The sequence below is a fragment of the Caballeronia sp. SBC1 genome, from assembly GCF_011493005.1.
GTDB lineage: Bacteria > Pseudomonadota > Gammaproteobacteria > Burkholderiales > Burkholderiaceae > Caballeronia.
In genome coordinates this window covers 57,672-115,342 of the sequence record NZ_CP049160.1, presented here as the reverse complement: position 1 = coordinate 115,342, position 57,671 = coordinate 57,672, and the positions used below count along the sequence as shown (strand labels likewise).

Sequence of the window (57,671 nt, the reverse complement as noted above, 5' to 3'; positions counted from 1 at the left end):
TCGTACTGCTGCTGGTAACGCAACATCTTCAGCGGTGGTTCACCGAGCACTGTGAGATAGAGCGCTGGGCGCTCGGGCGTCGCAAGAGCGAACATAATTTGGTGCGCGAGCGTGGTCTTACCACAGCCGGGGGGACCGGCAACCAAATTGAAAGAGAATTCCGGAAGACCGCCGCCAAGCACCTCATCCAATCCCGGGACACCGGTCGCCAAGCGGTTAATTTTCACTTTGGCATTCATAACGAGTGGTCCTGCGCGGTCTCGCCGCTCGATGGGTTGACCCAGGCCGACTCGAGTATTCGGTCGGCGAGAGATGGGCCGATTAGGTTGGTCAGCAATCCATAAAACTGCAGCAATAGAGCAGTACTGCCGGCCGTTGCTTCTTCCGCCGTACGACCTGCGATGAGCGATTTGAGCATGTCCAGGTCGATTGACTTGTTAGCGCCTTTTGGCGTGATCGACAGCCACGCATACGTGGATCCGGAAAGAAACAAACTTCGTTTAAGCAGTGCGGCGACGCCTTCTTGTCCAAGGATAGGAGTTAACGCGGCCGCGGCCTCGCTCCATATCTGAGCGACGGCGTCGGCGATTTGTGTTGAATTTGTGCTTCGTCCGACGCGCAGCGCAAGAGTCGCGACGATTCGGGGGCCCTCTCGTTTTTCGATGGACATGGGTCGCTCGTAGTTTGCTGCATAGTAACCCACCGGAAGCGCCATAAAGCGCGGCAGTCGTCGATCGGAGAACTTAATCGGGACGCGCGGGCTAATTTCAAATATTGCAAGTTTCGCAATACGAGCACGCTTATGCCCGCGGCGAAAAATTTGGGTCAACCGCGTACGAACCGAATCTTACGTCGGATGCCCCCGGACTCGGGATATGGAATCGACGATCGCATGGTGCAATCTCACGAAGTCAATTGGCTTCGTGAAATGTACGTCAAAGCCGACTTCATGGGTCTGTCGCCGATCTTCTGGTTGGCCCCAGCCAGTAATAGCAATCAAAATCGGGCGGACGGCCCACGTTTCTGACCTGATGCGCTTGGCGACCTCATAGCCGGTTAGTTTTGGCATCCCGATGTCGAGGAGCACGATATCGGGATGCATGTCACTTGAGAACCGGGCCGCCTGCTCTCCATCATGTGCAACGGTGACATCGAAGCCGCTGAGTCGCAATAGGGTAGCCAGCGCATCGGCCGCGTCTTCGTTGTCATCAGCCACCAAGACCCGAAGCCCTTGTTCTCGACCCGGAGTGAATTCCGTTTGCGGTGGCATCTGGACCGATATTGGCCCGGTTTTATCTTCTGGGAGGTGGATCGTAAATTCGCTGCCAAGCCCGCGTCCAGCGCTATTTGCGACTATGCGCCCGCCGTGAAGCAGGGCGATCTGCCGAGCGAGCGATAATCCAATGCCCAGACCTTCTTTTGAAAGATCACTTGATCGATCGACTTGCGCGAACATGTCAAATATCCGTTCCGCGTCTTCCGGAGAAAACCCAATCCCTTTATCGCAAACGGTAATGAGCACTTCGCCGTGGACGACAGAGACGGCCAATGTAATGGGCGACCCCATATCGGAATACTTCGATGCATTCGTCAGAATATTGGCCACCGCCTGACATAGTCTGGCAGCGTCGCCCTGCACGGATATAGGCTCCGGCGGTAACTTGACAGCGAGCGCATTGCGTCGCTTGTCGAGCACGGCCTGAGCCGTTTCGACGGAGCTAGCGATCAACGCGTGGATATCGACCCGCTCCATTTTCAAATCCAACGCGCCTTTAGATACCCGTGCCACGTCGAGCAAGTCGTCAATCAAGCGTGTCATATGGAGCACCTGGCGGTCCATCAGGGCAAGTAGGCGCTCTAGGTGGCGTGGATCATTGTCCACGCGGTTTAGCACTTCCAGCGCACTTCGAATTGCCGCAATCGGGTTGCGCAGTTCGTGTGACATAACGGCCAAAAACTCGCTTTTCCGCCGGTCGCTTTCGCGAAGCTCGTCCTCGTATTGTTTGCGAAGGCCGACATCGCGGAAAACCAGAACTGAGCCGACCAGATTTCCAGCAATATCAAGGATCGGCGCTGCACTATCGTCGATGTGGACTTCTACTCCGGCTCGCGTTATCAACATCGTGTGATTGGCAAGCGCGACCGACCGACGTTCCGCCAAAGCGGTTCTTGTAGGATTTGCGACAGTCGCCCGGCTGGTTTCGTTGACGAGCACAAGCACGTCCTCGATAGGCAAGCCAGTTGCGTTAGCGCTTTCCCATCCCGCCAATGATCGGGCGACCGCGTTCATAAAAGTGACCCGGCCTGAAACATCGGTGGTCACGACACCATCACCAATGCTGGCGAGCGTCACGCGAAGCAACTGTTTGCGGTCATGCAATTGGCCGATCACCCTGATTCTGACGCGCGTCAGACGTCGCAGCCAATAGGCGAAAGACACGGCCATAAGCACTGTCAGCGCAGCCGAGACGATCGCGACGACGATCGCGAAATCACGGGTATGCCGCGCACGGCCACGCCGCACGGTGAGCTCGTCGTCGGCCGTTTTTTCCATATCGGCCACGACCAGACGCGCACGATCCATCAGCAACTTACCTTTGTCGCTCTGCACCATTGCCTTGGCCGCGTCAAAACCGCCGGTGCGGCGGGCCATAATTACTCGACCGACTTCGGCAAGCTTCTCGTCGACGGTGAACCGTAGATCGCCCAACCGCTGACGTTGGCGGTTGTCGTTTTGGACCAGCAGTTTGATCGCGTCGAGTTGCGCGCTAATTTTCGGTGTAGCGTCGAAGTACGGTTCCAAATAGCTTTCTCGACCAGTGATGACGAAGCCGCGTTGGCCCGTTTCGGCATCCCGGAGCAATGAAAGCAGGCGTTCCAATCCAAGATTGAGATGATGCGAGTCATCGATTGCAGACTCACTACTGAAAAGGCTCTGTGTCCCATAGGCACCAGCGAAAGCCGTGAGCAGCATCAAGCTAGCGACAAGCCATAATCCTCGATGCGTCCACCGGGATGCCTTTGCTTCCAATCTACGAACCGTGCTTGACACGTGTCCCCCGTGATCAAAGCGCGCCTGCATTGGATGAAACCATGCATGCGACGGGCCGCGGGCTGCGCCCCTCGAGCAGCATTCTATCCGGGGCCGCCGATAACCAGACTGTGAAGGTGACAGTTCACACAGAAAGATGAAGGCGGAAATTTGTCCGTGCCCGTAACTTGCGAATTCAAAAGTGCCCGGATGGCGCGACTGCGTAGCAGCTAAGCTGCCCGGTCGGGCAATTTACAGGCTAGCTTGGTGCTTAACAGCCCTACATTTCACCAAGCTTACCGTTCAGTTGCCCATTCACTATCTCGTCCTCGAGGGTTTCACGCGCTTGACACCAAAAGTCGTCCGAGCAGCCCTCCAAGGCGCCATCTGCGAGCCAGAGCGCGTATGCCCATTTTCGTATCCGCTCTTCGATAGACTGACCGTCCACGTTTCAACCAATTCGTACCTAGTTGCTACCTTTACCTTCAGGCTTCTTCCGGGCGTAGATGTTAGTCAGCGACAACACCATGACGGCGGTCACATAAAAAAAGCCGACGCGTCTGAGGCGTCGGCCATAAAGGTTCGGTTCCGGGGAAATGTCGAACCTGAGAGGATTTCATCCTAACATCGAACAGACCTTATTTTTTCTAAGGAAAACTCTGACGGGGGTATCTTTCGACTGTAAGAACGATTTCTTTTACATACGTAGCCAATCAACCGCCAACGTTGGTTGGGTCGCGATAAGGCCGGCGAGGTAAGAAGATTCGGCGATGGCAAAGAGTCCTTATGCCACCAACGAATAGAATTGATGGACAGCGGTTCGGGTAATACCGTTGTTCCTCACCTGACCTTCATATCACGCTTCACTTCAGGAAAATGTCTGCCTGGATTTTACTCGTGCAGCCCTAGCGCGACACCCCCCTTTCCCGATCTATCTCTCCCTGCTGGAGGAGACTTAAAGGTATTCGTGCTTACAGCGGCAGAGCCTCAAACCTGAATGTCTCGCCATACCTCAAAACCGCCCATGCCATCCGGGCGTTCTTGGCTGAGAAGGCAACGGCCGTTCGCCAGTAACTGCGGCGTTCGGCATGGCTTTCTCATCCATCGACTGCAACGATCTGGCTTGTTGCCGAGATTGGCCATGATGGCATGGGCGCCGAGCACCAGAAGGCAGCGCAAACAAGCACGTCTCACCTATGCAATCGTTATTACGGCCAGCGGCACTATTACTGGGGATGAACAAAAACTATGCGAGCGACGCGCAAAGGTTTGCGCGGAATTAAATTCTTCCATGAAAGACAATTTTCGTTAGTTTTACTTATCAAATGATGAAATTATTTATCTGATGGATTTTAAGAATAACTACGCGACTGGGTCGGTCAATCCAACAAAATCTCACACGTTTGACTGGTGAGCGGTCGTGTGAGCCTGAATCGGAAAGTCTGTCGCTGCGATTCGCGTGGCTCAAAGTTGCCCGCAATAGACCTGTCTACGTGGAGGAGTCGGCACGACAATTTCAGTAAGGAATCGCGGGCACGGTCTTAAGGCGATTGCAAAAGCGCGCACATCGGGGCCGAACTTCAATTGCCGAGCCTGCGGTGATATGTGCAAGTTGACGCTTTTGCATCAACGGGCGGCGAGTTACGGCATTGATCACGTGATCGATACGCGCCGTGATGCTGATTCGGATGTCCGAGCCAACGTCCTTGCAGCATTTGCGCTGCCCATCGATATGCAAACGCGTATTACCCAGCATCCGCGCGATGCTCGTCAGGCTGACCTGCAACAATTTCGCCTTGATGATCAGAGCCAGGTCGAGATAGTCGTCCCGTTCCACGGCGTCAACCAGCTTCGAGATCAACAGCTTGCTCCTCTAAAGTTGCGACTTCAATCGCCGATATATCAATATTAAGACAACACTGAACAAGTACCTGATTTTCTCAAACCGTCACGTCGCCTTCGGCTTTACGGGAGAACTGGCTGAATCGGCGGTGTTTTAAAACAGGAGCATACAACCAACCCGCTTTGTGCCTATAACAGGCCCGATAACGCATGCAACGTAGAAAAAGATCATCCTGCCTGGCCTTGGCCGCGTCCGCGTTAATTTCCTGCCCAGCAGTGGCGGACGAACCAACTACCGGCGGTAAGCTCCTGCTCACAGGTGGCGTATCCGAGATCGAAGGCGCCGCAGGCGGCGGCCTCACTCCGTGGGCCGTGATCGGTGGCTATGGAACCGCCTCGCAACTCGGTGGCAATGCTCACGGCACCTATGTCAGAACGCAGGATTTCGCGCAGTCGACGTATGGGGTTGCCGTGGGCGTCGCGAACCGCGTCGAGTTTTCGCTCGCACGCCAGACCTTCGACACGCGCGACGCCGGAGCGAAGCTCGGCCTTGGCTCGAACTTCAAGTTCAATCAGGACATCTTCGGCATGAAGGTTCGACTCATAGGCGACGCCGTGCTCGATCAAGACACGTGGGTGCCCCAAGTCGCGGCCGGCATCCAGTTCAAGCACAACGAGCAGGGCGACATCGTCAACGCGGTGGGCGCTGCCAGCAATTCCGGTACTGATTTCTATTTGTCGGCCACGAAACTGCTGCTGGAGCAAAGCGTGTTGCTCAACGGCACCCTTCGATTCACCAAGGCTAACCAGTTCGGCTTGCTCGGATTTGGCGGCGACAAGTCGAATGCATATCGCGCCGAATTCGAAGCGTCGGCCGCTTACATGCTCTCGAAGTCTCTTGCCATCGGCGGCGAATACCGCACCAAGCCCGATAATCTCAGCTTCGCGCGCGAACAGAATGCCTACGACGCTTTCGTTGCCTGGGCGCCGACCAAACACGTCTCGTTGACGGCTGCTTACGTCGCGTTGGGCGATATCGCAACCTTCAAGAATCAGCGCGGCGCCTACATTTCATTGCAAGTGGGGTTCTAATGCACATGAAGTTGAAAAAAACACTGCTTCGGGGCGCGCGGCTCGCAGCCCTCGTCCTGCTAGTACTGATGAGTGCAGGCGCGTATGCGGACGATTCGCTCTATCGCACGTTCGGTGAGAAGCCCGGCCTCGTCAAGATCACCGCCGATCTGTACACGAACCTGCTTGCCGATCCGCGCACCGCGCCGTATTTCGAGAATGCACCGATCCGGCGCATCAAGGAGAAGCTCGTCGAGCAATTTTGCGTGCTATTGGGTGGCCCCTGCCAATACACCGGCCGCACGATGAAGCGAACCCACGAAGGCCAGAACATCGATCGCGCGGCGTTCGATGCATTGGTCGAAGACCTCCAACAGGCAATGGACAAGAACGGTGTGCCGTTCCACTCGCAAAACAAGTTGCTAGCGAAGCTCGCACCCATGTACCGAGACATTCAGGATCGCGAATAGGCAAAAACATCTACGTACCGCTGTGTATGCATGCGACTAAAGTTTTTCAGCGAAACGCCGATAAACCTGCTGGCGTGCCACGCACTTATGCGAAAACGCTTCAGCGGGAAAACAGTCGAATGCGACTCAGCAAACAGATAGGTTCAGCGCTTCTTTTCTGCGCGTCGAGCTTCCCGTTCATCGGCGCAAACGCCGCCAGTGTGCGCGTGCAAGTCACTGACCAGCTCGGTGCGCCGGTCAAGGACGCCATTGTCTACGCCATGCCGGAGAGCGGGAAGCTGCCGGCGACCAAGCCGCCCGGTGCAGTCATCGACCAGATCAAGCGGCAATTCGTACCGCTTGTCTCAGTTGCACAGACCGGCGCCGCCATTACGTTCCCGAACAAGGACAACATCGAACACGACGTCTATTCGTTCTCGCCTGCCAAGCGCTTCGAACTGAACCTGTACCACGGTATTCCCGCGAAACCGGTGGTGTTCGACAATCCTGGTCTCGTGGTGATGGGCTGCAATATTCACGACACGATGGTCGCCTATCTGCTTCTCGTTGATACGCCTTACTTCGCCAAGACGGATGCGAACGGTCACGCGGACATCGATAACCTGCCGGCTGATAGCTACAAGGTGACGGTGTGGCACTACCGGATGACCGAACCGAACGCGCCGCCGATTTCGCCTTTCGTCAGCCGGTCGCCACACACGACGAAACACCGTGGCCTCCGCGCTCAAGAACCATGGCGACCGCGTCAATGCGGATATCGTGATGCTCTTGGACCTTGACGGCAAATTAGTCGCCGACAGTAATGGCCCCGCGCTCGAAGGTGCGACCTTCCCCTTTCCCACGCTGATCCATGCAGCCCAGCGCAACGGCGATGCATCGTCAATTGGCATGATCGGCGGGCGACCCTATCAGCTCGTCGCGGTCCCGGTCAAAGCTCCCGTTACGATCGCATGGATCACGATGGGTTTTCTCATCGACGACAAGATGGCGAGCGCGATGCTACACAGTGCGACCTCAGGAAAAGCTGAAGCCGCGGGTCGACGCACCGATCGACGGTGCTTCCACACAACGTCGCTTGCAGTAGCGGGACGCCGATTCAAATCGGGCGATAGGTATCTCCCTGGGTAGGTACCACCGAGCTAGTAGACTATTCCGGAAGCAGCACTGGGGAGGCGCGTTCATTGGCGAACAAGGGTCATGGAATCGAAAACCGCATTGTGGCTATAAGGTGATTTGTACCTTTTGGCGGTGGCAAGCCTTCGGACCACGGGAGGACGTCCTGACGAGGTCTTGTCACCGTTGTGACGTGGCCGGCTGATTCTGGATGGAGAAAGTGCTGCATGAATTCGAACGCATTCTTACTCATTCGAATTTGACGCTGAAACACAACATCCTTCGTCGAACGGGGCTTTCGCCGCCTGGGGGTTCGGTTTTACATTTTCGAATTTAGCGGCACGGCACTTGCGTCATTGAATCACGGAGTAGCGAAAACATACTTTCGCAACGCTCTCAAATAATGCCTTCGGAGGCTGCAATGAAAATCACGACGAAGAAGATTCTGGTATCAGCACTGGTTCTTGGTTTATCGGGTGGTGCATACGCGCAGGCAGGCGGCGGCGGCGGTGGTGGTGGTGGTGGGGGCGCAGGCGCAGGCGGTGCTGGTGGCGGATCGCGAGGTTGTGGGCATTGCCGAGAACAAGTGCTGGCTTTCCGGTGAGCACTTCAGCGTCGATGGCACATTGATTCAAGCATGGGCCGGTCATAAAAGCTTTGTGCGCCGCGACGATGATCAGGACAGCGAAGACGGTGGGAGCTTCAAGGGCGAGACGCGCAGCAATGAGACGCATGAATCGAAGAGCGACCCGGATTCGCGGCTGTATCGTAAGGGCAAAACGGCCATGCGAGCTACGCTACATGGGCCACACGTTGAGCGACAACCGCCATGGGCTGATCGCCAGCGCCGTGGTGACGCTGGCCGACGGCTACGCCGAGCGCGAAGCGGCCAAAGTAATGATCGACGATGCCCGCCAGGCGCTTGACGACCCGACGCGCGAGATCACACTCGGGGCAGACAAAGGCTATGACGCCAGAGTTCATAGAGGCCTGCAAAGCAATGAACATCACGCCTCACGTGGCGCAAAACAAGTCGGGCCGCCAGTCGGCGGTGCCCGAGTCAATCGCCCAGAGTGCGGGCTACGCGGTTTCCCAGCAAAAGCGCAAGCTCATCGAACAGGGTTTCGGCTGGGCCAAGAGCATCGGCGGTATGCGCCAGGTGATGGTGCGCGGCTTGAAAAAGGTCGATCAGATGTTCGTGCTGACGATGGCCGCGTACAACCTCGTCGTGCGCATGCGCACCTTGGGACAACTCCGTGCGTTGCAGCCGCAGTGAACCAAAAATGCGCAAGAGAACGTCATAAACAGGTCCGAAAACCGAAATTAACCGGTCCATATTCCAAACTATGAGAAATCTGCGACATCGGTACTGATAAGATATCCATAGGAAAACCTTCGCAGGGCGCTGGTGCTGTTCTAGTATCGTTGAGCTCTTTGACACCGGGGATAATATTGACCTGGACGTAGTCAAACCGCTGCTGTGCCAGGCTAAGCCGCCAAAGACCGAAGCTACCCGCCACAAACAAAGCGAACAGCGCGACACCCAGCGTGAAGATGAGTCGCTTCCTGATAGTCATAAATATTCTCAGGTTTTTGGATTTACCACTAATCGCGTTTTCGAGTGAGTCCTCTGACCATCGATTCTCCGGATATTCAACGTATGCTGATCAACGGTAAGCTTGATAAAGGCGCTATCGCCCAATACTGAATGCAACTTCGAAAAAAAGAGTGCCGGAGCAGGTGGAATTAGCAATAATTTGATCTGCATCAATAAATGGCGACGTACGAGGGTAGCGATCTATTGCTTTTTTTAGTTCTTATCCGATTCAAGTAGCTTCGGATACCAAGATAGCTTGGGTGAAAGATTCGGACACTTCCGTACGATAGCTGCGGTACACAATCAGGATTAATAGGCTCTTATAGTTCGCACCTGATGACCTTGGGGTGCCGTGTCGCGGACGCCCCTATCCTTTCCCAGTAAGGGTCTTCGGGCACATGAAATGCCTTTTAGTCCGAATTCTGAAATCACGCCCGCTCATGCTGATAGGGGCCGGGAATTTAAGCGCCCCATATAGCTCGCTATGCGGACAAAAACAATATATAAAATTTTATGCAGTAACGTTTTATCTGGCCGTTAAACAACTTAGTGCGCAAGCGTAGGGAATCGCGGACGCAAAATCGAGCAGTCAATCAAGAGCCATCAAACGCTGTAACAACCGAAACAAAATACAAATGACTCTCCACAATTTTACGGTTCGCGCGAAACTTGCCTGGGCATTCGGCATCCTGACGCTGCTGGTCATGATCGTCTCCGGACTCTCGTTGAAATCGTTAAGCAGCGCCAACGACCGCTTTTCAAGCTATGTCAATGGCCTCGACGCCAGAGCCAAAATGTCTGAAAGCGTTAGGACAGCCATTGATCGCCGAGCGATAGCGGCCCGCAACCTGGTACTTGTGACCGGTGAAGCAGACTTGGAACTGGAAAAGGCCTCAGTTTTGAACGCCGATGAGGACGTGAAATCGCGCTTGCAAAAATTCGACGAGATGATCGCCAACAGTCCCGACGTCTCTGAAAAATGGCGGAATCTTGCCGCCTCGATCGATCATGTTGAAAGCGCCTATGGGCCGGTGGCGCGAGACATCGTCCGACTTGCCCTTGAGCACAAGCGCGACGAAGCGATCATCAAAATGAACAACGAATGCCGTCCCCTTCTTGCGGCATTGGTTAAAGCCACGGAGGAGTACCAAGAGTACACAAACGCTCGTACCGCACAAAAAATTGAGGAATCGACGGAGGACTACAACAGTCAGAGAAATCTGCTTTTGGGTATCTGCGTCAGTGCCCTGCTGCTCGGCACAACTATCGCCTTTCTTATCACACGGTCTATTGTTTCACCTATTCGACAGGCAGTATTGATTGCGCAGACCATCGCAAAAGGTGATTTGACGACACAAATTACCGTCACCGGTAAAGACGAAACGAGTCAATTGCTCGCCGCGCTTCGTGAAATGAATAATGGCCTTGCAGAGGTTGTGGGCCGGGTGCGTAGCAGTAGCGAAAGCATTGCGACCGGGTCCGCCGAGATTGCAGCAGGCAACACCGATCTCAGCCAGCGTACCGAAGAGCAAGCTGCCTCGCTTGAGGAAACTGCGGCGAGCATGGAAGAGCTGACGACCACTGTTAAGCAAAACGCGGAAAATGCCGCACAGGGAAACCGGCTTGCACTGAGCGCTTCAGATGTCGCCACGCGCGGCGGAGAAGTTGTAGGTCGAGTCGTTCACACGATGCGCGAAATTACGACCAGTTCTGAGAAGGTTGCCGAGATCATCACGGTCATTGAGGGAATAGCCTTCCAGACGAATATTCTTGCGTTGAACGCAGCAGTCGAAGCCGCAAGAGCCGGTGAACAAGGCCGGGGCTTTGCGGTCGTAGCAGGTGAAGTTCGTACGCTCGCACAACGAAGCGCTTCGGCTGCCAAAGAAATCAAAGACCTGATTGGGCAGTCGGTCGAACGCGTCAAAGCCGGGTCAGCTCTTGTCGATGAAGCTGGCACCACAATCAACGAGGTCGTCGTCTCGGTCAAGCGCGTGACGGACCTCATGGGTGAAATTACCGCCGCATCAAGCGAACAACACACGGGTATTGAGCAAGTCAACCAAGCAGTGATGCAAATGGACGAAGTCACTCAGCAAAACGCCGCACTCGTGGAAGAAGCGTCCGCAGCGGCTCAATCCATGGCTGCGCAGTCCTCGACGCTGAACGAGCTGGTTTCAACGTTCAGGCTGCATCAATCACACGCAGAGCTAGTGCCGGAGATGGCGAAAGCAAGTACACAGGTTCGCCGTCCTATGTCATCGAAAAGCGGCCCCACTTCAGGAAAGAAGATCCTGGCACGGCCATTGATCGGCAAAGCCGACGCAAATTGGCAAGCTTTCTAACACTGGATGAATTGATGCATGTGCGAAGTCCTGTGGCTTCGCACCGCAGTTCCCTATTTGATAGGAATCGAGATACGAAACAAAACGCCACACAAGTCGACATCGGCGGCTGTCAACGTACTTGTCGTGTCACTTCAAGCAAACTGCTTTAGTTCTTCCGGCTGCATGCGCTCCGGATTGAGCCAGACTTCATCCTTCAATTCCCAATTACGCGTCGATCGGGACCAACGCCGTGGATTGCGCTCCCTGGCCTCTGCATAAACTGCTTCACGCTGCGCGAGCACTGCGGCGGCTACGCCGTTGTGACGCTGCGCCGGCGTGACGAATTTCAGGCCGCTATGTTTGTGCTCGTGGTTGTACCAACGCACGAACCTCTGGGTCCAGGCCCGGGCCTCATCCACGCTGCCGAACGGCCTGCGCTGATAGTCGGGCCGGTACTTGCAGGTGCGGAACAGCGACTCTGCGTACGGGTTGTCATTACTCAGACGCGGCCGGCTAACCGTCACACACCCAGCGCTGGAATGTACGCAGGCTCATGCCCAGCTCGTCGCAAGCCTTCTCGAGCCGACAGCCTGACTGCGCCGCCTCGCGTATCAACGATATACATAACAGGCGATCCGGGACGTTGATCAATCGTCCTCTTTGTCTCCCCAAATCGCCTGGGGTTTTTTTCTCAGAATCAGCAGCGCAGCCGCTTCCGCCAACGCTTTCTCCTTGCGCTGCAATTCCTTCTCGAGCTGCTGGATGCGCTTCTTGTCGTCCATCGACTGATGGCGCTGCTCGCGTGCCTGCTCCGTGACATTCGCATTGGCCGAACGGCAAGCGGCTCGCCAGGCGGATATCTGTTCTGGATAAAGACCTTTTCGACGGCAATACTCGGCCAACTCCGCTGCATTGAGCGGCGCGGTTTCCAGCACTACTGCAAACTTTCCCTCCGAAGACCATCCCTCGGGATTCTTCCCATCGCGCGGCACAGCCAACCCTTGTCCTTTCGCCTGTCGGCGCCACGTGTACAACGTCTTTTCGGTAATTCTCGTTTCTCTGGACAGCGCCGAAACCAGCGCGTTTTCCGGCGGCATCATGCGCCGCACCAGCGCTTCTTTTCTTTCTGCTGAGTAGGTTTTCATTCACCCTGATTTTACCGCCCCCGGACCATGTCTATAAGAATCAGATAACACGACAAGTAGTCTGACGCCGGGGGACATCGAACAACATATCTGGCTCGGAGAATGCCGAATGTTGCGGCTATTTTTTACTTGGCAATCCGCCTTACTTGGATCACAACTGGTTGCGAGTTTCCACGCTGATTTCGTGGAGAGGGATCGAACAAGCCAGAGGCGCGAATCGGTGTTGGGTATGGCGCGCCGAGAATGCGGAGATATGTTTCGTTATGCGAAGATGAAGGTATCGACAGGTCGAGCATAATCAGCGACCCTAAGTCGAGCGCCAACGATGCTACGCCAAGCCTGGCGTGAGGTCAGTTTTGGCAGTAGTGCCGCAGATTGATCATCGAATAGGCAAGTGTCTTTAGCGCGTAGTGCACGTCACTGATGCGTTCGAAGCGCAGCAGCAGACGACGGAACTTGTCTTCCCAGGCAAAGACGCGTTCGATGGTCCTGAAGCGCTCCTCGAAGATCGCCGGATCAAAGCGCTGCTTGCGCCCGCGCTTCGGTGTTTTGCGCCCACGCGGGTTCTCGGGGATGTTCGGGGTCATGCCACGATTGAAAATCGCCCGGCGGTTGTCCCGGCAATCGTAGACGCCATCCAGGCTGACAGTTGAACCCCGCAGGTCCGCGCCGATGGCACGCGCCATGTCGGTGAGCTTGGGCATCGCATTACGCAACAGCGGCGATTCGTTTCGGTTGCCCGGTGCCGTCACGAACGGCGCGATGATGTTGCAGTCGCGGTCGCAGAAGGCGACCACCTTGCAGCCTTTGAGATGCTTGTGCCCGCTATATCCGAGGTTGTCGCCGCCTTTCTTCGCAGCGGTCGTCGTGCCGTCGCCGTGAATGACTGAAAGGTCGAGAAGTTGGTCCTGGTGCAGAAGGTGCACCGTGCCCGCGAAAATCCGCTCGATGCTGCCATTGGCCTGCCAGCGCCGCATCATCCGGTAGATACGCGTGTGGTGGATTTCGCGGTGACCTTTGTCATTGCTGTCGATCGGCAGCATCATCCACTGACACCCCATATAGAGCGCCTGCAGGATGTAGTTGAAGATCTTGTGCAGCGACAGCTTCGGTGGCGGCCCGCGTCGGCCACGGCTCAGGTGTGGCAAGACAAATTCCTCAAACTGCGCTTCGCTCAAATTCGTCGGAATCGCTTGCCAGCTTGGCTTGCCCGTCATTCGATGCGTCCAAAAAACTGAACTTTAGCCGATTTTTACCTGACGCTCATAAACCCAGTCTGGGCGGGGCTGGCAGACAAATTCGACCAACTCAAAAAACCCGCAACCATGCATGGACGCCCCCGGTTTGCCAAGCTCTCATTGGTGATGGTTTGAAGGCATAGATTGCAGCCATGCATCCGGACTTCAATGTCAGGCGCATGCCTGGCTGTCCCTGATGGAATCCGCTGGTCGAGTCCCAATCAGTTGGGCGCACTGCAATCGTGCGTTGGTTGCGTCGGGTTTGATCGACCACGGTCTGACCTGTCTTGCCATCACTGCTTGATCGCCTGAGCAATCGGTGGTTTGAATCTCCTGTGCTTGATTGCTGTTTTCAGATTTGGGCGGCCGACCCAGCTACGCGCTGGCCTGGGCGCTCGTGTAGCCGGGCCGGAACTCGCGGTCGTGAGCCAGCAGTGCCCACACGATGCGCGCATTCTTGTTGGCCAGCGCAACGGCCGCCACATTGGGATTTCTCCGCGCCAGAAGCGCTCCCAGCCAGCCGTCGACCTTGTCCTTCTTGCGCTGGAAGGCGCAAATCACTGAGCGCGCACCGTGGATCAACAGTGTTCGAAGATAGGTATCTCCGCGTTTGCTTATGCCGAGCAGCACGTTCTTGCCGCCGCTGGAGTTCTGCCGCGGTACAAGGCCTATCCACGCTGCCAATTGACGTGCGTTGTCGAAGTTCTTCGCATCGCTCACCGTCGCCACCAGAGCACTGGCGGTGATCGGTCCAATGCCCGGAACCTCCGCCAGCTTGCGGCTGAGTTCGTTGTCCCGATGCCACGTGACGATCTGAGCCTCGATTTCACCAGCCTGGCGGTCCAACTCCTTCAAGTGCTCCATCAATCGCTGTACGAGCAGGCGAAACGAGCCCGGTAGCTCATTGGCGGCGTCCTCGAGCAGCTCCGGTACTCGCTTGGCGATGTTCGCAATGCCTTGCGGAATGATGAGCCCGAACTCGGCGAGCAACCCCCGGATCTGATTGGCTTGCGCGGTGCGCGCCTTGATGAATCCCTGGCGCACCCGGTGCTGTGCCAGCACGGCTTGCTGCTCTACGTTCTTGACCGGCACGAACCTCATGTTGGGCCGCGCCACCGCCTCACAGATCGCCTCTGCATCAGCCGCGTCGTTCTTGTTGGTCTTCACGTAGGGCTTGACGAACTGCGGCGCAATCAGGCGCACGTCGTGTCCAAAACCCTGCAGCTTGCGCGCCCAATGATGAGCGCTCCCACAGGCCTCCATTCCGATCAGACAGGGCTGCAGATTGGCGAAGAACTTCGCAACCTGATCGCGTTTCAACACTTTCTTCAGTACCTCTCTGCCATGCTCATTTACGCCGTGCACGGCAAAAACGCTTTTCGCCAGATCGATGCCAATTGTCGTAATCTTCATGGTGGACGCTTCCCTCGTTCAGGTGGTTGCTTTGACACTTCCACTAATGGGATGGTCCACCCCGCCCCACCGGATAGGTTAGGCTGGCCGTGTTCATAGCGAACTGGAGACGATCATGGACAACGTAACGCTCGTTGGTATCGATCTGGGCAAACACAGCTTTCACCTTCATGGGCAGGACGCTAAAGGCAAGGCTGTGTTCCGTAGAAAGATGAGCCGCAAACAACTGGTCGAATTCTTCGCGACATTCCATGCCTGTACCGTCGTTATGGAGGCCTGCGCCGGTTCGCATCATATGGCCCGCAAGCTGGCCGAATTCGGGCACACGGTGCGCCTGATCTCGCCGCAGTTCGTCAGGCCATTCGTCAAGTCGAACAAGAATGATTTCGTCGATGCAGAGGCGATCTGCGAAGCTGCGTCGCGCCCGGCGATGAGATTCGTAACCCCGAAGACGGAATCGCAACAGACGCTTTCAGTGCTGCATCGTGTGCGTGAATCGATGGTGCGCGAGCGCACCAAAACCGTCAACCAGATGCATGGCTTTCTCCTCGAGTTTGGCATCAGTCTGCCGGTGGGCAAGACCGCCGTCACACGTCTGCCGGCCGTGCTCGCCATGCAGGAATTGCCGCCCCGGCTGGTTGCGATTCTCGAACGCCTCCACCAGCACTTCAAGTACCTTGAGGAACAAATCGGTGAGATTGACCAGGAGCTCGCACGTCAGCTCGCTGAGGACGAGGTTGGACAGCGCCTGATGAGCATCCCGGGAGTTGGCCCGGTCACCGCAAGCGCGTTGGCCGCGAAAATGGGCGACGCAAAGCAGTACGGATGCAGTCGTGATTTTGCGGCATCGGTTGGGCTCGTTCCCCGGCAATACAGTACGGGCGGCAAGACCAATCTTCTCGGGATCAGTCGGCGCGGCGACAAAAATGTCAGGCGCCTGCTTGTCCTGTGCGCCCGAGCCTACATGCGAGGCCTAGAGAAACGAACCGGTCGCCTGGCAGACTGGGTTCGCGCAATGCTCGCGCAGCGGCATTCAAACGTGGTGGCGTGTGCGCTGGCCAACAAGCTAGCTCGAACCGCCTGGGCCATTGTTGCGCGCCAAACCACATTCGACGCCGGCTTCACAAGCCACCCACTCTGAACGAGCACAGCTTTATCATTATTTACCAATCATCCAACTGGTTTTGCGACGACTGAAAATTGATGACATGAACGGCACACCGGCCCGACGAAAAACCTGAGTGCCAAAGAGGCTTTTCGAAGCCGATCCACTGTTAAGGATCGTCAGGCGCGAATCTCATCGTGGCGCGGGGAGCAATCCCCACAACGACGCCGAATAGATTTAGGCAAGCCAAACTCGCCATCGAAGATCAGGGTTGCAAAAATGGGGTGGACCATAGATTTGGCACATCGATGCAGTTTCGGGTGGGGGCGTCCATTCCATTAGTTGAGTAGCTCCGGTTCTCCAGTTCGAACTCAAGGAGTGCCTGTGCATCATCCAAAGTCGGGGAATGTATCTCTAGCATGAGGCGATTGTCAAAATCTCAAGTAGTTAAAAGTCACGTCGCTTCCATGTCGATTGTCGACGATCTATGCGGAGGTGTCGAATGTCTGAAACTGGCCGAAACGAACCGTCAGCGCACGCGGATCTGATCGAACACCTTCATGGATTGGCCATCATGACGGTCACGGGGCCATCCACATCATGATTCGCTGTCAGCGGTGACACGCGACAGTATCCACGCCGCTGGCAGCAGCGACTTGCAAAATAGCATCAACCACAATATCGGGTCGCTCTACCTGAATGAAATGACCGCTTTTTGCCACCAACAAGTGACCCGATAGCGACTGGGCCGCGGTTCGCTGCTGTACATCGCGCCATAGCGCTTCTCGTTGTGGAGTGTCCTGATGGTCTGTAGCTACAATGACCATTAAGGGCACCGGGGGCAGGGGCGGCCCGGACAGCAGCGCAGCATTGGACGGGGCAACGCCGGCTTCCTCGGCAGCGTCTACCGTGCCCGATTTCGGCGGAACCTTTGAGACAAAAACTCCGGGCGGCTCAAGGGGGCTGGATGCATCAACAAGTACGATCCCAGCAACGCTATCCGGATGATTGCGGGCGAACGCCTGCACGTAGATCCCTGCAAGAGAATGCCCGACAAGTATGTAAGGCCCAAACAATCCTTTGGCGCGAAGTTGTTCTAACAAACGGTTTGCCACTTCGGCTGCAAGAACCGGTTTTCGTGAGGCGTCCCCTGCGGGAGCAGGTCCAGCGCTGGAGCGATCAAAAGTAACCACTGTGAAACATGGTGCAAGGTCTTGCGTGACGGACGACCAGCTACCTTGCGCGTTGCCCCCGCCTGATTGGAGCACGACTACAGGGCCGTGTCCTTCAACCGTGATCGCAGAATAAGGCGAGTTACTTGTAGCGAAGATGGGATTGCCAGGCTTGTTGTAGGAGGAACAGCCGACGGCTGAGAGCGACGCAGCTACCAAACCAACACAAAGACGGATATCCGTGCTCAGATAAATTTTGAAAAGTTGAAGGACAGCTTGTCGAAGGACAGTTAGTTTTTCCATGGCTGTTTCAAATGTCCAGTGCAACGGTTGGGTCGGACAGAATTTCGGACTTGGCGAAGTTGCCGATGAAGCCCTCGCCAAGCCCGTGACGACCGAGTGTCTGCGTGCCTGTGGCCACCCCTTTACACGATACGGCAAATCCGCATGCAATAAAGGACCTACAGGCTGTGTCGCAGGGATGCCCATAACTACACCACCGACTGCAGTACCAGCGCGTACGTTTTTCATGACTTGCATCGGGGAATCAATCTGTGTTGGAGTAATCGATTCGCGCAACCGCGGCTAAAGATCGTATCGATTGTCAACGCATTCGGCTGGTCTCCACATGGCCGACAGCGCCCCCAGCGCGTTCCCTCGGCAGACAAGCTCATCGCTTAGTGGGCTGATAGAAAGCCCACACGCCCGCGGAGACCTCTGCCGCAGCAAAACGACGGAGCCCACTTCCAGCCCCGATCGTAAAGATCCGCATGAGGTGCCGCTGCGATTCATATTGAGGGTGAGGCAGCTCAACAGGTAACTCGGGCGATCGAATCCAGTCGAACGACCAGGGGTTCCAGCCCGAGATTCTTATTTCCTCTCCCTCGGCGACCACGCCAACAGCCTCCCACGATTCCATGATTGCAGCCTCGATCACTTTAAACGGTTCTGTCGCAGTAAGACAAGATGGCCGTGCAAATACGATTGTTACGTATTGCTTATGAAGCGAGGGAGTAGAACTGGTTGGCGGCAGAAAGCGGCGTTTTGTTTGCGCACTTCATCTGCCCTTTCTTGATCATGTGCATGACTTCGATGCCGCTCAGAATGACACGCGCGCAGTCAAAGTCCTTGAACCCGAGCATCGGTCTAGTTCGACGCTTGATGGCCCGGTGGTCCTGCTCGACTATGTTGTTCAAATACTTGACTTGACGAACCTTGATGGGTGTCTCGCGCTCCGCGTTCACCGCATGCAGTGCCGCCAGATTAGAACCGCTTTTGTCGATGGTCACCGTCTCGGGCGAACCGTTCTGACCGATTGCCTTTTCAAAAAAACGCCTGGCAGCAACCTTGTCCCGCTTGGCTCTGAACAGAAAGTCGATAGTGTTACCCGCTTTGTCTACGGCGCGATAAAGATATTTCCACGAGCCTTTGACCTTGATATAGGTTTCATCCATGCGCCAGCTCTTGCCAACAGGGCGTTTGTGCTTGCAAAACGTCTTTTCGAACAGAGGCACCAACTTGATGACCCACCGATGCACCGTTGAATGATCGACGCCGATGGCGCGCTCGGCCATCATTTCTTCAAGATCACGAAGACTAAGCGAATAAGCCACATACCATCGCACGCACAGCAGCATCACATCCAGCGGATAATGAAGCCGCTTCAGAAGCTTGGCAATGCCCGCAGCAAGGGGCTTTCGCGGTGTCGCGGTCTTCTTCATTGTGGCCCGAAGCAAAGTGTTGGTAACCTGAACTTTATCGCAGCATCGTTATTGCGACAGAACCAGCTGACATACCGCGAGCCTTAGTCGCGCGATTGCTGCAGGTCGCTTTGCTGATGTTCGCAAACCCGAGCTCGGCGCATGGAAGATTCCACGCCGGAGCATCTAGAACAACGTGAAAACCGCCGTCGATCAGGTGCGTCCCGGCAAGTTGCGCGAGGTCAACGCGCGTTTCGGTGCGATGGTGAAGCCGATCGCTCTTACGAGTTGACCGAACCCGTAAGGACGCGGCCTCAAGAAACCGATTTTTTTGCCCTTAAAGCTCCTTGGGCACGAAGTATCCGAATGTCGCCACCCCAAGCCGTCACTACCCTGCGAAATGATAGGCGCGGCAATCCATCTATTTAGGTTCCCGAATTAAATTTGTGCCGCAGTTGTCCGACCGATAGCCACAGCGCGGAGACAAGAAAATAGATCGCGCCGACACTCGCGTAGCCGGCCACTTTTACAATCGCGGGAGGCACATTTGCGTGGGCCTGCGCGATGAAAAACGCGCCAGCCAGCGCCGACTGGCCTCCGCTCAAAATCATTGCCCATTGCGCACCAAAGCGCTTCCAGCGGCGAACGGCGGTTGCAAGCTGAAGTAATCCGGACAGAACGGCCCAGACTCCGAATACATCAAGCACCAAGCTTGTGTTGACGCTCAATACCACAATTACCGCGATCGCAATCGCCGCGCTAGCGAAGACGTTGAACGCCTGAGTAAGGTTTCCGCGCATTCCACCGCTACGTGACATGTCGACGTAATTGGCCAGCGCGTCCCATACGGGATAGATGACAAGCAGTGCGGCTCCTATCGCCGTGACATGCTGCCCAATGGTGAACGCGAGCGCGACCCACACGACAGAAAACGCGGCGCGGGTAAAGTAATAGTGTTTTAGCCAGCGCTCGCCCTGGAGGCGAGTGGTATCTGAAAGATGAGTAGCCATTGAAACTCCTCTAAGATTTTGTCGATTGCGTCGCCTTCAGCGATGCGCAGGGCTTTTGCTGCGTTGGGCTGTCGGCAGGACCGAGCTCGCGTCATCGCGACATGAAAGCTGCCCTGATAGAGATGATGGCATTCGGCCTGTCTCGACGGCATCGGTCAAATGACCGATGCGCTCTGAAAGCTTGGCGCATAGCGGTCAATCTGTTCTACCAGCATTGCGCTATCTATTCCGTTGACCGACGAAAACGTCACCTTTTCACGCAGTGCGCGTGTTCGATGCTGTGAAAGCGGCCTAATGGCTAATCGACGAGCTAACGTGAGCCGCAGTGATATAACAACGGTCAGTGCTCCGGAGCTGTGAGGCGCTCATTCTCTTTAAACCGAAGTCTGCCTGTGGCCGACCCTCCGCCCCACCGGCGATAGACCTTGCCCGACCGAGACCGGGTATTCGCCCGCCTCAAAAGCGCCGCTTCATGGGGGACAACCGATGTCCTTTAGGAAGAGGTTCCGGTAAATCCCAAGCAATGGGATTTGATCACTTTGGTTCTGCGTCGCATTGGGAATTGTGGGCTCGCTCTGACTCAATTGGATAACCAAATAAAACCCCAAAGCGCCCAATTCGCTTGGGCCTGTGTGCGTGGAATGCGCCAGAGTCCTTCAAGGTGTATTCGATACAAGGACGGCAGTACTGCCGCGCAGTCTCAGAAGCGCGCCTGGGCACTGGACAAGGCATGTCGTTCACGCTGCGTTTCGGTAGCGGCCAGAAAGCTGCAGGCGCGTTTGCGCTCAGGCAATCTCGCCACCTAACACACTATTAGGATGACTATGCGGTTTGATGGTGGAACGAGTACGAATCCCGACCATGTTGTCGAGCACGGTCCGATCGAGTGACTTGCGGGCGAAGGCAGCGGCTCGTTCAGAAATGTGCTGATACTAAAAATCAAAGCATAAAAGCCACTTGTCATTGAGGTACGAGACAATCTCTAATGACAGGTTTGCGCAATTACAACGTCGATCGAAACGCGCGCTATGGAGGGGTAGTCTGAGCCGTTAATAGCGTTCGGCTTGTGGCTATCGACCGTCTCAGCAACGTCATGGTGCGCTCAAGATGGGTAATAGCGTGGATTTTTCACTTCCTCTGTAAGGAGCGACAATGCTTCCTCAGCTGACATCGGCCTGCCAAATAAGTAGCCTTGCATCTTCCGGCAACCCAGGTCCCTCAGGATACGGACTTGATCTTCTGTCTCCACGCCCTCGACAACGCAATCGAGATTGAGGTTTCGACATAGATCAACGACCGATTTCACCACTTTTTGACTCGTGGTGTTTGTCGCGATCTCTCCGACAAAACTTCTATCAATCTTTATCTTGTCCAATGGGAGCCTATGCACATAGCTCAGACTCGAGAATCCTGTGCCGAAGTCGTCCAGCGAAATATGGACGCCAAGTTGCTTCAGGAGTCGAAGTGAGTCGCTTGCCACATCGAAATCACTCACGAGCGCTGTTTCTGTAATTTCCAGTTCGATTCGTTGCGCAGGCACGCGACTCGCCGAGATGATTTCGATGATCCTCCTGGTCGCTTCGGGAGACTCGATATCGCGCGTTGACAGATTAAACGAAATTCGCACGTGATCCGGCCATTGCTTCGCACTTTCAAGCGCCCTTTCCAGCAAAATCTCGCTAATCAGCAGGATGCGATTCGATCGCTCTGCATGCCTTATAAATTCCGCTGGTGGAACCTTGCCTATCGTACTGTTAGTCCAGCGTGCCAGCGCCTCGAAGCCCGCAATGCGAGTTGCGGGTAACTCAATGATGGGCTGAAAATCCAACGATAATTCGCGCTCAAGATCAGCTTGCGCCAACGCTTGCTCAACCAGACCTGATCTGCGCCGCTCGATCTCATGATCCGCTGAGAATATTACTGGCTTGCCCCTCGAATTTTGCTTGGCGTTGTATAACGCGTAGTCGGCTCGTTCAAACAGCACGTCGACGCGTTCGACTCTACCCCGCGATACGGCGAATCCGATCGAGGCAGACAGCCGGGCAGTCGTATCCGGCAAATGGTAAGGCAGCCGCAGTGCACAGCAAATCTCCGTTCCACGATGGGTAATCTCATCGTTGGAAAGATCCCCGCGGAGCAACACACCGAACTCATCACCTCCGAGGCGCGCCAGGAAAGCGGACGAATCCTCGAATTGCTGCAATCGGCGCCCTACTTCTGCAAGCACCCAATCGCCGCTGGCATGACCGTAAGCGTCGTTCACCAGCTTGAAGCCGTCAAGATCCACCAGACCGATCACCGCAACTCCGCCATCCTGAAACATCGATGGCCCGGCGCCTTCCAGACAAGCTAAGAATGCGCGTCGATTCGGCAGTCCAGTCAACGAGTCGAGATTCGCCAGCCGGAAGTTTTCGTCACTGAGACGCTGAGTCTCAATCTGCCTCAAATGCAACTCCTCTCGGGATTCAATCAATCTGGCAAAGTCCCGGTAATAGGTCAGCAATATAACGACCATCGCGACCGATACGAGAAAGAGGTTGACCGCGATCGAGACGAATACAGGTTTCCCGGTCGACAGAAAGAAAATCACGAACGGTATGATCACAATTACAGTCAGCGATAGCGCCGCCGCTCGCAGATGCATCAGACAAAAAATGCACCCGATGACCGTAATCGCCATGTAAAAAGCGACGTGGATTTGCTGATATGCATCTCCGTACGGATACAGGCTGAGACTCCATGCAGTAAAAAACACGGCAAGTACCGCTGCGAGACGAACCGTCCGGCGCAAGCGTCTTGCCGCCGTAGCCGCATCGACGTCATGGTGGCGAGTGCGCAGCCACCAAGCGAAGCGGACAACGCAAACTAGGCACAGAAATGCTGGCACCCATATGGAAAGAGGGGCTGGAGTCGAGTGGACGTGGGTGATTGCCAGTCCTGCAGTGTTTGTTACCAGAATGAAGTACAACAACGGTATCTGTCGAGAGAGCGCGATGAACTGAGAGCGCGTCAGCGAGGCATTTTCCCCGGACACGCGGAACATCGATATACATGCGCTAAAGGTACCTCGCCAGCGAGGAAACCCCATGCGGAGAATTTGGTCGACCATGACTACGTTGCGTCCTTGTGGGGGATTTCTTGGATTGACTCGCTCCACTCCAAGCGGCAAAGCGACTTCTCCATGTATTGGTCAGCGACTCACGGAGTGGACTTCCGGTAAAACAAGCTCCCTTGAGCGCGACAACGAAAGGCTCCAATGTCCGTCGCGTCGCCCGCACGACAATCCGCGCTGCTTTCCCGTAGACCGAATTAAAAGTGTCACCGCCCGGACCTCGAAGCATCGGGCCGAGGCGCCGCTGAGGTGACACTTTTGCTTGCAGTCGGAACGACGTAAAACTGTCACTTCGCATAGGTCCGTATTAACTTTGTCACTTCGCATCGTGCTTGGTGCCTTTTTCCTTAACTCTATGATTTTGCGGATGATTCTCGATCGCGACCGGCGGTTGCCCGTCACCTGTGCCTGCCGCATGGGCGCGCGCTTGGGAGGCGCCATCAGCAGTTCTTGCTTAACCGTAGAGGGCCGAGGAGTAGCGTTGTGTGACTGCAACTAAGGATATACAGTTAGGAATACCACATAGATTCAATCTGATCCAGAGCGATGCCGTGCATCAGATATGATAGAACCCAAAGCAAGGGGTTCTATCCAGTGACCGAGGTATATTCAACCTGTGAGTTCGGTCGCAGGGAGCGGGTCAACTACTGGAGCTGAACCGCTTACGCAGCAAGGGATACAGGCCGGCACGGAGGTTCTAGCGAGCGCCTCGGTCATGTCCTTCTGGGACACCGATGGCAGTACAATTCACCGCATCCTTTCGTACCGAAGGCGGTCCCACCTGCTATGCCGCCACACCGTTGCGCCGCGGCCATAGATCAGGATTACGTATAATAAAATCATAAAGAAAGAGTACGATCTTCATGCTTTCCCTAGGCTTGCTTTTGCGCTCCGCAACGCAGGAAAGCGACCCAAGCGGATTACACAGTGACACGCTCGCGGACCGGCGGCAGTGACGATTTTCCTTCGCTCGCGCTAAGTCATTGAACCGGCGCGCTTTTTTTGCGAAAGTGACTGACCAACACGCGAAGTGACAGTTTTATTGCCGAAGTTGTGACACTTTTAAAGCGGTCTACGGCAGGCAGCGCCCTTGCCTACAGAGAGGCCGGTCGATGTCATGTGGCTGTCGCGCCCGGTCCAATAGACGGGTTGCTTCGCTCCGTCCCACCTTCAGTCGCGGACGGTTGTGTCAGGGGCTTACACGGGCACCGACTCATCACATTGGAGAGACCAATGCTGCGAATCCGTAGCCTTCGAGTTACCGCGCAGTTGGCAGACATTGAGATGAGCGCCGAGTACTGCGCGCAGGCCGGACGTCTTCGCATTCTTAGAGATGGCGCTCTCGTGCGCGAGTGGTTTGCGCCAAATACGTGAGTGGCCATTGCGTCAGTCGCCGGCGCCCGCATTGCGGTACACGGTCCGATTCGAATGAGCTTCGCGCGTCGTTGGAGAGCCAGATATCGCTGCTGCGCATCGGCTAGTCTTCACTGCTCTCTGGACTGGCAACCAGAGCAATTGGTGTCGTTGCCTACGAAGAAGATAGCCGGCGTCAGGTGGTTTGCAAGTTGGCGCTTGGCCGTCACCCGAGGGCGTGGATGGCAGCTGGCTCGCTGCCGCCAACCATTATTTGCAATCCCATCGCCGCGTCGACGTCGTCCACCACGACGGCGAATGGAAAACGCCCCTCGGATTTTTGTCGCGAGGGGCGCTATCACGTCAGAACAGTTTCACTTACAGCGCGGCGTCCTTCAGCTTCTTCAGCGGGCGCACCTTGAGGCGCACCGAAGCCGGCTTCGCTGCAAACCATTTGTCTTCACCCGTGAACGGATCCTTGCCGAAGCGCTTCTTCTTAGCCGGCACGTCTTGCGCGACCACCTTCAGCAAGCCCGGCAGGGTGAACTCCTGCGCGCCTTTCTTGTGAATCGAAGCGAGCACCGTTTCTTCGAGGGCCGCCAGCAACGCCTTGGCTGCTTTTGGCTCCACGCCCGAGCGCTCGGCCAGGTAAATGGTCAGCGATGCCTTCGTGAACGTATCCTTGATCGGTTTCAAGGGAGATGCCGCAACCGGCTTCTTCACTGCTGGTGCGGCCGCTTTCTTCGCGACTGGCGCAGCTTTCTTGCTGACAGTTGGCGCTTTTTTCGTAGCGGGCGTTCCCGCTTTCTTCGTAGCGGGAGCCGCGGTTTTCTTCGTAGCGGTTGTTGCCATGAATGCCTCTCTTCTCGTCAAAGGTTGCCCAAGGCCTTTGCCTTTGCGCCGTCACCGACTAACGCAAAGGTACAAATTCTCGGGTTGGGCGCCAGCGTAACAACACCGACATGAAGACGCAACGTCCTAGATCTTTATTGAGGGGGTTATTTGAATGAAAGTCACGAAAATGGCGACCTGTACCTCGCTTCTTGGAGGCGCTTCAGTAAAACCCTTCTTCAACAGGGCTTCGGGCCATGCTCAAAGACGGTCAAATCGAACGACAGCCCTACTCTCGGACGGTCGCTGCTTTGCGAGAAACAGCGCCTCCTCTCGTATGGAGCCGGCGTTATCGGGCGTGCACAAACGATGGCACATAACCTCAAATCGCAACGGACCTTCACCGGTACGACCGTCATCGTTGGTTGCATCTGCGTAACGCGAAGACCCTATCAGTGCTTTCACACAACCGACGCTCATGGCATAGTGCGGCCATATCCATTAAGGAGCTCTCAATGCCCACCCTCGAACAGATCCAAGAAAAGATCAAGAAATTGCAGGCACAAGCGGATACGTTGATTGCAAGAAAGGCACAAGCAGCGGTCGACCAAATTCGAAAAATTATGCTGACGCACGGGTTGACCACCGTCGACATCGAAGTTAAAGCAAAGGCGAAGCGCGAAGCTAAAGCGGCGAATGGGAGCACGCCAAACATCAAGGCGAAGGTTGCCCGTAGTCTAAAAGGCGGCACCCCGCCGAAGTATCAACATCCTAAGACAGGCGCCACCTGGACCGGCCACGGTCGCGCGCCGGCGTGGATTGCGGATGCAAAGGACCGCACCAAGTTCCTGATTGTGAGCGGTACTGACGCCGTTCGCGCGGCGAGCGTGAGCCCTGTGAGCAAGACCAAAAAAGCCTCAGTAGCTGCAGGCGCACCTGCTTCCAAGGGACAGCGTAAAGGACCGCAGCCGGCAAAATACCTCGACCCGAAGTCTGGAGCCACATGGAGCGGACGTGGTCCGGCGCCCTCGTGGCTTGCAGCAGCGAAGGACCGAACGAGGTTTCTCGTTGACGGTGCCAACAGCAGTTCAGCGGAATCGGGTAGCGCGAAGCTTGCTGGCAAAAAAACTCCAGCCAGGAAGATAGCTGCGAAGAAAGCGGTAGCTTCGAAGCCAGTTGCGAAGAAGGCCGTGACTGCGAAGACTGTGAGTAAGAAAATTGTGGTGAATGCGACGCAGAAGGCAGCCGCAAAAAAGGCGCCGACGAAAAAAACGCCGCCAAAGAGCACAGCCGTGAGCAGCCCGTCGGCAGTTCTCGAAACTAGTGTCGGCTCAACGACCTGAAGGTGATCGCCCGGTTTGACCAGCGACTGCTTGCCACGCCGGGCGAACGAAGAACACGACGTCTTATTGGCGCTGTAATAAGGAACCGGTGCCAATCCTTTCATCAAAGCAGTGTCTAAATTTTCTTCGGCAGTGGGGACGTGCCCGCTCCACCAACGATGGCCGCTCAGCGCAGCTACGCCGCGCGATCTGCCAAGACCTATCTGTTCGAGTCGGCGTGATCCCGGTTTCCGAAGTTTCAGACGCTTCGCCGTCTAAGCTAGCGGCAACGCACGGAAGTGCTGTCGGCATTGCGCCCGACCACTGCAGACGTCGCATTGATCTGCGCTCTCCCCTATTCCGTCGATGTCCCCAATCTCGTGAGAACCCTGAGGGTCCCCCGCCGAACTTCAAAGCGCATTATGTTTGAGGAGCAGCCACGAAGTGACACTCGATTCCGCCAGTCCGTCTTTACGCTTCAGGCAATCTTGCGCTGAGACTGGATTTCACGCGACGTTGTTCCAGTTTGCCGCATTCACGTATTGTCCGGTCCATCATCGCACCCTGCGTGACACCTCTGGATTCGATCAAAACCAGCCTCCGCAATCCCGTCTCGAGACCTCGTTCGATGGCCGTATCAGGCCGATCATCCCCTGCTCGATTACGCCGATCCTTGACGGCCGGCGTCGCTCCGTCCAATCAATCCCGAACGGTAGATGTCGATGGCATAATTGGCTTTCACTTGAACAGCCGCCGGCTCCCGATATCAAGCATGCAACTCGATATTTTTGCAGACAGCCGCGATGTGATGCTGCGCAACGATGTCCTGAGCGCGCTGCAACGCTACGACGCGCACGAGACACAGCAGACCCTTCGGCGGCTGAGTGACGAGTATCCTGATGACGACAGCATTCCCCAACTGACCGATCTGGCCGGAGCTCTCGATCTGCGGTCAACCATCGCGTTCTCCAAGCATGAGGTCGCGGCTGAAGCACGGTGTGCCCTCGTTGAAAAAACCACGCCGGCGGCCCTGCGCATGTGGAGCGAACATGCGGGCAGCAGATGGCTTCTACCCCTATGGCGGGAACTGGCGCAGCGCGCGACTTCGCTGCCCTTCCGAGCCGATTCGACCGACACGCATGCAGCAGCGCTATGGCTGAAGGCAGGCGGTTGGTCGGATGCGCGCAACGCGGTCCTTACTATCGAATCATGGCGTCGCATTCCAGCGCCTTTAGCATGGATGGCCGAAGCCTCCTACCGGCTCGACGCACTGGAGGACACATGGCCCCTCCTGGCCGAACTCGCATGGCTCGCGCCGGAGCGCTGTGCCGGACTTGTCGAACGAATGGGCGACAAGTCGTTGGATTCGTTGCTCAAGAAGTTTTATACGAGCTTTGAAGGCGCCGGCGATATCACGGATATCGCTTGGTTCCCTGCCTGGATTTTGATCGAGAGACCCGCTCTCGCGCGCCTCCTGATCGCAGCGCAGCCCTCAACGCAGACGAGTCCGGAACGCGCGATGCGACTCCTGCTTGAACTGCTCAACCTTGAGCGACAAGGTCGCCACTACGACATTTTGGATTACCGCAAAAAGCTTCAGGGCTTGCAGGCCTCGCTCTACTTGTCCTACATGAGCACTCGCTGATTGAAAACTCCAACGGTCCGAAGTAGCTCCCACAAGTGGGCATTCGCTTCCCACTTTCGACGTCAGGCTTTCGGTTGGCGCTCAGCGCTGCCGATTCAACGTCTGAAGGAAGCGGTAACAGAAATCAAGCACGCGGCGCGCACCGACCCTATTCTTGCGGCCGACGGCGCAGTTCCGCTTCTCGAAAAGGTCTCGCCCGCGCTGGAGCAAGTCAATAGCTCCTCCGGCGCACTGGGAAGCGCAGTGATTCGCGCCATCGACGTACTCGTCCCGATCATCGCCGCGCCGGACGTTACAGAATCCGTGCGCGACGCCTGGCTTGGGCTAACGCACGGTTAGTTAGACTCGAAAGCACGGAATTGCTTGGACTACCGGGAATCGGCAGCAACGGTCAACAGAAGCGGTGGCCATAGGGTGGTCGTCCTGGGAAGGCGACCGGCGCTTTGCGACCCCCGTTGAATACGCTCGCGGTGGAAAGCTGAAGTCCGCCGCGTGTCGGTAACGCACTGCTGCTGTCGGTAAAAAGAATTCCTCCCACAGAGGGCCGCTGTCAGTAAAAATGCCTTTGCGTTTAAAAGGGGCGCTTCGTTCGTTTGTGGAGCGGCCCGAAGCACGACGAGATTGAACCGCAAGAAACGGAGTTTTTTTAGGTGCGCACAGTGATAGGTTGATGTCTCTGTAGAGGACGCTTCCCGTCAAGCGACAAGCGAGTCGCTACCGGCAAGGTCAACGAAGGTAGATATCATCAACAGGAGTCCAATCATGTTGCCGTTGCTTTCTTTTCATGCGTTGGTTGCGCATCGAGGGGACGGATTACGCCCGGAGCTGCTCGCCCTGCTCCAACGTGATTCCCAGCCTCAGACGCCTCCCGCGGAGGTCAGCCAACAACCCACGTCAATCCAGAAGGGCGTGGGAGCAGGACTCATCCCGGACGATCCAGCCGCCGAATAATGTCGGACCGTCCGAGCGGCAGTTCATCCTGATGATGTGGCGTTCGAACTTGTCTAATCATCCCCATGCGGGTGGAGAGTCGACCGACCGGACAACGCAGACCGTCTCTCGACCGTCTGCGTTGTCCGGTCGCAGGGCACGCCGATCACCTCGCCCAGCATTCAGCGGTTCGAATAGATGCCCTGGCTCGTCAAGGCGTAGTAGCCCACAACCAAGATGAAGATCCCAACCGCGAGAAGCGGGTGAACAAACCAACCTAGCACAGCCGCAACGAAGTAAAGCAGGATGCCAAGCGCCGGTCGAAGCACCTGCGACGCAAAAGCAGCCGCTGGCAGGTGCGGCTTCAAGAGTTCAGGATGGCGATGCAAATGCCGAAAAGCAGGGAGCCACGATGCCGACATCAGTCCGGCTATTAAGGCATAAAGCACCACGGCTGCCTTCTGATCCATAAGGTTACCGTCGCGGAATCCACCCGCCAGCACGCCGGTCGGAAACGGGATCAAGGCTGCGGTGCCAACGATGCCAAGATTGAAGCAGTTGAGCGTCACATCCACCTTACAGAGACGCTCGAACATGTAGTGATGGTTGAGCCAGATGATTCCAACGTAGATGAACGCAATCGCGTAGGCCAAGTAGGAAGACCATTCCGCCAGAAGCTCTTCGCCCAATCTAACCCGGCGCCGCATTCGGGCGGTGGATTTCCAGGACAAGTAGCGTAATGATGATCGCGAAAGCCCCATCACTGAAGCTTTCAATACGGCGTGGCTCCGGAAGGCCAAACTCGCTTCTTATCTCTGCAGCCTGTGCCGTCTCAGCGTTGGGCCGCGGGAGCGGAAACGACGGATCAGCATTCTGGGCGGGTGTGTTACACGCACCCCGGGCCTTGCACCAACAGGTTTTCGACCAGCGTTCGAAGAAAGACTTATATGCTCCCAGTACTGACATGGTGAGTCCCTTTCGTAGAGTCATTTGAAGCGCTCGGAGCATATCCATCGGAACGGCCAGAGCGCATGCTGGGACAGTATCGTGATCGTCAGTTTGAGACGCTCCGTTCCTTGCTTTTTAAATCGATAGCTAGCATTGCTTCAGATCTCCACAACGGCGGACCCGTGTATGGGCGGGTGTGGCTGCATGTGGCCGAACCCGGTCCGATGTTGAACTAGCGGAGTAGGCTGTCGTTGATCGGTCCGCATCGGGCAGGAGTCGACCCGTTGCGGACGGCCGGCTCATTTGGTTGAGCGGCCGCTGCTATTGAGACTTCCATAGTGCGACACGTGTCGCCGTCCGCCGAGCGTGAATCGGCATGCAGTAACGGATGGCAAAGCTCTTTTCTGCCTTGTCACATTCAGCATCGCAATACTGGAGGTTGAAGCTGTGACCTGCTGTGCGACCAGCAGTTGCCTACCCGGACATGCGTGATTGGTAACGATCGGGTATGAAGCTCCGGGGACAATGTACTTTTCGAAAGACGGCTCACCCTGGTGACAGGGAAGGATTCGACACTGCCAGCAGTCGCGCGGTGTGAAGGCTAGGCAAGTTCCGCATGCACAACATAAGTGAATTGCCGTTTTAACCCTCGTAATCTCAGAAGAGCCCAAACTGCTGAATGGCTCTAACCAAAAGGTGTGTGGCTGGTTGCACTTCTTATGGATGAGTGCACGTCGCCAGATATGCCACCGGGGGATAGGCAGGTGCTAAACGGATAGGCCCGACAACAATCGGGTCGGCAGGATTGGGAACGTGGTAACCCCGATTTCCCGCCCTTGCTCCAAGGTATCGGAGTAGCGGCAAGTAACCCGCAAGGGGAGCTGTTGGGGAAGCGGGCATGAGAACGCGGAGAAAGCGAATGACGACCTGTAATAGGTCGTATAGGGGTTCCAGATTTGCCCCGGCCCGAAAGGGTGCAGACTTCCACGTGGTGCAGTTGTCGCAGGCCAGCATTTGAGATTCAACGAAGGGCAGCTTGTGAGTAACCGGTCTGACTACGGTTCAGCGCCCTTCGCCTTAGCGATGAGGCGAATCGACGATGTGACGTTTGCGAAGGGCTTGCGCTGCAATGGCAAGACCGGCGTCAGTATGGCGCTTAACGCTGTGCTCGAGCTGTATGCAGGGAAACTTGCACGTACAGTTCTTCGGGGGCCGCGTTTCTGAGAGGGAACGCGGCTACCCACTATTCATGACATTACCAGAGCGTAGCCTGCATCCAGCACGCTGCAATGATCGAGGGTCGCTTTTGAGCGCTCTTGAGTTTGTTGCGCGCGGTGAACTGCAACTCGCTCAGATCGTTAGGACAGTAGTTGGCCAGCCCATGTCGCTTGAGCCACGCCCACAGATATTCGACCGGATTGAGGTCCGGGGCATAGGGAGGAAGAAAGGCGATTTGGATGTGCCCGTTCAGTGCATCGAGATAGTCGCGCACCAAGCGGCTGCGATGCGCCTTCAAACCATCCCAGATTACCAGCAGAGGTTGCTTGAGATGGGCCTTGAGTGCTTTGAGAAATTCGACGATCTCTTCCTTGCGGATGCTGCCCTCGTGCAATCTGAACAAACAGTTGGTGCGCGTGAGTCCGGCGATCACCGAGACGTGATTCCAGTTGAAGTGAAACTGGATGACCGGCGTCTGACCCTTGAGCGCCCAGGTGCGCACGCGCGTAGGGCGCTCGCTGATTCCGGACTCGTCTACAAAGACAATCAGTCGACCTTCTCGACGGGCTTTTTTTTGAGAGCCGGCCACGTACTGCGTTTCCAACTGCGCACTGCATCTTCGTCGCGCTCGATGGCCCGCTTCTCAGGCTTTTGCACGCTAAAGCCCAAGGCGCCCAGGATTCGCCAGATTTGCGTTTGGCCGAACTTGACGTCGTACAGCCGTTCGATAAGCCCTCCCACACGCTTGAGCGTCCAAAGCTCTGTACCAAAGCCGTGCTCGGTAGGCTTTTGCAGAATGGCTCGGCGCAAACCTTCCAACTGGGACTCGTCCAGTCTGGCAGGACGGCCCCTCGATGGCACCCTACGCAACGCTTCGATCCCGCCTTCATCGAGCAAGGCCTTCCACGTGTACACGGTTTGCCGGGCCACCCCCACTTCGAGTGCGACTTCGGCAGGCTTTTTCCCCTTGAGCAGCAGTCGCGCTGCACGCAATCGTTTCTTTGTCGCCTCGTCCGATAGCCTCTTGACCATGCCTCATACCCCCAAACAGTTCATTGAAGATATAACGCGCCGGGCTCCAATTGGTTGTCATGTTTTACGGAAATATCAATAAGCGCCGTTCAATGCGGTCGAGAGAGCGTCCACACGTTCGCGATAACTCCATCGAAACGATGCGAACAAATGGTTGGCTGAATGGGGATGTGCCGCCCACGCTCTCGCATCCCATCCAGAATCGATGAAGTCCGAGGCGGCGAAGATGAATTCCAACGTGTCTGTGAGAAATGGCACGAACGGCTCAACGCTTGGATAGTTGATGCCGTCTAAGCTCCCATGCACAAAGTAGTTTCGCAGCCTCACGGCGAGTGTTGCTACGCGTGCAAGCTCGAGAGGCGCATATCCGAGATGCATAGCGACTTTGTTTGCATGGTGAAGTACTTTCTTGGTAAGCGACGGCCTATTCATCCGACCCAGTGCCCCTAGCACGGACTGGCGCTCCAAGCCCTCAGGCAGCTTTCTGAATATTTCTCTGCACTTTTTGCGAGCTTCCTCGAGATCTGGCGAAAGCCCGGATGACGATCCACCGTTTTCCGGCGGAAGGATATCGAACATATTCGCGACAGCCACTAGCCGGTCTATGCTGTAGGAACGGCCTTTCCCAATCCCGTCAACAAACCTAATTCGGGCGGTCTTCCAAGTGACCTCTCGCTCAAGCCAGCTGCGAAGGACCTTGGAAAACTCGTCAGGGTGGCGGACTGGAGCTAATGGTACATCACCGGGATGCGGCGCATCTGTCTGCCTCTTCGGGTTTTTCGGAGCGTGTTTCCAATAGAGATCGAGAACCGCTGGCATCACTATGCCGTCGCGAAGCTCTCTACCTTTGTCGGCCAACGTCAACTGGATCGATTTGATGGATTGCCGTCTTCCGGCCGCGACCGAAAGAAAGCGATAGATGGACATCAATCTGCTGATACATGTATCGAAATCTACGGGTGCCTCGAACGCCAGTTCCGCGTACATGCGATTTTTCACGAGGGTTCCCGTGCCGCCCATTCGGAAAGTAGGTTGATGATAGACCCGAAAGCAGCCGAATATGGTATCGACGCGAACGACATCGTGTCTTCCATTGAAGTAAAAGAAGTCAGGTCGTTCCACCAGTTGAGCACCGTGCCTGAATTTCGCGTCTGCTTTGATGGTGTCGATTGTTTGTTCGGATAGGAATGCATGACCGAATGCCTCGTAATCGTGGAAAAGCGTTGCTATGTCTTGCGTTGTGAACCTCACGGTTGCCAAGCACGCACTGTCTGGATCCAGATGATGGTCACCAATCGCAACGAAGTTGGGCAGCACTTCTGCCGAGTAAAACCGCTCCTCGTTTCCCCCGGCAGAACGAGATGAAGCGGAAACGCTGCGTATGCAACTTAAGTGTTCAGGCGAAACGGATTTCAAATTCTGAGCCATAGCCGGCGAGCAGCTTCGCGATCTCAGCATCGATGGTTTCCTTCGTCCAGGTGACGAAACGTCGCCAGTGATACTTGGCGTGCTTCCAGACGATTTCAATCAGGTTCAGCTCGGGACTGTAGGGCGGCAGATAGAAGAGCACCATGCGATGCTCGAGAAACCACCGGTCGATCCTTTCCTGATCGATGTTGTGATGAATCGAGGCATTGTCGAGCACCACGACCGTCATCAAACCGGGCTTGCCTTCCTGCGCGATCTGATCAAGAAACTGGATAATGTCGGGGCGTTTTATGGTTGCCTTGCGGGCTTCATGCCTGAGCAGGTTCGCACCGAAATCAAATGCACCGAGGACCGAGCGTCTGCAATGCGGCTGAGGAACAACACGGTGTGGCTCACCAATGGGCGACCAGCCACGTTGCACCGGCGGCGAAGCGGAGAACCCCGACTGGTCGAAGTAAATCAGGCGGCACGCCCCATCGCGAGCGGCCTGCTGCAACTTTGAGAGCGTGTCTGCTTTCACGGCGAACTCCTGTTCGTCGCGTTTTTTTTGAGCGAGTAGCGGCCACGCTTGTAGGAAAACCCGGCGCGCCTGAGCGCCACCGACAGCGTTTCCAGGCGGCATGGCAAAGGCTGGCCATGTACCTCCTCAATGCGCAGCGCAATCTGCCTGAGTGTCATCGATTCGGCGCGGGCCGATTCGACGGCAGTGGCGACCAGCGCATCAGACAATGCGCGGGGCCGCCCGCCCTTATGTCCGCTCAGCAAACCACACAGGCCCCTGTCGTTCCAGGAATGCGCCCAGTTGTACACCGACTTGTCGCTCACCTCGAGCTCAACGGCGATCTCATGAACCCGCCGTCCGCCGGCAAGCTCCAGCAGACCCAGCCCACGGGTCCGAAAGTCTTGATGAGGATGCTTGCGCGACAGCTGTTGCAAGATCTTCTTCTCCGGTTCAGTCAATTCAACGGCACATTTCACGGGCAGGCAGGCGGTCAGGATCAGATTGCCTCTCAGACTCGCCATTCTGAAATTCGTTTACTCGACACACTTACCCTTCGTAGATCTCCTAAGACACCGGTAATCGTCACGGGCTCGATATCACGTCCGATCTCGTGCTGGGCGTGGAGATGGAGCTTCATTTTGCGACAACCGAGGTCCAAGTCCCCTATCATGGCTTGCCCCTCCCGGATGGTGAAGGTGCCTGACATACGAACGGTTTTGTTTTTCTTTGTGGCCAAAGGAAACCTCGGCGATGTGACAAGTGTTGAACGACTTGGAGTGCCTGAATCTAGCAACGCACGTAGCGAACGCGGACCTCGGCATGTGCTTGCCTAAGGTCTCATCGCAGGATTTTCTCATCGAGTGTTTAAACGTCTACGCGGCCTGAAAATAATAAGCCAACTGAGACACTTTGCGTCGGAGCAATTTTTCGCGTTGACCGCTCCGAAGATTTGTAACCGCGCAGCGATCATCGTATAGCGCGAGATGAACGAAGTAGGCAATCCATGGCCAGGGTTCGTGCGCGCGTGTCGTCCCGGCAAGTTTGAGGCTCGTAGCGACGAAGATATGGCGGCGGATATTCGCGCTTAGTGTTCATCGATGACGGTGCCGGCATCCGATGCCGCGAAGCCACGCTGCACGGCCGGTGTTTCGACCAAAACAGCCGCTCACTGCCAAAAGTCGGCCGACCAAAATTGGCCGCTCACTGCCCTTCCGCGTCGGGTGGCGCGTGCCCTGTTGCGCTAAAATGGGGCTCGCGACAGGGCATCTACCCCAAACGTGGTTAGAGACGTGAGGGCTCCTCATCCACGGGTACCGTGTGCGATTCACGAGAGGCCCTCCAGCACAAGTGATGAAAATGGTAGGCACCGGGGACTTACAGTAATATCCGCCGCCAACTAGAACGCGTGCCGGTTCGACTCCGCCCTCGCGCACCAACGACGACCAGTAGATAGCCCAGATGTCGACAGTAGGCTGACCCAAATTTTCTGAACTTTGCCTCGATATGCGCATGGCAGGAACCAAGCGAAAAGCCACCCGGCCCGGTGCCAACCGAAAACCTCGGACCAAGTCGTTGCTGCTACCGATGTCGGCGCAATCGGCACGCGAGATGTCACTCGCCCAACACCTCGCGCTGGCTGCGTGCCGAGCCGACAGCGCGAACCGGCATCAGATCAACGAACTGGTCCGTTCGGTCTATATGGCCTACTTCCTTCAGCGGATGGGGTATGGTGATTTGCCGTTTGAGTGCTACGAACATGCAGAGGCGGCGTTCGAAAACGCTCTCGCGGTGGCTGCGAAATGTGGCAGGTGCATAATCAGCGGGCAGGACGCGCCCGTGATCGAACGCTTGCTTGCGCTGCACGACCAGCAACTGAGTGAGGCGCCGATGCACCGGGTAGTGGAGGCTGAAAAACAATTGCGTCAATTCCTCACCGGCACCGGCGTGTCGCCACTGGTTCGACCGAAATCGGATTAACGGCCGGTCTCCTTCTCAATGAACGCGTTCACTTTTTAGCCATGCCTCGCAACAAACGTATCAGTTCCCGCGCCCGCCTCCCCCTGAAGACACGTCCCAAGCGCGGTGCGCTGGTGCGGTACAGCGACCGAATTGCGGAGGTCTTGGGTGAGGCACGGGGCGAGCGCGTCATGATCCGTTCGCTGCACGCCGATGGTGTCGAGCGACGCAGCGCGGTGAAGTGGAAAAATCTGAGGTTGCTCGACGATCAATTGTTCTAGTGTGAGCCCTCAGGTATCAAGCCGAGCTCATTGCCACCGCCTGCGACCCGCGCAGGCGGAAAACGCGTTTAACGCTCTACTGGTTCACTGCGTCTTTGAACGCTTTGCCGGCCGTAAACTTGACGGTCGTTGACGCCGCAATTTGAAGCGCCTCGCCAGTCTTCGGGTTGCGACCCGCACGGGCTGCACGCGCGCCCGTGCTGAAAGATCCAAACCCGATCAATTGAACTGGGTCGCCCTTGACCACCGCGTTCGTCACGGTCGCCAAAAATGCGTCGATCGTTTCTGCTGCGGCGGATTTCGCGATGCCCACTTCGCTGGCCACTGCATCGATGAGTTCCTGTTTATTCATGTTCGCGTTCTCCGATTTAAGCGAAAGACAACCTATGTACCTGCCAGGCCCGGAGGATACCGCATCGGTCATACCTCGTTGGTGCGAGGCAGCGTCGGTATGACGGTGGGAGCGCCCTGCTCCTGCATTTGAGTTAACCGACCGCGCTAACCTTCGTCATCCGCATCGTATTATGCGGATGCATCGAGACCAGCTTAAATACGCAGCGGGCATCAACTCGTTGATGATGAAGTTTTACGTCGATTTTTCAACATATCCGCGCGGGAAGTGCGCACTAACTCAGAAGAGCCCAAATCGCTCGAGTGCCTAATAGCGACATGGATCGCGTCGATACACCCGGTTCGGGTGGAATCGATTCTTTGTCCGAATGGGTCAACGCGATATCAGGCGTGACAATATGGGCTGTTGGATTCTTCGCCGAAAACCTGAGGTGATCCTCGCACGGCAGCTCCCTGCACGTAACAGAAGACCTATATGCCCGACGGACAAGAGTTAGTACCCGAATTCGCATAGCCGATCGAAACGCAGTCGTACCTGTACGGCACTGAGAGGACGACGACCTCCCGCCCTCTCGACTCATTTACCTATCCACACAATAAGACCTTCGCGGCAACAGGACAACCCTTAGCAGACTTCCTCAGTCTGACGCACGCGCGGGAGCATCCTGTCGAACTCGCGCTTGACGATGCCATAGCATTCGCACGCCCGGGCTTCCAGACCCGCGCGATCGAGCACCTTGATGCAACCACGGCTGTGATGGATCAGGCCCGCGTCGTGGAGCTTTCCTGCTGCTTCCGTGACCCCTTCGCGACGCACGCCCAGCATGTCGGCAATCATCTGCTGCGTCACCTGGAATTCGTTGGACGGCGTACGGTCGATCTCGATCAGCAACCAGCGGCACAACTGCTTGCTCAGCGAATGGTGACGATTGCACGCAGCGGTCTGCGCAATTTGCGTCAGCAGCGCTTGCATGTACAGCATCATCAGGCGGCGCAGGAAATCCGAGCGATTGAACTGCTCGCGCAAGGCGGCGGCGCTCATGCGATAAGCAAAGCCGGGGCATTGGACCTGAACGCGCGTTGGCATGGTATCGCCGCCGGTCAGGATAGGAACGCCGGTCATGCCTTCACGGCCGATGGCGGCTATTTCCGCCGAACTGCCGTCTTCCATCGAATGAAGCAAAGAGATGATGGCCGTCGTCGGGAAATACACGTGATGGATACGTTGTCCTGAATCGCAAAGCAATTGGCCCGTACGAAGCTGCACGAGCTCCAGGTGGGGCGTAAGAGCTTGCCATTCGTGCGCCGGAAGCGCACCCAACAAATGATTGCCGTGCAGGTCGGATTGAAGGGTCAACATGTTTTTCTTCTCTGATTCGTGCGCTGTGCGCCGTATTTTTATTCTGGTCCACCCCGCGTCCCGTGATGCATCTAACGGCATCCATCGAAGACGTATTGCGACCAGCCCCGTAAGCAGCTCTGCCAAAGTCGTTTGCTTGTTTCGAATTTCGACATTGGCTAGTGCTGCACCACACATATAGCGAGGACCGTGCCAGTAGGCGTAAAACCCAATGCCATCATGGAGCGCCCTAGGATATGCAGTAGCGCACAGTGGAGATGAGAACGTTTTTGATTCAGTCTTGAACAGTGCCTGATCGAACCGGAACTATCCGTCCGATCAATCGCGCAAACGCTTTCGTCTGTTCAATGCCTTACTGGAGGCGCATCCGATTTCTATAACGCCATTTGAAACACCTGTATTTGCGACCTTGAAACCGTGATCGCATAAGCATTTGTCGGTTGTTTTAAAAGTGATACAGAAATGTCCGTCCGTTTTGGCGTGACCCGGGGAAAGTTTGCGTCGGGGACCCGGCGGGGGAGCGCTATCGCGGCATTACGGGCCTTCACACCTCGATGACAGAGCGGAGTTGTCAGCCTTTGATGGGATCAAAAACGGTTGCATGAATTGCGCGAGATTCAGCGACGGCCGTCTTCAGTAAAGTCCGGGCACGCATGGCGGGAACAAAACGAAAAGCTATCCGCCCGGGTGCGAACCGAAAGCCTCTGAGCAAGTCATTGCTGCTGCCGATGTCCGCGCAATCGGCGCGCGGGATGTCACTCGCCCACCCGTAGGCCAAATTAAATGTGTCACCGACGGAGCCTCGAAATATCGGGCCGATGCGCCGTTGCAGTGACATTTTTGCTTCCAGTCCGAACGAAATCAAAGCGTCAATTCGAAAGTCCGTATTAAATTCGTCACCTCGCCTCCTACACTTCGAATCCCGTCCGTAAGGCCCTGACTTATGGAAAATTCTCTGTATATTCCGGAGCCGGTCGCGCTCGCCCGTCCACGCGGCGCCCACCGGTTCGAGGCATTCAGCCCGAAGCTTGCGCGCCGCGTCATGTTTTACCGGCGTCCGCTGCTCGACCAATGGCTGCTCCTTGAGACGAATCCCAAAGTGATCGCGTTCTGCGAACGCCCAGGCTATGTGATGATCAACGGATCCCGTCGTCTCGCTGACTTCTGGGTACATTACGTCGATCTTCGAGAATTAGTTATCCTCATAGAATCTGAAATTGATGGATCGGTTACAGCATTCCCCTGCGACGATGAGGAAAACGAGTTGCTGATCCGGTTTGTCGCGCCGGCTGAACTAGCCGCTGCGCGTGTATGGCTCGACAACTGGCAGCGGATGCTCCCCTACCTTGTCACCAACCGCGGTCTCATTCCGTCAACGCTGTCCGGAACGATCGCCCGTTTCCTGAAGCAATCTCAACGATTGCTCGATATCGAGCGGGAATTCTCGTCCACCGATCCTGTTCTGGTTCGCGCTGCCTTGTTTGGTCTGCTTCATGACGGCCGGGTCAGCTCACACGAGCTTCAAACGCAACCCCTGTCCCTGCTCACGCCATTCGTGGCTACGGAGGCACCTTATGAATCGCCGCAAACCAGATCTGCAGGCGATCGACGTTAGCGCCTGGCCCACTGTCGCCTATACCGAGTTTGACCAGGCGACGCGGAACATGTTCGAGAAGCGCCAACAGGCCATATTGCGCTACGTCGCCGGGGAATCGATCAGGGAAATTGAGCAGTCCGCCGGTATCAATCGCCGTCAACTGTACCGCTGGCTCGAACGCGCGCAGCAACAGCATCCTGACGGGCGCCCTTTCGGCTTTCGGGGACTTATCCGCTACATGCGCATCGCAGACTATGAGCGAGTGCGCGACGTACAGGTGCACGGCGAACGCGGCAGTCGAGGCGCCGCTGGCGCTCTGGCGCAACTCTTTGAACGCTATCCGGCGCTTGCAGGATGGCTGCTTCTTCAGGTCAAACGTCGCAGGGTACTGCTTGAGCAGATACATACGGACGGTCACTTACGAACTCGCCTGCGCGGTCTGCAATCGCTACACGATGACTTCCTGCACCAATGTCGGTCGGTGGGGTTGACGGCAGGTGACTATCCGTTCAACACAGCCGACCGTGCACTTCGTTCGCTGTCACGACGCTTAAAGGATGAGATGTTGCGCACGTTCGGGACGGCGGCCCGCTCGGCCGGAGCGCCGCACCTCAAGGGCTTGCCTCGCCTCGACGCAGCAGGTACGCCCGCGGCGACGCGTCCGTATCAGGTCGTCGAATTCGACGGCCACCGGCTCGACATCCGGCTCAAGGTTGTCGTACGCGATCCACTCGGCTTTGCACACGAATTCGAGATGGAGAGGGTTTGGCTCCTTGCAATCATAGACGTGTGTACGCGCGCCGTGCTCGGTTATCACATCGCGTTAGCCAGAGAATACAGCCGCTACGACGTCATCAAGACAATCGAGAATGCGCTCGAACCTCATCACGCGCGGGCGTTCACGATAGCTGGCCTCGCCCGTGGAACGCAGGACGGCTTTCCGTCGGAGCGCCTGCCTGAACTGGCGTATGCAACCTGGGAATGGATGAAGCTCGACAACGCGAAGGCAAATCTCGCGAATGAGACCTTGACGGCGCTATGCGAGTTCGTTGGCTGCGTGGCTGACGCCGGACCGAAATACAGTCCCGACGAACGGCCTTATATCGAGCGGTTCTTCGGCACGATCGCCAGTCGCCTCTCATCTCGGTTACCCGGCTACACCGGTTCTCATCCACGAGACCTGCGTCGGGCACTCGCTGATCCTAAAGGCGACCTGCGCCTCTACGTCTCCCTTGACGAATTGGGTGAACTGGTTGAGTACGCCATCTCAAGTTACAACGGTACACCCCACACCGGCCTCAACAACGCGACGCCGCTGGAAGCCATGGAGTACTTCGTGCGCAGCAGGCAAACGCTGCTGGCGTGGCTCGCTGAACAGCGTCGCCGAACGCTCTGTCTGATGCAATCGGCAAGGCGGTGCCGCGTTCGGGCCTATATCGGGCAGGGTGTGCGTCCGCACATCAACCTTTACCGCGTCCGTTACACAAACCGTGTGCTTGCTGCCAGTACGCATCTGATCGGCCAGCGTCTGCTGATCTATATGAACGCGGACGATCTTCGCTCCGTACGGGCCTTTCTCGCGGATGGCACGGAGTTGGGCGTACTTGACGCTCAGGGCGCGTGGCAGTTGGTGCCGCACAACCTCAAGCTACGTCAGGAGATCTGCAAACAGTCAGGCAAGCGCCAGCGATTCTCTGACGTCGGCATGAATCCGATCGAAGCCTACGTTCAGGAGAAGTTCAAACAGGCGAAGAAGACGCGCAAGGCGGCGACCGATCTTGCCCGTACAAAGCAGTCGCTGGCGTCGGCATCGACCGTACGCACGCCGCTCGGGCCGAGCCGTCCCGCCGAGAGCGAAACTGCAGTTACAGCGCGCACGCAATCATCGACGCAATCGCAAACCGACGGGCTCGCCTCACTTCCGCCACCCACGCCGGTGCGTCCACGAAAGCTCTCGATTGGTACTGGCCAAGTCTTTTAACGTCGTCATTTTAGGGAGTGTGTCATGTCGCTTAAGATACCGCGTCCGGTCGATCCATCGCTGCATCCACTCGTCACTGGCAATTACCGTCTCGCCACACCCGCAATTGAAGGCTTCTACGAACTCGTCACGCGCTGTCTGCGCTACCGGATCATGGGTGCGCTCATCTATGGCCCGTCGCGGGTTGGCAAGACCCGCGCCATCGAATACGTGCGGCTTCTACTCGCACGCGAATACCCGAAGATCACCACGTACCATGCGCAGTGCGAGCACAAGCCGCGGCACGCCGAGGGCCCGTTCTTCGCAACGCTGCTTGAGGCGGTCGGCGACACTTGTCCGAATGCCGGCACAACGTCGACCAAACGAACGCGACTCTCGTTGCGCATTCGCGAGGCCGCCGCCAGGGCCGGAAGTGGCACCGTGATCCTGTTCTGCGACGAGGCGCAGAGACTCAATGACCACGAGTACGAATGGCTGCGGGACGTGCACGACGCGCTCGATCGTCAGCAAATCAAACTTTTCACGTTCCTCGTTGGACAGGAGGAACTGCTTGCACAGAAGACGGCACTCCAGGTTGCGCACAAGACGCAGATCGTCGCGCGTCTCATGGTCGAAGAACTTGCGTTCTCCGGCATCCGCAACGCCGAGGATGTCGCAACGTGCCTCAATGGTTACGACCAGACCGCCTATCCCGAGCGGACCCCCTGGAGCTTCACGCGCTTCTATGTGCCTCAGTCCTTCGACGCCGGCTATCGGCTGACCAGCGACGCCACCGTTCTGTGGCAGGCGTTCGAGAATGCACACCACAAGGCGAGCTTGCCGGGGATCCTGGACTTGCCCATGGAATCATTCGCACGCGCTGTCGAGATCGTGCTCAAGGACAGCGAGCTCAAGGACGCACCAGGCTACTGCCCCGACGCAGCTTTGTGGACTCACTCGGTGCGTCACTGCGGTTACGTTCAGTCTCGGCATGCCACCGGACGCGTGCTTGCGACGGCGTAACCCGGCGGCGCTAAAGCCGCCTCGCTTCCCGATTCTGGCGTTTGACGAGCGCGAACTCCGTCTGGCGCTCGGGAGCGTCTTCAATCTCAAATGGCTAATGCCGGGAGAATCACTGGTCTCGATTCTGTGGAAGTTCGGCTGTGCAAACGCACTCGCTGCCGATTTCCTCGTTCAACTGATAGACCCCGATATTGACCCGTCTGTTGGCGTGGCTCCTGTGCGCGAGGTCGTCAACCTCATGCGCCTTCGTCGTCTGCTGCGCCTGCCCGAGAACGTGCTGCACGCATCGCTGCTCGACTCGGCGGTCCCTGGCCGCTACCACCCCGCTTTCCGGTATTGCCGACAGTGCGCGGCACATGGCTACCACAGTGTGCTGTATCAACTCAACGATGAAGACCGTTGTCCTGCGCATCGGCAATCGCTCGAAACGCGATGCCTGCACTGTGGGGAAGAGACGCCCTACGTCGTCAACACCAGCCTCGTCGAAGCACCGTTCCGATGCGTCTCGTGCCACTCGCACTTCAGCTACGGGCGCCTTTCGCTACTTTCGACAACCCCGGCAATGCGCAGGCGGGACCGCGCTGCCATCAGTCATCGATTGCGCGTTCGCTCGGACGAAAATATGGACGTCCCTCGTCCTGAGCAACGTCCACGGTCGCCGGTTGACGACTTACGCGCCATGAAGCGGTGACACTTTTAATTCGCGTCCGACAACCTGTTGAATTCTCTTGGTTTTTCTCGCCGCCGGCGCTGGATTTAGGCGAGTTGACAGATTTAGTTGCGAACTTGTGACAGATTTATTTCGGTCTACGCCCGCCGACGCGGGTGCATCGCGATACCGGAGGCGTTTCTCTGAGGCAAATCACACGACCCGCGACAAAATTCGATGGCGCCGACGCCCGAGCTCGCCGGTCCGTTAAACGACCTCACGGGGTGGCGATGATCGCACCTTGCCGTCGGCCACCTGTATACCTGGCCTCATGTCGTGAGCCGCCGGATCCGGCGAGCTCGGCGGTTCTTTCTGACAAAGCACAGCGATGCACGGCCCAGCGGTGGCCCGTAAATGATAGGCGACGTCCTATCCGCTTCGTCTCACGAATGTTCAGCTTTCCGCGCCGCAGGCAACCCGTTCGTCTGTCGCATCAAGTCGCGCTAATGTCCCCGTTCTTGGAGCGATGCCCTGAGCGGCAAGCGCTCAACCCGGCGTACCCGGTTCGACTGCCCACACGATCGCGGGCAGTCGCGCGATGAGCCGCCCTCCCCCGAGCCGTCGCGAATCAGCGCGGGCGTTCTGTTTTTCAATGCTGATAACTCGTATCAGACCTTGCACCAACTTCAGCACCATAGTCGTTGACTGGCTTGTCTGCCACAGCCGACGAGAGAGATTTTTGCGTTACCGGCGGTGGCCAAGAATCGCCCGCTCCTGCACAGCCGCCGAAGGGGGCAAATTTCTTAGGTGGATTTAACCGGCATGCGTGACGCCGCTTTCAATGGAGCGGCCTCAAGGCCTGTTCTTCCCCGACGAATGCGACGAGTTCGCTATGCGTCGGACAGGTCGCCGCGTCGGCCCGTTGTCGCTCTAGAACCCGCGCGTAGAGCATTTCAAAATCACCCCAGACGGTCGGATCGGATCTGCGTACTTCGGCGCGATAGTTCTTCGTCAGGTGGTAGTAGTTGAATATCCACTCGTAGAATGCGTGCCATACAAATTCGGTTTGAATAGCGCCCCGACGTTCAAGCAATGCGACTTGTTCGAAGAAGTCCAGCACTGTGTCGACATGTGAGTTGCTGATCAGGCCGCTGTCTCGCAGCCCTGTGCTTTGGAGGTAATGCGCCGCCCGATAACGCGCTTCGTGCATACGGGGACTATCGAAGGTTTCGGTCAACTTCAACAGCATGTCCGCGCCGAGTGTGATTTTGCTTTGCTGTACCTGTGATCGAAAGCTCCATGCCGCCACGCCCACGCCGATGACAGCGGCGAATGAGCCAAGGCACGCGCCGATAGAAGACCAGATAGACCATTTTTGCGTTGCGTCGGCGGAACTCAAAAAATCGCCCGTATGATAGGCGGTCGCCGCAAAAACGCCAACGGTAAGGCCCCCGAGGAGAAACGAAGCGGATAAGACCAGCCAACCTACTTGTGTCCTTGCATCCCTGTGCATCGGCATGATGACTCGTCGTTCCTTTCGTGCGTTTTATGGTCGCTTCGGCGGGCTGTCCCCGATTCAGAAGTCCGAGGTCTTCAACAGGATTCGCCCGCTACTAGGCGAACCGTCTTTGCGCTGTGCGACTTCGCAAATCAGGTCAGCTTTTAGTTGGAACGCGTCGGTCAACTCTTTGCCGTGAAGCTTTTCGCGTTTGGTCAGGTCTTCAATGGCTTCGCTGCTGACGCAAAAATGTTGCACCACGCCGTTGACCTCAAGATCAAAATCGACGCCTACGTCATCGCCCGCATTCATGGGATTGAACATTCTGTACATGGCCCTCTCCTTTTTGGTGTTACAGCAGGAACAGACTAGCATGCGTTAGCACAAGTTCGATGTGCTCTCATCAACGCTGATCTGAGCGAATGCATGCTTTTCAGGCAACGCATGAACGAGCTGTCCGCCGAGGTCGCTGCATTCCTTAGTCATCCTAAAACGGCTGGAAGCGGGTTTAGACGGTTAATCTCAGCCTCGCGAACCAGACGCCAGTCTCACGAATTCCGTTTCCTTGCATTCGGTCGCCGAGGACTTCGCGTCGATGTCTGGGCGGTATCCAGTTTTACTACTGGGGATGCGACACAATGTTATGTCGCAGCGCCTAAAACAGATCCCTGTAACGCACGAATGGTTGTCCGGTTTCCGCCGCACGTCGTACCTTGGCAGCCAACACCGCTTCGAGCCCGGTCGCTCCTTGCAGAGTTTCATACAGGTCAAGCCCTTCGATACAGATCACGGGCTGGCTCCGGCCAAAGGCAACCAGGGCATCCGGGCTGAATCCCGCGTGACTAATAAAAAGGCCACGAGTCCATGTAGCTCGTGTACGGACCTTTCCTGCGAAAGCATGAAGGTCACCAACGCCTGTAAGCGCGTTCTGCCACTTTGCCTCAAAGAGATAGGTTTCGTGTCCAAGCACCACGCTGCCGTCAATCTGCTCTCCCTGCAGTCTGAAGCTGCCGCGCGGAGCGAGGCCATAAGCGTCAAACAATTCAACCAAGAATTTCTCAAAGGCAAACCCGCGCGGCTGTGGTTCCAGTGCATGAAGTTCAAGGAGCGCGCGCTGCAGCGCAGACCGCCGATCTTCAGATACCACCGTAGCGGTCGTCGATTTCGCAGCGGGCGCCGAGGGAGCGGAATTGCCGCCGCCGGGTAGGCTCTCCAGGAACGCGTTGTCCCACAGGGCCGGAATCTTAAAGTGGAGGCGTTCGAGCAGCCTGTTCAGGTGTTCGATTTCGGCGCGTGATAAAGGGTCGGGCTTGCGGCTGCGCCACTGCATAGATTGGCCGACAATGACCTCAATCAGCGCACAGAACCGGTCGCGCCGGTGCTCCAACGTCCATCTGACCAGATGCGTGATGCCAGGCCGTTTGCTGACACCCGGTTGTGCCGGCCATCCCTGCGCGAGACCAGACTGCGCGGCGGCCAATGGAAATGACGTCGCGTTATTTCCGCTTGCCGGCAGAAACTCGTAGAGCAACGTCGCCAGTTCGGTGACAACGGCCTGTTCTGTGAAGCTCAGGCTCATCTTTTCTCTCCGGTTGTTATTCGCGTTCTCGGCAACCGCTCACGAGCCGGTCGCGTTAGCGAGCGTACCGGAGATTCCTTCAATTGTGCCCGTGGCCCATTCGTTGACTTCATGACGGGTGATAGCGCGGGAGACTGTGTCTGGATTCTTAACGTAGTGGTTGATACGCTTTGAGACGCAATCGATACAAGCGACCGCGGATATCGATGAATTGCCGTCAGAGATCGAAAAATCCCCATTTGAATCGCTTCAAGCGCAAGAAGGTTTCGCTCCAGCGTGAAACATTTCGGCCTTTAATGCCACCAACCCATGCTGGGTATAGCTTTCGGGCCACGCCAATTTGGGGTTGATTGTTTCACGGCCCTGACGTGTCGCGGAAAGCGCTCCTACGCAGTCCGGCCGGGGTGATCGAGCGAAAGTAGACAACACCACCCGCTTCGATACTCGGTCCGGACGTGCTGTTCGGCAAACACCTCAACGTGCCCTACTGGCGAACACAGGCCGTTGCTGGACGGCCGTAGAACCCCGCGCTGCTTAGGCTGGCCGGCAAACTACTGAACATTACCGCGCTAATGTTCAGTAGTTTTGGACTGACCCGTGCCGACAACACACGCAAACCCTTGCTCTGGCCGCCCGGCTGTCCCCGCGCTGTCGGCCTCGGTTGCGCTGTAGGTGCCGCTCTTTGAGCTCGATTGCGGCCCCGATTGTGGCCCCTTCTACGTTCCCGTCAGCTTGACCTTCTTTGCTGACGGACTGCGGTTGGGCAGATGCAGGGTTCAGAACTATGACGCTTTCTGCCCTTTGTTTTTGACGTGATGTCGAGAAATCGGCCCGACAGCCATACTGGACAAGCGATGCGCCTTGCGAAGACGTTGAAAGTTTACTTGCAGTTCCCATGTTTACCGGGTACATTTCGAGCAAATTCGCCGATCAGCGCTCAATAGTTCGACCAGCGGCGAATCCGTTAGATCACCCGATACAGGACGGATCCCATGGGAGCCAATGGTAAGCCCATCGTCTCGATCGCGACCACCGTGAACAACACCCCCACGTCATTCGCGCTCGACGACATTGAAATTATCTCGGATCACGCCAACGAAACCTTGTTGACTGTCCGGGAGCAAATGCTGCTGCCACATCCGAAAAAACATCCGCCGGTGTTCACGACACCACAGCTCGCAGCGCTCTGTCGGATTGATCGGAAGAAAGTGAACTATTACTGGGAGCGCGCCGAACTGGGCTTGCCTCAGGGCACCAGTATGCCGCGATCGCGTGAGTTTACTTTAGTACAGGCTCGCGAGTGGATCAAAAAGGTAGGGCCGTTCACGCCCCGCCCGGAAGGCGTCAAGGGCAAGAAAATAGCCATCGGTAACTTCAAGGGCGGCGTTACTAAGACAACGACTGCAATGACGCTGGCGCAAGGCCTTTCCCTCTTCGGCCGCCGCGTGCTTTTAGTGGACCTGGATCCGCAAGCGTCGCTGAGTGCCTTGAACGGTGTGATCGCCGATAGTGAGGTCACCGAAGACCAGACCATTCTCCCGTTAATTTACGGTGAACAGCCCGACCTGGAATATGCCGTTCAGGCGACATATTGGGATGGCATCGACTTGATCCCAGCGAGTGCTGCCCTATTCTCGGCTGAGTTTTATCTACCGTTCAAACAATCGCAAGACTCGACGTTTAGGTTTTGGGACGTGCTTAATGCCGGCCTGGAACCACTGCTCGACCGGTACGACGCCATCATTATCGACACGCCCCCAGCCCTGTCCTACGTGACCATTAACGCCTTTATGGCGGCGAATGGCTTGATTGTGCCTATTCCGCCCAATGCGCTCGACTATGCATCCTCGACCCAGTTCTGGTCCCTCTTTACTGATCTTGGCAAGAGCATGAAGAACGTCGTGCCTGAGCTCGACAAGCGTTTTGACTTCCTGCACGTTTTGTTGACGAAAGTGGACTCAAATCAGATCGCGACTAACAAGGTACGCGAGTGGATCACGCGCTCGTACGACAGCTTGGTGCTCCCGATCGAGATCCCGGCGACGACCGTGACGACGACAGCATCGATGGAGTTCGGGACGGTTTACGACATCTCCAAGTACGAAGGCAGCAACAAAACGTATCAGCGTGCGCGGGAGGCCTACGACCGATTCGCCGAGATGATAGACCAACAGCTCACCGCACTGTGGACGCTGGAGGCGCAATCGCTGGAGGTGCCGGCATGAACTTGCGGGACAAGCTAGCAGCGAAGAACGCTGCCATCGCGGCGGCTTCCGATGAGAACCGAGCAAGTACACGACCGACCGACGGCGGCCCTAAGACGGCGCCCGGGCGGCTGCTCGAAGCCATGCCGATGCTGGCAGCTAAAGACAAACTGGTTGCCGATCTGGAACTCCAGATCGGCAAGCTGCGCCAGGAACTTCAGGTGGCGTCTGATGCAGGCGCGGAGTTAGGTCTTGATGCACTGGTCGAAATCCCCGGTCGTCGTCGAAAGATGACGGCGGAAAAGTATGCTGAGCTGCGTGAAAACTTGCGGCATAACAAGCTAATCCACCCCGTGGTGGTTCGCAAGACTGCAGACGGGCGTTTCGAGATCGTGTCCGGTCACCATCGTGTTGATGCGTTCCGAGAGATCGGGCGCGAGGTGATCAGGTGCGTGGTCATTGAAGGGAGTGACGACGAGGTCACCGACGGCGCCTTCAATGCCAACCTGATGCAGTCAGGACTGACGGACTACGAGAAGTATCTTGGCTTCAAGATTCGCATTGAACGCACTCCGGGATTGACCCAAGCGGCGATTGCGGACCAGTTCGGCGTGACGCCCGCTATGGTCTCCTACATCTTCGCGTTTGACCAGTTGCCGCTTGACGCCCTTTCGGTGATCGAAGGACAGCCGGACATCATTGGCTCGACTGCAGTGGCCGCACTAGCCGGAATTGCGAAGCAGGGGAAAACTACACAAGTTACGGACGCCGTTAGGAGACTGGCAGCTGGCGAGATCGATCAGAGTCAGGCAGTAAAGCTGGCCGGCCAGGATGCGACAAAGCCGAAGAAGGAAGCGGCCAGCCCAGCGTCGGACAAAATTAAGCAGGGCAAGACGACGTACTGCGAAATGCGGCGAGCCAAGAATGTCGTACGCCTGGAGTTCAAGTCGGAAGCTGAAGCGGAGCGTTTGCATGCAGGCATCCGGGCACTCCTTGAAAACGAGTCTAAGAACCCATCCGAAAGCATTTAAGAAATAATGTTGTTTAAAATCAATGCATTAAGAGTCTTAACATACGCGGAGGACTCATGCAGTAAGGCCCCATAAAAGACAAAAGCCCCCGGCTGGAAACCGCGGGCTTTTGCGTAAGTGGACTTGACTAACGATTCTCGTCACTCACTAGACTCCCCAGCTGGAAACTGGAAAGGGACTGCTCTCAACCCGGAGTGTAGCGCAACGAGATCGACAGTCAAGCATTGAAATCCGTTTATTTGTAAATGGACCGCTCGACATGTCTATCGCGCAACGCTTCGTTGCTGGCGAGGGTGATCTGTACCCTTCAGCACCTCAGACTCAAACCGATGGCTCCGATTCGGCTGCCCTCGCCGCTTTTCATTGCGATTCGGTGAACCTTCCCTGGGTCATTTTTCGCGCTGCGTTCCGAGCAAATCACACTGAGCAACTTCCACAACGTGCGCGGGCAGTTCTAGCTGCACTTGCCCGGACTGTCGACGCCGCTCAACCATACGCTGCTGTCTTTGCAAGACGCGAGCTACTCACTGGCCGTGCCATGCAATCCATGCGCACGTTCTATCGAAGCCTGGACGATCTGGAGAGAGCCGGATTCATCGATCGTCGTGCTCAGTCCCGTTACGTTGAAGCTGGCTTGTTCGGCCGCGCATACATCCACCTCACGGAGCGTGCTGCAGCCCTCCTGGGCCTCGCTAATGAACTCCCGCCCTCTTCCGTTGATCCTGCACCAACTCCACTTCCGCCTGCCTTATCCGCGAATTCTGACCAGGCCAGTACCACTCTCATGACTTCGTTTGTACCTCCGTCTGCCACGGTGGCAGACGGAGGTATATATAAGGATCTTGACCCTAAGATTCAAAAGAGACAATCAGGCACCGTCCCTCGCGACCTCACGCGCTTGCTGAACCTGGGTTTTCATGAATTTCTCATTTTCAAGCTCATGCGCGAGGCCAAGCTGCATTCGAAGATGCTCTCCGACGTGGTGGAGGCTACCTGGGAGCATTTGCGAAAAGCCGAGCGGCCCATCAACTACCTTCGGACCCTGCTGCGCTCGCCAGTGGATTTTGGACACCAGATGCGGGTCAAGCAGGCGAGCGTCGAGCGTGCCCATCGTGAGCAGCTCGACGCGATCGAGCTTGAACAGATGCTCGCCCGGTGCGCCGATCAAACCTTCATCGATCTCGCCGGTGAACGTCAGATCGTGATCGGGCAGGGCGGCGATTCCATGACCGTCCACAGCTCATCCGAGTGCGCACCACGCCGTGCAGCAGGAACCTGGAAACCGGCCTTTGTCGCAGCCCTGAATGCCGGCAGAATCCGCGTCGCTACCGCTGAGGACCAGGAGGCTTTTGCCTCCCGCCGACGCGAACGTCTGACGCAAAACGCAGGATCCAGACGTTCTGAACCGACCGTCATTGCTTCCCGCGTGCTGACCCCTGAGATTGATACGCGCCTGGCTCAGCTCAAGCAGCTGCTGCGCCACGCAGGGACAGGCCGCCCGTTTGGCCGCACTGACATCGCTGACGGTGCAACCGCATGATGGCCGAACAAGACATCAGACACGTCGAATCCATGAACCTCCCGCCGCGCGGCACGATGCCGGCATATGGAGATGTAGAGGCGTCCGGGGCTCTCGGTAGCCAGACATCGCTATCGGAAGAATCTGGCGATCAATGCCGCTAAGTCGTGTTGGGGGTTCCAAGTCGCGATCAGCAAATCGGAGCAGAACTCGCAAAGCGTTAGCACAAAATCGATACCGCTCGCGTAGCTGATACCGAAAAGCTGTATGAACATCGAAATAGGGCAAGCAAAAAACTACATGCGCACCACGATCGGCCGTACAGCACTTGTCCGATAGCACCGTGGCGCACCCATCTCACTGTTACCGCGTCCCACCGGGTCGATATCCTCTCCGAAGCAATGCAGGCCGCGGAACGCCCCAACCCGATTACTCGGTCGCCTTTTCCCAGCACACGGAAGCTCGCACGCCAATGGACGTCCGAGAATTTCTGAGTGAGGGTAGGCCACCGCCGGGCGATGCTCTTGTCATTCATTAGCGTCTGCACTTTCAGCTCGAAGACAGTTGCAGAACCAAAACTCCCCGAATAAAACCTGAAAACGCAATAATTTACCTTTAGGCGATTCCACTATGATCGGCAGGAACGCCTGATACCGCTGAGTTAGCTGCATCAACTAAGACCAGCTCTGGCGCATCCTTTCCCGTTCCTGGAGCACTTGATGGAATCCTTGGGCAACAACCCGTCCTGGACGCGCTCGCTCGCTGCGCTGGCCTGCGTCGCGATCGTCCTTAGCCCGAGCCTCAGTCGCGCAGCCGCAAACACGCCTATCATTCAGCCTAGTCAGGCACCGTCCACGTCCCCACAGATTACAGCCAGTGCTACACACGCGGTAACGGCGACACTCTCTGCGGATGCCATGTTCGCCTTCGGGTCATCGAAGCTATCACCGGCCGGCCGCGAAAGCCTCGCCAATCTGTTTGACTCCCTCGGCGGCACCAATCAAATCAGCCGCCTTAGCGTTGTCGGCCACAGCGACCCGATCGGGGGCGCGAAGTACAACGAACGCCTATCAGACCAACGCGCAAATTCAGTGAAGGCGTTCTTCATTGAACAGGGCGTCCCAGCGGCTTCGATAGACGCGAGCGGGGTAGGCGATACCAATCCGGTAACGAAGAATTGCCCGCGGCTGCAAAACGCTGGGGCCATCGAATGTCATGGGCCCGATCGCAGGGTAGAACTTCGGGCCATTGTCCGGGCCAGTACGCCGACGAAAGCAGCTCCCTCCACTGATGCGGGATTTATCGACCTGCGAGCGCAGCCGAACTCTCCCGTTACGGGAGATACAGCCGGCATCCAGATCGCGGCAAAGGAGGCTCTCGACCTGACGATTGAACCTTCCTCCGCACCAGCAACGCATTTTGTGCGAACGGCCGTTCCGGCGATCGCACTTACCCAGCAGGCACAAGCATTGGCGCCGCCGCGCTCGACCTCGAAGCCAGTTGCTGTGAGTACTCAATCGACAAACATCGCGCCTCTCGCTCAACTGGACGAAGCCAGATCGTCGTCATCCGAATCGGACCCGGTAGTAGCTCCGGTCATTGTCCCGGACAAGCTCCAACGGTTCGCACTTAAGAGTGGCCTCCCGCTTGAGGACCAGATTGTCGCCGACGGAGCGAAGGCAGGCTGGACTGTGCTTTGGAACATTCCCGGCAACTGGACAGCCCCGAACGACGCGTCTTTTAGCGGCGACTTCGAGCACGCTGCGATCCAGTTCTTCGACCAGATGGCGGAAAACGGAGCCGACATTTGGGTGGATGTGTGGGAAGGAAATCACACGATTATCGTCACGCCGACTGGGGCGCAGGGAGCGGAGCAATGAGGAGCATGTCATCAAGAGCCATGTCGCTGAGCGTAATCGCTATGGCGACCCTCCAGCTGAGTGGCTGCGCCATACACGATGTCCATACGCAGCAAGCAGCAATGACTGCAACGACACAGGCAAAACTCGATACGCAGCAAAACAGTCGCCAGGTCGTAGTCATTCACAAAGGAGCGTGGTTGCTCGGCCAGCAGATTCCGGCGAGCAAGCCTGAACCGGCGATTTACAACAAGGACGTTTCGTACAACGCCCCTGGGAGTCTCACACTTGCAGACATTGGCAACTGGATATCGAAACGAGTTGGAATCCGCGTAGTAATTGACGATTCCGTAGGTTCGTCCTCTGCTAGTTCCGGACCAGCACAAGTGGTCGCACCCCGGATGTTGAGCGCGATACCAGCACCGGGCAGGGCGGTACCCGATCTTTCAGCCGCATTGCCGGGGATGGCAGCGGCGCAACCTTTGGCCGATCCATCGACCGCGTTCAAATTCACGGGTCAGTTCGGGGATTTTCTGAACATCGTTGACACTCGCTTCGGCGTCTGGTCGAAATATGCGGACGCGACGCTCACGTTCTTTCGCAGGGAAACCCGCACGTTCACGATCGCGAGTCTGCCCAAAGCCAGCTCTATGAGTGGTTCCATTACCACGGGTGATTCGAGCAATTCCGGAGGTACGCCAAATGTAATGGGCGGTTCGGGAACAAGTACAGCCGCGACGGGGAGCGGCAGTAGTGGTCAGTCGGGCAGCGGGGGGCAAACTTCTTCGGAGTCTTTATCGATTGACCCATGGCTTAGCTTCCAGGCTTCGGCGCAGGCTGTGGCGGGGCCGGGCGCACAGGTTTATGCGGACAAGAATCTGAGTCTTCTAACGATCACGGGAACGCCGCCACAGTGTGATCGCCTCGCGGCCTGGGTCAAGAATGACATCAACGCCACCTTCGGCAAGAACATTGCGATCGAAGTGCGCCTGTATCAGGTCCAGAAAACGCGCGAGGACAACTACGGCTGGAATCTCGCCCTCGCTTACACAAGCAAAGGCGCTCACACGGGTGCAAGCATCTCTGGTGCCCCAGCGCCGTCAGTGTTGAGCAGTACGTCGGCGATGACCTTTGGCGCAAGCATTGTCGGTGGCACTCTGAGTGGGACGCAAGGGGCCGTACAGGCTCTGTCGACGCTCGGAAATGTAACCTCACTCTACGGTACCGGCGGCGTTACCCAGAACGGGCGCTCTATCGACCTGCAGGATGCGGAGCAACAGGACCACGTAACGTCGAATCAGTCGACACTGGTCGCATCTGTTGGTGCTACGAATAGCACTCAGGTAACGACGATGGTTTCGGGCTTCACCGGATCGTTTGTGCCGAAGATTATCGACGGGCGGATTGTGATCAGCTTCGAACTGACACTGACGGACAAACCTACTTTTACGGTGTTCCCACCGCTCGCAGCTTCCAGCAGCTCCACGTCGTCGACGACGACATCTTCAGTTCAACTTGCCGACCGGCACATCGACACCTTGCATCAGGACGTCAATCTGAAGCCTGGTGAGTCATTGGTGTTGACAGGACTTCGACAGCACACGCTGACGTCTACAGACAACGGAGTCGGTTCGCCTTCGCTGCCCATCCTGGGTGGCGGTTCCGATGCGCAAGACAACGACACCATGATTGCAGTGGTAATCACCGCGCGCCTGATGTGAGGTAAAAGACGATGAAATATCGGATGAAGATTTGGTCTATCGCACTCGCGGTTTTCCCGATTGCTGTCTTCGCCAGCACACCAGGCAAAGCTTTGACTGAAAACACGACGGTCGTGAGCGCAGCTCTGCCATCTGCGGTTTCGAGAGGCCAGGGAGCGGAGGGCCCTGAAAATCCCGAAGGCGGTGGGCTTCAGTCCGGAAGTGGACCTTCTGGCCTGACTGCCGCACCAGGGGCGCCGGGCGCGGCAATCGACAGTCAAACTGAATCGTCGGAGTCTGACGAGACCGCTGCGATCGAGAAGCAGAAGAAACTCTGGAAGGACCGTGCTGAAATCGCACGCTACAAAGCCGCAGCTGCTGTGGACGAAGCTCGTGCGCGTCAGGCTGCCGAAAGAGGGTCTCCTGCCACCCCAGCAACGTCGGCGGCAAAACCCGTCGGGCCTCTACCTTCTACCTTCGCTCTCGCGCCTCAAGAAGCGTTCGCAATTCAGTTCGCGGGCGCCTTCAATGGACGCTGGGAAGCTGACATGATCGTAGACGGCCGGTCGTACCCATCCGTGCAGGTTGGCAATGTCGTCGGAAGCGGTTGGAAGGTGATCGCCATCACCGACCGTAGCGTCGAGCTTCGGAAAGGAACTGGCGCAGGTGGGCAAACCAAGGTGGTGAGATTCTGAGATGGCCCAGACGCTGATCATTCCGGGTGTCAGAGGCGAGTTCGTTGCGGGGCTGGCCTGGCGCACTCACGCACAGCCACCGAAGTCAGAGGCGATTCGCGCATGGTCTGTCAGGTCGGGCCGTTGGGGCGTAACGTACAAGACTAGCGAAGGCCACACGCAGGTCGGTCTTTGTGATCCTGTTTCCGGCGTCGACTCGCCTGGCAGACTTAAGTCTCTCGCCGCTTCTGTGGCCGGTCAGCAAGTGGCGCCATGGCGGGCCATCTACGAACTGGGTAGCGGTCGGTTTTGGTACGTCGCTGTACGCGATCGAAAGGCGATTATTCCGGATGGCGACCAGATTGGAACCAGAAATGAGATCGAGCGCGCCTGGGACGATCACACCAGGCTCGGAAACTGGAACGAGCTGACAGAAGGCACCGTCGACGACATCGCAGACATGCTGTCCGCGGCGCCGGTTACTCCCAGCTTGCAAGATATGCAAGCACGTGCATCGGTTCGATTCGTTAAAACGTACGCCCCGAAGATCGCGATACTCTTCGCGATTGTGGTGGCCGCTGCATTCCTCCTTGGGCGCGTCCTTGGGTACGGAGTGAGACATCGTCACGCAGAGCAACCTCGAGCGACCACTCTGCCAGTCAAACTTCCGCCCGTCGTAACTCGACCTTGGGTTGACGAGCCAATGCCGTCGCAAGCCATCGACGCGTGCCATCGCATATGGAGCGGAAAACACCTCGACCTGAAAGGATGGGACCTGGTGTCGTGGACCTGTGCATTAGATAACGACGGTATAGCTATCAATAAATCGTGGTCGCGCACATACGGTCGCGCGAGCGATGCACCGGGAACCCTGAGCCCTACAGGACAGTCGGCGGCGGAAACAGAAAAGGCCTTAGCAAGATTCGAGAAATCGCCCGATTTGGCGAACAGTATCGACGTTGCCGAGGCGTCGGTCCGCGACTTCGCACAAGTACATGGATACACCCTGACAATCGGTGCGGCTGCGGCCAAACCCGAGCTACCCACTTTCACCTTGGCAAAGGACACAAGTCCGTGGACATCTTCCCACGTGACTATTAACGTCCCGTGGGCACCTTGGCTTGGACTCGCCGCATCCTTCGACAGCGTGAGCGGTTTGCGCATCCGCTCCGTAACCTGGAATTCCGAAGCGGACCAGTGGCTCGTTGCCGGCGAACTTTATGGGCTGAACAGGCCTCATCCAGAGGGAAATGCCTCTTCGGGTCAGCAAACGGTCAACAGATCGAAATCGCAGACAAAACGGGTGCGCCATGAGAATCCCTGAAACCTTTCGTCTGCGCGTGCGTAGCGGCATTCCGTTTTTATCGGGTGGGCCGCGCGCTGAAGACAGCGAAGCTAACGAGGTGGCGCGGCATCAAGTCGCTCTGCCACCGCCACCGGACGCTGTCGCAAAGAACATCGTGTATCCGTTGACCGTGGGAGGTCGGTTTGGGGAGATCGCTGTTACCTTGGGCCTAATCACGCAAACGCAGGTTAACGAGTTGCTTCGTGTACAGGGGAAGCAGTTAGCGAAGGGGGAGCGCAAGAGCATCGGCGATCTCGCGATCGAGGCGACCATGCTTCGCAGGGAAGATGTCGACCGGGTGTTGAGTGAGCAGAGAGCAGTGATCTTCGTGGACGCTCGCTCCCGCGGCGCGCCGGAGTTTCTCACATGGATGACGGATGTCCGCGCGCTTGTCCCGTCCGCCAGTGTGATTTCGGTGGCCGCACAGCAGCTCCAGGAGATGAAGCAGGAGCACAGCCAGTTTGTTGGCCGAGACACGACTGATCAGCCGAACCTCAAGATCGCTCACACTCTTTACGAGAATTGCGCGAAGG

The 57,671-nt window shown here is 56.7% G+C and carries 46 protein-coding genes and 4 pseudogenes (2 of these 50 cut by a window edge); 24 read left to right on the top strand and 26 right to left on the bottom strand.

Annotated elements, in window-relative coordinates:
• The 6 genes and pseudogenes from SBC1_RS38805 to SBC1_RS38785 form a co-directional block, all read right to left on the bottom strand.
• Positions 1 to 239: the start of an ATPase domain-containing protein gene (locus SBC1_RS38805; RefSeq protein WP_165989425.1), read on the bottom strand. It extends 1,264 nt beyond the left edge of the window; 239 of the gene's 1,503 nt are visible here — the first part of the coding sequence; it begins with the start codon at positions 237 to 239; the stop codon falls past the left edge of the window.
• Entirely contained in the window at positions 236 to 670 is a 435-nt protein-coding gene (locus SBC1_RS38800) for a hypothetical protein (RefSeq protein WP_165989423.1), read from the bottom strand. Before SBC1_RS38800 ends, SBC1_RS38805 begins: the two co-directional genes overlap by 4 nt.
• Before the next feature lie 177 nt (positions 671 to 847).
• A complete protein-coding gene (locus SBC1_RS38795) occupies positions 848 to 2,974 on the bottom strand; it encodes a CHASE3 domain-containing protein (RefSeq protein ID WP_243830353.1) in 2,127 nt (708 codons plus the stop codon).
• A gap of 337 nt (positions 2,975 to 3,311) precedes the next feature.
• Complete coding sequence (locus tag SBC1_RS38790; RefSeq protein WP_165989418.1) at positions 3,312 to 3,479, bottom strand: DUF2934 domain-containing protein; 168 nt, start codon at positions 3,477 to 3,479, stop codon at positions 3,312 to 3,314.
• A 523-nt stretch (positions 3,480 to 4,002) separates the two neighbouring features.
• A pseudogene (locus SBC1_RS40375) lies at positions 4,003 to 4,216 on the bottom strand (IS110 family transposase); the annotation flags it as partial.
• A gap of 331 nt (positions 4,217 to 4,547) precedes the next feature.
• A complete protein-coding gene (locus tag SBC1_RS38785; RefSeq protein ID WP_165989416.1) occupies positions 4,548 to 4,892 on the bottom strand; it encodes a hypothetical protein in 345 nt (114 codons plus the stop codon).
• 191 nt (positions 4,893 to 5,083) lie between these two features.
• On the opposite strand from SBC1_RS38785, the gene SBC1_RS38780 reads away from it, so the two are divergent.
• From SBC1_RS38780 to SBC1_RS38755, 6 genes and pseudogenes are all read left to right on the top strand, one after another.
• Positions 5,084 to 5,965, top strand: a complete 882-nt coding sequence (locus tag SBC1_RS38780; RefSeq protein WP_165989414.1) for a DUF3034 family protein — start codon at positions 5,084 to 5,086, stop codon at positions 5,963 to 5,965.
• Between the two features lie 5 nt (positions 5,966 to 5,970).
• On the top strand, positions 5,971 to 6,414 hold the full coding sequence (locus SBC1_RS38775; RefSeq protein ID WP_165989412.1) for a group 1 truncated hemoglobin: 444 nt from the start codon (positions 5,971 to 5,973) through the stop codon (positions 6,412 to 6,414).
• A 119-nt stretch (positions 6,415 to 6,533) separates the two neighbouring features.
• A complete protein-coding gene (locus SBC1_RS38770) occupies positions 6,534 to 7,193 on the top strand; it encodes a methylamine utilization protein (protein WP_243830347.1) in 660 nt (219 codons plus the stop codon).
• Positions 7,177 to 7,542 carry a hypothetical protein gene (locus SBC1_RS38765; RefSeq protein ID WP_371826778.1) on the top strand — a complete coding sequence of 122 codons (366 nt, stop codon included), beginning with the start codon at positions 7,177 to 7,179 and terminating at the stop codon, positions 7,540 to 7,542. Before SBC1_RS38770 ends, SBC1_RS38765 begins: the two co-directional genes overlap by 17 nt.
• A gap of 406 nt (positions 7,543 to 7,948) precedes the next feature.
• Positions 7,949 to 8,131 (top strand): bacteriocin microcin, encoded by a 183-nt coding sequence (locus SBC1_RS38760; RefSeq protein ID WP_165989249.1) that lies wholly within the window; start codon positions 7,949 to 7,951, stop codon positions 8,129 to 8,131.
• Positions 8,088 to 8,803 (top strand): annotated as a pseudogene (locus SBC1_RS38755) (IS5 family transposase); the annotation flags it as partial. The gene SBC1_RS38760 and the pseudogene SBC1_RS38755, both read left to right, overlap by 44 nt.
• A 22-nt stretch (positions 8,804 to 8,825) precedes the next feature.
• On the opposite strand, the gene SBC1_RS38750 reads toward SBC1_RS38755, so the two are convergent.
• Positions 8,826 to 9,104 carry a hypothetical protein gene (locus tag SBC1_RS38750; RefSeq protein ID WP_165989410.1) on the bottom strand — a complete coding sequence of 93 codons (279 nt, stop codon included), beginning with the start codon at positions 9,102 to 9,104 and terminating at the stop codon, positions 8,826 to 8,828.
• 655 nt (positions 9,105 to 9,759) lie between these two features.
• On the opposite strand from SBC1_RS38750, the gene SBC1_RS38745 reads away from it, so the two are divergent.
• Positions 9,760 to 11,466, top strand: a complete 1,707-nt coding sequence (locus SBC1_RS38745; protein ID WP_165989408.1) for a methyl-accepting chemotaxis protein — start codon at positions 9,760 to 9,762, stop codon at positions 11,464 to 11,466.
• A 134-nt stretch (positions 11,467 to 11,600) separates the two neighbouring features.
• On the opposite strand, the pseudogene SBC1_RS38740 reads toward SBC1_RS38745, so the two are convergent.
• The 3 genes and pseudogenes from SBC1_RS38740 to SBC1_RS38730 all read right to left on the bottom strand — a co-directional run bounded on the left by SBC1_RS38740 (position 11,601) and on the right by SBC1_RS38730 (position 15,244).
• A pseudogene (locus SBC1_RS38740) lies at positions 11,601 to 12,593 on the bottom strand (transposase).
• 350 nt (positions 12,594 to 12,943) lie between these two features.
• Positions 12,944 to 13,810 (bottom strand): IS5 family transposase, encoded by an 867-nt coding sequence (locus tag SBC1_RS38735; protein WP_165989407.1) that lies wholly within the window; start codon positions 13,808 to 13,810, stop codon positions 12,944 to 12,946.
• Positions 13,811 to 14,206: 396 nt separating this feature from the next.
• Positions 14,207 to 15,244, bottom strand: coding sequence for an IS110 family transposase (locus SBC1_RS38730; RefSeq protein WP_165989405.1), 1,038 nt, complete (start codon positions 15,242 to 15,244; stop codon positions 14,207 to 14,209).
• Positions 15,245 to 15,359: 115 nt separating this feature from the next.
• Between SBC1_RS38730 and SBC1_RS38725 the strand changes: the two genes are divergently transcribed.
• On the top strand, positions 15,360 to 16,385 hold the full coding sequence (locus tag SBC1_RS38725) for an IS110 family transposase (RefSeq protein WP_165989403.1): 1,026 nt from the start codon (positions 15,360 to 15,362) through the stop codon (positions 16,383 to 16,385).
• A 575-nt stretch (positions 16,386 to 16,960) separates the two neighbouring features.
• On the opposite strand, the gene SBC1_RS38720 is transcribed toward SBC1_RS38725, so the two are convergent.
• The 5 genes from SBC1_RS38720 to SBC1_RS38700 form a co-directional block, all read right to left on the bottom strand.
• Positions 16,961 to 17,824, bottom strand: a complete 864-nt coding sequence (locus SBC1_RS38720) for an alpha/beta fold hydrolase (RefSeq protein WP_165989401.1) — start codon at positions 17,822 to 17,824, stop codon at positions 16,961 to 16,963.
• A 695-nt stretch (positions 17,825 to 18,519) separates the two neighbouring features.
• Entirely contained in the window at positions 18,520 to 19,242 is a 723-nt protein-coding gene (locus SBC1_RS38715) for an IS6 family transposase (protein WP_165989399.1), read from the bottom strand.
• Between the two features lie 404 nt (positions 19,243 to 19,646).
• Positions 19,647 to 20,231: a DUF308 domain-containing protein gene (locus tag SBC1_RS38710; protein ID WP_165989396.1), complete on the bottom strand. Its 585-nt coding sequence runs from the start codon at positions 20,229 to 20,231 to the stop codon at positions 19,647 to 19,649.
• 1,102 nt (positions 20,232 to 21,333) lie between these two features.
• Positions 21,334 to 23,340 carry a bifunctional diguanylate cyclase/phosphodiesterase gene (locus SBC1_RS38705; RefSeq protein WP_243830345.1) on the bottom strand — a complete coding sequence of 669 codons (2,007 nt, stop codon included), beginning with the start codon at positions 23,338 to 23,340 and terminating at the stop codon, positions 21,334 to 21,336.
• A gap of 1,734 nt (positions 23,341 to 25,074) precedes the next feature.
• Positions 25,075 to 25,548: an HU family DNA-binding protein gene (locus tag SBC1_RS38700; protein ID WP_165989394.1), complete on the bottom strand. Its 474-nt coding sequence runs from the start codon at positions 25,546 to 25,548 to the stop codon at positions 25,075 to 25,077.
• Between the two features lie 494 nt (positions 25,549 to 26,042).
• Between SBC1_RS38700 and SBC1_RS38695 the strand changes: the two genes are divergently transcribed.
• From SBC1_RS38695 to SBC1_RS38685, 3 genes and pseudogenes are all read left to right on the top strand, one after another.
• Entirely contained in the window at positions 26,043 to 26,870 is an 828-nt protein-coding gene (locus SBC1_RS38695) for an H-NS histone family protein (RefSeq protein ID WP_165989392.1), read from the top strand.
• Between the two features lie 751 nt (positions 26,871 to 27,621).
• Entirely contained in the window at positions 27,622 to 28,494 is an 873-nt protein-coding gene (locus tag SBC1_RS38690; protein WP_165989391.1) for a hypothetical protein, read from the top strand.
• Positions 28,495 to 28,815 (top strand): annotated as a pseudogene (locus SBC1_RS38685) (hypothetical protein); the annotation flags it as partial.
• Between the two features lie 791 nt (positions 28,816 to 29,606).
• Here SBC1_RS38685 and SBC1_RS38680 read toward each other — a convergent pair.
• The 6 genes from SBC1_RS38680 to SBC1_RS38655 all read right to left on the bottom strand — a co-directional run bounded on the left by SBC1_RS38680 (position 29,607) and on the right by SBC1_RS38655 (position 34,986).
• Positions 29,607 to 30,200, bottom strand: a complete 594-nt coding sequence (locus SBC1_RS38680) for a TMEM175 family protein (protein ID WP_243830344.1) — start codon at positions 30,198 to 30,200, stop codon at positions 29,607 to 29,609.
• Entirely contained in the window at positions 30,115 to 30,390 is a 276-nt protein-coding gene (locus tag SBC1_RS40785; RefSeq protein ID WP_165989386.1) for a TMEM175 family protein, read from the bottom strand. The genes SBC1_RS38680 and SBC1_RS40785 overlap by 86 nt, the downstream gene beginning before the upstream one ends.
• Before the next feature lie 1,237 nt (positions 30,391 to 31,627).
• A protein-coding gene (locus SBC1_RS38670) for an IS630 family transposase (protein WP_165989385.1) occupies positions 31,628 to 32,622 on the bottom strand; the annotation gives its coding sequence in 2 pieces (ribosomal slippage) (positions 31,628 to 32,157 and positions 32,157 to 32,622; 996 coding nt in all).
• A gap of 75 nt (positions 32,623 to 32,697) precedes the next feature.
• On the bottom strand, positions 32,698 to 34,050 hold the full coding sequence (locus SBC1_RS38665; protein ID WP_165989383.1) for a HEPN domain-containing protein: 1,353 nt from the start codon (positions 34,048 to 34,050) through the stop codon (positions 32,698 to 32,700).
• Complete coding sequence (locus SBC1_RS38660; protein ID WP_165989381.1) at positions 34,019 to 34,570, bottom strand: IS630 family transposase; 552 nt, start codon at positions 34,568 to 34,570, stop codon at positions 34,019 to 34,021. The genes SBC1_RS38665 and SBC1_RS38660 overlap by 32 nt, the downstream gene beginning before the upstream one ends.
• Complete coding sequence (locus SBC1_RS38655) at positions 34,567 to 34,986, bottom strand: helix-turn-helix domain-containing protein (RefSeq protein ID WP_243830343.1); 420 nt, start codon at positions 34,984 to 34,986, stop codon at positions 34,567 to 34,569. The genes SBC1_RS38660 and SBC1_RS38655 overlap by 4 nt, the downstream gene beginning before the upstream one ends.
• 1,174 nt (positions 34,987 to 36,160) lie before the next feature.
• Between SBC1_RS38655 and SBC1_RS38650 the strand changes: the two genes are divergently transcribed.
• Positions 36,161 to 36,529, top strand: a complete 369-nt coding sequence (locus SBC1_RS38650; RefSeq protein WP_243830342.1) for a hypothetical protein — start codon at positions 36,161 to 36,163, stop codon at positions 36,527 to 36,529.
• A 336-nt stretch (positions 36,530 to 36,865) separates the two neighbouring features.
• On the opposite strand, the gene SBC1_RS38645 is transcribed toward SBC1_RS38650, so the two are convergent.
• A complete protein-coding gene (locus tag SBC1_RS38645; protein ID WP_122181174.1) occupies positions 36,866 to 37,141 on the bottom strand; it encodes an HU family DNA-binding protein in 276 nt (91 codons plus the stop codon).
• Positions 37,142 to 37,765: 624 nt separating this feature from the next.
• A complete protein-coding gene (locus SBC1_RS38640) occupies positions 37,766 to 38,500 on the bottom strand; it encodes a Crp/Fnr family transcriptional regulator (protein WP_165989379.1) in 735 nt (244 codons plus the stop codon).
• 943 nt (positions 38,501 to 39,443) lie between these two features.
• Here SBC1_RS38640 and SBC1_RS38635 point away from each other — a divergent pair.
• The 4 genes from SBC1_RS38635 to SBC1_RS38620 are packed head-to-tail and all read left to right on the top strand — an operon-like array spanning position 39,444 to position 43,771.
• Positions 39,444 to 40,115 carry a hypothetical protein gene (locus SBC1_RS38635; protein WP_165989377.1) on the top strand — a complete coding sequence of 224 codons (672 nt, stop codon included), beginning with the start codon at positions 39,444 to 39,446 and terminating at the stop codon, positions 40,113 to 40,115.
• Complete coding sequence (locus SBC1_RS38630; protein WP_165989375.1) at positions 40,075 to 42,078, top strand: helix-turn-helix domain-containing protein; 2,004 nt, start codon at positions 40,075 to 40,077, stop codon at positions 42,076 to 42,078. The genes SBC1_RS38635 and SBC1_RS38630 overlap by 41 nt, the downstream gene beginning before the upstream one ends.
• A 24-nt stretch (positions 42,079 to 42,102) precedes the next feature.
• Complete coding sequence (locus tag SBC1_RS38625) at positions 42,103 to 43,080, top strand: ATP-binding protein (RefSeq protein WP_165989373.1); 978 nt, start codon at positions 42,103 to 42,105, stop codon at positions 43,078 to 43,080.
• Positions 43,067 to 43,771 (top strand): hypothetical protein, encoded by a 705-nt coding sequence (locus tag SBC1_RS38620; RefSeq protein ID WP_207958453.1) that lies wholly within the window; start codon positions 43,067 to 43,069, stop codon positions 43,769 to 43,771. Before SBC1_RS38625 ends, SBC1_RS38620 begins: the two co-directional genes overlap by 14 nt.
• Positions 43,772 to 44,567: 796 nt before the next feature.
• Here SBC1_RS38620 and SBC1_RS38615 read toward each other — a convergent pair.
• From SBC1_RS38615 to SBC1_RS38605, 3 genes are all read right to left on the bottom strand, one after another.
• A complete protein-coding gene (locus tag SBC1_RS38615; RefSeq protein WP_165989371.1) occupies positions 44,568 to 45,128 on the bottom strand; it encodes a hypothetical protein in 561 nt (186 codons plus the stop codon).
• Between the two features lie 177 nt (positions 45,129 to 45,305).
• The gene (locus tag SBC1_RS38610; RefSeq protein ID WP_165989369.1) at positions 45,306 to 45,560 is read right to left on the bottom strand and encodes a hypothetical protein; all 255 of its coding nucleotides are present in this window, start codon (positions 45,558 to 45,560) and stop codon (positions 45,306 to 45,308) included.
• A gap of 322 nt (positions 45,561 to 45,882) precedes the next feature.
• Positions 45,883 to 46,806, bottom strand: a complete 924-nt coding sequence (locus SBC1_RS38605) for a restriction endonuclease (RefSeq protein ID WP_165989367.1) — start codon at positions 46,804 to 46,806, stop codon at positions 45,883 to 45,885.
• Between the two features lie 992 nt (positions 46,807 to 47,798).
• Between SBC1_RS38605 and SBC1_RS38600 the strand changes: the two genes are divergently transcribed.
• From SBC1_RS38600 to SBC1_RS38565, 8 genes are all read left to right on the top strand, one after another.
• Positions 47,799 to 49,031 carry a ParA family protein gene (locus SBC1_RS38600; RefSeq protein ID WP_165989366.1) on the top strand — a complete coding sequence of 411 codons (1,233 nt, stop codon included), beginning with the start codon at positions 47,799 to 47,801 and terminating at the stop codon, positions 49,029 to 49,031.
• Positions 49,028 to 50,041, top strand: a complete 1,014-nt coding sequence (locus tag SBC1_RS38595) for a ParB N-terminal domain-containing protein (protein WP_165989364.1) — start codon at positions 49,028 to 49,030, stop codon at positions 50,039 to 50,041. The genes SBC1_RS38600 and SBC1_RS38595 overlap by 4 nt, the downstream gene beginning before the upstream one ends.
• A 259-nt stretch (positions 50,042 to 50,300) precedes the next feature.
• The gene (locus tag SBC1_RS39705; RefSeq protein ID WP_207958452.1) at positions 50,301 to 51,581 is read left to right on the top strand and encodes a Replication protein O; all 1,281 of its coding nucleotides are present in this window, start codon (positions 50,301 to 50,303) and stop codon (positions 51,579 to 51,581) included.
• 698 nt (positions 51,582 to 52,279) lie between these two features.
• Positions 52,280 to 53,440: an OmpA family protein gene (locus SBC1_RS38585; protein ID WP_165989363.1), complete on the top strand. Its 1,161-nt coding sequence runs from the start codon at positions 52,280 to 52,282 to the stop codon at positions 53,438 to 53,440.
• A 101-nt stretch (positions 53,441 to 53,541) separates the two neighbouring features.
• The gene (locus SBC1_RS38580) at positions 53,542 to 55,140 is read left to right on the top strand and encodes a pilus assembly protein PilN (RefSeq protein WP_165989361.1); all 1,599 of its coding nucleotides are present in this window, start codon (positions 53,542 to 53,544) and stop codon (positions 55,138 to 55,140) included.
• An 11-nt stretch (positions 55,141 to 55,151) separates the two neighbouring features.
• Entirely contained in the window at positions 55,152 to 55,814 is a 663-nt protein-coding gene (locus SBC1_RS38575) for a hypothetical protein (RefSeq protein WP_165989359.1), read from the top strand.
• Between the two features lies 1 nt (position 55,815).
• Positions 55,816 to 57,117 (top strand): type 4b pilus protein PilO2, encoded by a 1,302-nt coding sequence (pilO2, locus tag SBC1_RS38570; protein WP_165989358.1) that lies wholly within the window; start codon positions 55,816 to 55,818, stop codon positions 57,115 to 57,117.
• On the top strand, positions 57,104 to 57,671 hold the start of the coding sequence (locus SBC1_RS38565) for an ATPase, T2SS/T4P/T4SS family (protein WP_165989356.1). The gene runs 1,271 nt beyond the window's last position; only the first 568 of its 1,839 coding nucleotides appear in the window; its start codon is at positions 57,104 to 57,106; its stop codon lies beyond the right edge, outside the window. Before pilO2 ends, SBC1_RS38565 begins: the two co-directional genes overlap by 14 nt.

Excerpts from the sequence above, each read along its gene's own strand:
- SBC1_RS40785 (WP_165989386.1), bottom strand. The coding sequence starts at position 30,390 with ATGTCAGTACTGGGAGCATATAAGTCTTTCTTCGAACGCTGGTCGAAA.
- SBC1_RS38715 (WP_165989399.1), bottom strand. The coding sequence starts at position 19,242 with ATGAAGAAGACCGCGACACCGCGAAAGCCCCTTGCTGCGGGCATTGCC.
- SBC1_RS38665 (WP_165989383.1), bottom strand. The coding sequence starts at position 34,050 with ATGGCTCAGAATTTGAAATCCGTTTCGCCTGAACACTTAAGTTGCATA.
- SBC1_RS38635 (WP_165989377.1), top strand. The coding sequence starts at position 39,444 with ATGGAAAATTCTCTGTATATTCCGGAGCCGGTCGCGCTCGCCCGTCCA.
- SBC1_RS38775 (WP_165989412.1), top strand. The coding sequence starts at position 5,971 with ATGAAGTTGAAAAAAACACTGCTTCGGGGCGCGCGGCTCGCAGCCCTC.
- SBC1_RS38705 (WP_243830345.1), bottom strand. The coding sequence starts at position 23,340 with ATGGTCGACCAAATTCTCCGCATGGGGTTTCCTCGCTGGCGAGGTACC.
- SBC1_RS38595 (WP_165989364.1), top strand. The coding sequence starts at position 49,028 with ATGAACTTGCGGGACAAGCTAGCAGCGAAGAACGCTGCCATCGCGGCG.
- SBC1_RS38605 (WP_165989367.1), bottom strand. The coding sequence starts at position 46,806 with ATGAGCCTGAGCTTCACAGAACAGGCCGTTGTCACCGAACTGGCGACG.
- SBC1_RS38630 (WP_165989375.1), top strand. The coding sequence starts at position 40,075 with ATGAATCGCCGCAAACCAGATCTGCAGGCGATCGACGTTAGCGCCTGG.
- SBC1_RS38750 (WP_165989410.1), bottom strand. The coding sequence starts at position 9,104 with ATGACTATCAGGAAGCGACTCATCTTCACGCTGGGTGTCGCGCTGTTC.
- SBC1_RS38575 (WP_165989359.1), top strand. The coding sequence starts at position 55,152 with ATGAAATATCGGATGAAGATTTGGTCTATCGCACTCGCGGTTTTCCCG.
- SBC1_RS38580 (WP_165989361.1), top strand. The coding sequence starts at position 53,542 with ATGACTGCAACGACACAGGCAAAACTCGATACGCAGCAAAACAGTCGC.
- SBC1_RS38625 (WP_165989373.1), top strand. The coding sequence starts at position 42,103 with ATGTCGCTTAAGATACCGCGTCCGGTCGATCCATCGCTGCATCCACTC.
- SBC1_RS38640 (WP_165989379.1), bottom strand. The coding sequence starts at position 38,500 with ATGTTGACCCTTCAATCCGACCTGCACGGCAATCATTTGTTGGGTGCG.
- SBC1_RS38745 (WP_165989408.1), top strand. The coding sequence starts at position 9,760 with ATGACTCTCCACAATTTTACGGTTCGCGCGAAACTTGCCTGGGCATTC.
- SBC1_RS38770 (WP_243830347.1), top strand. The coding sequence starts at position 6,534 with ATGCGACTCAGCAAACAGATAGGTTCAGCGCTTCTTTTCTGCGCGTCG.
- SBC1_RS39705 (WP_207958452.1), top strand. The coding sequence starts at position 50,301 with ATGTCTATCGCGCAACGCTTCGTTGCTGGCGAGGGTGATCTGTACCCT.
- SBC1_RS38725 (WP_165989403.1), top strand. The coding sequence starts at position 15,360 with ATGGACAACGTAACGCTCGTTGGTATCGATCTGGGCAAACACAGCTTT.
- SBC1_RS38760 (WP_165989249.1), top strand. The coding sequence starts at position 7,949 with ATGAAAATCACGACGAAGAAGATTCTGGTATCAGCACTGGTTCTTGGT.
- SBC1_RS38795 (WP_243830353.1), bottom strand. The coding sequence starts at position 2,974 with ATGCTGCTCACGGCTTTCGCTGGTGCCTATGGGACACAGAGCCTTTTC.
- SBC1_RS38710 (WP_165989396.1), bottom strand. The coding sequence starts at position 20,231 with ATGGCTACTCATCTTTCAGATACCACTCGCCTCCAGGGCGAGCGCTGG.
- SBC1_RS38610 (WP_165989369.1), bottom strand. The coding sequence starts at position 45,560 with ATGTACAGAATGTTCAATCCCATGAATGCGGGCGATGACGTAGGCGTC.
- SBC1_RS38695 (WP_165989392.1), top strand. The coding sequence starts at position 26,043 with ATGCCCACCCTCGAACAGATCCAAGAAAAGATCAAGAAATTGCAGGCA.
- SBC1_RS38800 (WP_165989423.1), bottom strand. The coding sequence starts at position 670 with ATGTCCATCGAAAAACGAGAGGGCCCCCGAATCGTCGCGACTCTTGCG.
- SBC1_RS38700 (WP_165989394.1), bottom strand. The coding sequence starts at position 25,548 with ATGGCAACAACCGCTACGAAGAAAACCGCGGCTCCCGCTACGAAGAAA.
- SBC1_RS38650 (WP_243830342.1), top strand. The coding sequence starts at position 36,161 with ATGTCACTCGCCCAACACCTCGCGCTGGCTGCGTGCCGAGCCGACAGC.
- pilO2 (WP_165989358.1), top strand. The coding sequence starts at position 55,816 with ATGGCCCAGACGCTGATCATTCCGGGTGTCAGAGGCGAGTTCGTTGCG.
- SBC1_RS38645 (WP_122181174.1), bottom strand. The coding sequence starts at position 37,141 with ATGAATAAACAGGAACTCATCGATGCAGTGGCCAGCGAAGTGGGCATC.
- SBC1_RS38780 (WP_165989414.1), top strand. The coding sequence starts at position 5,084 with ATGCAACGTAGAAAAAGATCATCCTGCCTGGCCTTGGCCGCGTCCGCG.
- SBC1_RS38720 (WP_165989401.1), bottom strand. The coding sequence starts at position 17,824 with ATGGAAAAACTAACTGTCCTTCGACAAGCTGTCCTTCAACTTTTCAAA.
- SBC1_RS38600 (WP_165989366.1), top strand. The coding sequence starts at position 47,799 with ATGGGAGCCAATGGTAAGCCCATCGTCTCGATCGCGACCACCGTGAAC.
- SBC1_RS38690 (WP_165989391.1), top strand. The coding sequence starts at position 27,622 with ATGCAACTCGATATTTTTGCAGACAGCCGCGATGTGATGCTGCGCAAC.
- SBC1_RS38735 (WP_165989407.1), bottom strand. The coding sequence starts at position 13,810 with ATGACGGGCAAGCCAAGCTGGCAAGCGATTCCGACGAATTTGAGCGAA.
- SBC1_RS38730 (WP_165989405.1), bottom strand. The coding sequence starts at position 15,244 with ATGAAGATTACGACAATTGGCATCGATCTGGCGAAAAGCGTTTTTGCC.
- SBC1_RS38585 (WP_165989363.1), top strand. The coding sequence starts at position 52,280 with ATGGAATCCTTGGGCAACAACCCGTCCTGGACGCGCTCGCTCGCTGCG.
- SBC1_RS38765 (WP_371826778.1), top strand. The coding sequence starts at position 7,177 with ATGCTCTTGGACCTTGACGGCAAATTAGTCGCCGACAGTAATGGCCCC.